59 protein-coding genes and 1 riboswitch (1 of these 60 running past the window's edge) are annotated in these 57671 nt (G+C 47.5%); of the genes, 27 read left to right on the forward strand and 32 right to left on the reverse strand.

What is annotated here, in order from left to right:
• The 3 genes from INF29_RS05255 to rpoN form a co-directional block, all read right to left on the reverse strand.
• On the reverse strand, positions 1–100 hold a 100-nt coding region (locus INF29_RS05255), incomplete at its 3' end, for a transposase (RefSeq protein ID WP_193485085.1).
• A gap of 252 nt (positions 101–352) precedes the next feature.
• Positions 353–1771, reverse strand: a complete 1419-nt coding sequence (gene pdxR / locus INF29_RS05260; RefSeq protein WP_193485088.1) for a MocR-like pyridoxine biosynthesis transcription factor PdxR — start codon at positions 1769–1771, stop codon at positions 353–355.
• Between the two features lie 80 nt (positions 1772–1851).
• The gene (rpoN, locus tag INF29_RS05265; RefSeq protein WP_193485090.1) at positions 1852–3210 is read right to left on the reverse strand and encodes an RNA polymerase factor sigma-54; all 1359 of its coding nucleotides are present in this window, start codon (positions 3208–3210) and stop codon (positions 1852–1854) included.
• Between the two features lie 484 nt (positions 3211–3694).
• Here rpoN and rsxC point away from each other — a divergent pair, with 484 nt between their 5' ends.
• The 17 genes from rsxC to INF29_RS05350 all read left to right on the forward strand — a co-directional run bounded on the left by rsxC (position 3695) and on the right by INF29_RS05350 (position 18877).
• Complete coding sequence (gene rsxC / locus INF29_RS05270) at positions 3695–5089, forward strand: electron transport complex subunit RsxC (RefSeq protein ID WP_087988398.1); 1395 nt, start codon at positions 3695–3697, stop codon at positions 5087–5089.
• Between the two features lie 18 nt (positions 5090–5107).
• A complete protein-coding gene (locus tag INF29_RS05275) occupies positions 5108–6076 on the forward strand; it encodes an RnfABCDGE type electron transport complex subunit D (RefSeq protein WP_193485093.1) in 969 nt (322 codons plus the stop codon).
• Positions 6073–6612, forward strand: coding sequence for an RnfABCDGE type electron transport complex subunit G (locus INF29_RS05280; protein WP_072848825.1), 540 nt, complete (start codon positions 6073–6075; stop codon positions 6610–6612). Before INF29_RS05275 ends, INF29_RS05280 begins: the two co-directional genes overlap by 4 nt.
• A complete protein-coding gene (gene rsxE, locus INF29_RS05285) occupies positions 6612–7211 on the forward strand; it encodes an electron transport complex subunit RsxE (protein ID WP_072848823.1) in 600 nt (199 codons plus the stop codon). The genes INF29_RS05280 and rsxE overlap by 1 nt, the downstream gene beginning before the upstream one ends.
• Positions 7212–7224: 13 nt before the next feature.
• Positions 7225–7803 carry an electron transport complex subunit RsxA gene (rsxA, locus tag INF29_RS05290; RefSeq protein WP_022255766.1) on the forward strand — a complete coding sequence of 193 codons (579 nt, stop codon included), beginning with the start codon at positions 7225–7227 and terminating at the stop codon, positions 7801–7803.
• 19 nt (positions 7804–7822) lie between these two features.
• Positions 7823–8734 (forward strand): RnfABCDGE type electron transport complex subunit B, encoded by a 912-nt coding sequence (gene rnfB, locus INF29_RS05295; protein WP_084730529.1) that lies wholly within the window; start codon positions 7823–7825, stop codon positions 8732–8734.
• A 343-nt stretch (positions 8735–9077) separates the two neighbouring features.
• Positions 9078–9335, forward strand: a complete 258-nt coding sequence (locus INF29_RS05300) for a DUF4321 domain-containing protein (RefSeq protein ID WP_022364474.1) — start codon at positions 9078–9080, stop codon at positions 9333–9335.
• 209 nt (positions 9336–9544) lie between these two features.
• Positions 9545–10573: a rod shape-determining protein gene (locus INF29_RS05305; protein ID WP_072848819.1), complete on the forward strand. Its 1029-nt coding sequence runs from the start codon at positions 9545–9547 to the stop codon at positions 10571–10573.
• 32 nt (positions 10574–10605) lie between these two features.
• On the forward strand, positions 10606–11607 hold the full coding sequence (gene mreC / locus INF29_RS05310) for a rod shape-determining protein MreC (protein ID WP_193485097.1): 1002 nt from the start codon (positions 10606–10608) through the stop codon (positions 11605–11607).
• Complete coding sequence (gene mreD / locus INF29_RS05315) at positions 11604–12116, forward strand: rod shape-determining protein MreD (protein WP_022255761.1); 513 nt, start codon at positions 11604–11606, stop codon at positions 12114–12116. Before mreC ends, mreD begins: the two co-directional genes overlap by 4 nt.
• Before the next feature lie 30 nt (positions 12117–12146).
• Positions 12147–14987, forward strand: a complete 2841-nt coding sequence (locus INF29_RS05320; RefSeq protein ID WP_193485100.1) for a penicillin-binding transpeptidase domain-containing protein — start codon at positions 12147–12149, stop codon at positions 14985–14987.
• 19 nt (positions 14988–15006) lie between these two features.
• Positions 15007–15639, forward strand: coding sequence for a septum site-determining protein MinC (gene minC / locus INF29_RS05325; protein ID WP_072848812.1), 633 nt, complete (start codon positions 15007–15009; stop codon positions 15637–15639).
• 182 nt (positions 15640–15821) lie between these two features.
• On the forward strand, positions 15822–16619 hold the full coding sequence (gene minD, locus INF29_RS05330) for a septum site-determining protein MinD (RefSeq protein WP_072848810.1): 798 nt from the start codon (positions 15822–15824) through the stop codon (positions 16617–16619).
• 27 nt (positions 16620–16646) lie between these two features.
• Positions 16647–16934: a cell division topological specificity factor MinE gene (gene minE, locus INF29_RS05335; protein ID WP_022255757.1), complete on the forward strand. Its 288-nt coding sequence runs from the start codon at positions 16647–16649 to the stop codon at positions 16932–16934.
• A gap of 98 nt (positions 16935–17032) precedes the next feature.
• Positions 17033–18181: a rod shape-determining protein RodA gene (rodA, locus tag INF29_RS05340; RefSeq protein ID WP_072848808.1), complete on the forward strand. Its 1149-nt coding sequence runs from the start codon at positions 17033–17035 to the stop codon at positions 18179–18181.
• Positions 18178–18570: a methylglyoxal synthase gene (locus INF29_RS05345; RefSeq protein ID WP_072848806.1), complete on the forward strand. Its 393-nt coding sequence runs from the start codon at positions 18178–18180 to the stop codon at positions 18568–18570. Before rodA ends, INF29_RS05345 begins: the two co-directional genes overlap by 4 nt.
• Before the next feature lies 1 nt (position 18571).
• A complete protein-coding gene (locus INF29_RS05350) occupies positions 18572–18877 on the forward strand; it encodes a DUF1294 domain-containing protein (protein WP_193485102.1) in 306 nt (101 codons plus the stop codon).
• 45 nt (positions 18878–18922) lie between these two features.
• Here the strand turns inward: INF29_RS05350 and sleB are convergent, their stop codons facing one another.
• From sleB to INF29_RS05450, 20 genes are all read right to left on the reverse strand, one after another.
• A complete protein-coding gene (gene sleB / locus INF29_RS05355) occupies positions 18923–19606 on the reverse strand; it encodes a spore cortex-lytic enzyme (protein WP_330391053.1) in 684 nt (227 codons plus the stop codon).
• A 51-nt stretch (positions 19607–19657) separates the two neighbouring features.
• Complete coding sequence (gene spoIIR / locus INF29_RS05360; RefSeq protein ID WP_193485104.1) at positions 19658–20326, reverse strand: stage II sporulation protein R; 669 nt, start codon at positions 20324–20326, stop codon at positions 19658–19660.
• A gap of 70 nt (positions 20327–20396) precedes the next feature.
• Positions 20397–21467, reverse strand: coding sequence for a Ger(x)C family spore germination protein (locus INF29_RS05365; RefSeq protein WP_193485107.1), 1071 nt, complete (start codon positions 21465–21467; stop codon positions 20397–20399).
• Positions 21454–22566 (reverse strand): GerAB/ArcD/ProY family transporter, encoded by a 1113-nt coding sequence (locus tag INF29_RS05370; protein WP_193485109.1) that lies wholly within the window; start codon positions 22564–22566, stop codon positions 21454–21456. Before INF29_RS05370 ends, INF29_RS05365 begins: the two co-directional genes overlap by 14 nt.
• Positions 22566–24023, reverse strand: a complete 1458-nt coding sequence (locus tag INF29_RS05375) for a spore germination protein (protein WP_242949181.1) — start codon at positions 24021–24023, stop codon at positions 22566–22568. Before INF29_RS05375 ends, INF29_RS05370 begins: the two co-directional genes overlap by 1 nt.
• A gap of 274 nt (positions 24024–24297) precedes the next feature.
• Complete coding sequence (locus tag INF29_RS05380) at positions 24298–26769, reverse strand: copper amine oxidase N-terminal domain-containing protein (protein ID WP_193485111.1); 2472 nt, start codon at positions 26767–26769, stop codon at positions 24298–24300.
• 405 nt (positions 26770–27174) lie between these two features.
• A complete protein-coding gene (locus INF29_RS05385; protein ID WP_193485113.1) occupies positions 27175–28377 on the reverse strand; it encodes a TolC family protein in 1203 nt (400 codons plus the stop codon).
• A 317-nt stretch (positions 28378–28694) separates the two neighbouring features.
• A complete protein-coding gene (locus INF29_RS05390) occupies positions 28695–31106 on the reverse strand; it encodes a copper amine oxidase N-terminal domain-containing protein (protein WP_193485115.1) in 2412 nt (803 codons plus the stop codon).
• 660 nt (positions 31107–31766) lie between these two features.
• On the reverse strand, positions 31767–34202 hold the full coding sequence (locus INF29_RS05395) for a copper amine oxidase N-terminal domain-containing protein (RefSeq protein ID WP_193485119.1): 2436 nt from the start codon (positions 34200–34202) through the stop codon (positions 31767–31769).
• A 687-nt stretch (positions 34203–34889) separates the two neighbouring features.
• On the reverse strand, positions 34890–36437 hold the full coding sequence (putP, locus tag INF29_RS05400) for a sodium/proline symporter PutP (protein ID WP_193485121.1): 1548 nt from the start codon (positions 36435–36437) through the stop codon (positions 34890–34892).
• Positions 36438–36820: 383 nt separating this feature from the next.
• Positions 36821–37408 (reverse strand): TetR/AcrR family transcriptional regulator, encoded by a 588-nt coding sequence (locus INF29_RS05405; protein ID WP_191343718.1) that lies wholly within the window; start codon positions 37406–37408, stop codon positions 36821–36823.
• Between the two features lie 15 nt (positions 37409–37423).
• On the reverse strand, positions 37424–38620 hold the full coding sequence (locus tag INF29_RS05410; RefSeq protein ID WP_193485123.1) for a Card1-like endonuclease domain-containing protein: 1197 nt from the start codon (positions 38618–38620) through the stop codon (positions 37424–37426).
• Positions 38621–38639: 19 nt separating this feature from the next.
• Positions 38640–39038 carry a GerW family sporulation protein gene (locus INF29_RS05415; RefSeq protein ID WP_087988380.1) on the reverse strand — a complete coding sequence of 133 codons (399 nt, stop codon included), beginning with the start codon at positions 39036–39038 and terminating at the stop codon, positions 38640–38642.
• On the reverse strand, positions 39031–40125 hold the full coding sequence (locus INF29_RS05420; RefSeq protein ID WP_193485126.1) for an energy transducer TonB: 1095 nt from the start codon (positions 40123–40125) through the stop codon (positions 39031–39033). Before INF29_RS05420 ends, INF29_RS05415 begins: the two co-directional genes overlap by 8 nt.
• Complete coding sequence (locus tag INF29_RS05425) at positions 40122–40841, reverse strand: TIGR01906 family membrane protein (protein ID WP_193485128.1); 720 nt, start codon at positions 40839–40841, stop codon at positions 40122–40124. Before INF29_RS05425 ends, INF29_RS05420 begins: the two co-directional genes overlap by 4 nt.
• 15 nt (positions 40842–40856) lie before the next feature.
• Positions 40857–41159 carry a hypothetical protein gene (locus INF29_RS05430; protein ID WP_191343721.1) on the reverse strand — a complete coding sequence of 101 codons (303 nt, stop codon included), beginning with the start codon at positions 41157–41159 and terminating at the stop codon, positions 40857–40859.
• Positions 41160–41723: 564 nt separating this feature from the next.
• The gene (locus INF29_RS05435; protein ID WP_022255016.1) at positions 41724–41894 is read right to left on the reverse strand and encodes a hypothetical protein; all 171 of its coding nucleotides are present in this window, start codon (positions 41892–41894) and stop codon (positions 41724–41726) included.
• A complete protein-coding gene (locus tag INF29_RS05440) occupies positions 41884–42333 on the reverse strand; it encodes a sulfite exporter TauE/SafE family protein (protein WP_330608287.1) in 450 nt (149 codons plus the stop codon). Before INF29_RS05440 ends, INF29_RS05435 begins: the two co-directional genes overlap by 11 nt.
• The gene (locus INF29_RS05445; RefSeq protein WP_193485131.1) at positions 42270–42626 is read right to left on the reverse strand and encodes a sulfite exporter TauE/SafE family protein; all 357 of its coding nucleotides are present in this window, start codon (positions 42624–42626) and stop codon (positions 42270–42272) included. The genes INF29_RS05440 and INF29_RS05445 overlap by 64 nt, the downstream gene beginning before the upstream one ends.
• 18 nt (positions 42627–42644) lie before the next feature.
• Complete coding sequence (locus INF29_RS05450; protein ID WP_193485133.1) at positions 42645–42995, reverse strand: hypothetical protein; 351 nt, start codon at positions 42993–42995, stop codon at positions 42645–42647.
• 210 nt (positions 42996–43205) lie between these two features.
• Here INF29_RS05450 and malQ point away from each other — a divergent pair, with 210 nt between their 5' ends.
• Both malQ and asnB read left to right on the forward strand, forming a co-directional pair.
• Positions 43206–44822, forward strand: a complete 1617-nt coding sequence (gene malQ, locus INF29_RS05455) for a 4-alpha-glucanotransferase (RefSeq protein ID WP_193485136.1) — start codon at positions 43206–43208, stop codon at positions 44820–44822.
• Positions 44823–45240: 418 nt separating this feature from the next.
• The gene (gene asnB / locus INF29_RS05460; RefSeq protein ID WP_193485138.1) at positions 45241–47070 is read left to right on the forward strand and encodes an asparagine synthase (glutamine-hydrolyzing); all 1830 of its coding nucleotides are present in this window, start codon (positions 45241–45243) and stop codon (positions 47068–47070) included.
• An 80-nt stretch (positions 47071–47150) separates the two neighbouring features.
• Here asnB and INF29_RS05465 read toward each other — a convergent pair whose 3' ends face one another.
• Positions 47151–47453, reverse strand: a complete 303-nt coding sequence (locus tag INF29_RS05465; RefSeq protein ID WP_087988372.1) for a helix-turn-helix domain-containing protein — start codon at positions 47451–47453, stop codon at positions 47151–47153.
• Positions 47454–47590: 137 nt separating this feature from the next.
• Between INF29_RS05465 and INF29_RS05470 the strand changes: the two genes are divergently transcribed.
• The 5 genes from INF29_RS05470 to INF29_RS05490 all read left to right on the forward strand — a co-directional run bounded on the left by INF29_RS05470 (position 47591) and on the right by INF29_RS05490 (position 49307).
• Positions 47591–47818, forward strand: a complete 228-nt coding sequence (locus INF29_RS05470; RefSeq protein ID WP_022255023.1) for a helix-turn-helix domain-containing protein — start codon at positions 47591–47593, stop codon at positions 47816–47818.
• A 14-nt stretch (positions 47819–47832) separates the two neighbouring features.
• Positions 47833–48063, forward strand: a complete 231-nt coding sequence (locus INF29_RS05475; protein WP_072852746.1) for a helix-turn-helix domain-containing protein — start codon at positions 47833–47835, stop codon at positions 48061–48063.
• Positions 48064–48219: 156 nt separating this feature from the next.
• On the forward strand, positions 48220–48882 hold the full coding sequence (locus INF29_RS05480; protein WP_193485140.1) for a hypothetical protein: 663 nt from the start codon (positions 48220–48222) through the stop codon (positions 48880–48882).
• A 19-nt stretch (positions 48883–48901) separates the two neighbouring features.
• Positions 48902–49186, forward strand: coding sequence for a hypothetical protein (locus INF29_RS05485; protein WP_193485141.1), 285 nt, complete (start codon positions 48902–48904; stop codon positions 49184–49186).
• A gap of 1 nt (position 49187) precedes the next feature.
• The gene (locus INF29_RS05490) at positions 49188–49307 is read left to right on the forward strand and encodes an XkdX family protein (protein WP_193485143.1); all 120 of its coding nucleotides are present in this window, start codon (positions 49188–49190) and stop codon (positions 49305–49307) included.
• A 45-nt stretch (positions 49308–49352) separates the two neighbouring features.
• Here INF29_RS05490 and INF29_RS05495 read toward each other — a convergent pair whose 3' ends face one another.
• The 6 genes from INF29_RS05495 to tenA all read right to left on the reverse strand — a co-directional run bounded on the left by INF29_RS05495 (position 49353) and on the right by tenA (position 54326).
• Positions 49353–50213: a YihY/virulence factor BrkB family protein gene (locus INF29_RS05495; protein WP_193485145.1), complete on the reverse strand. Its 861-nt coding sequence runs from the start codon at positions 50211–50213 to the stop codon at positions 49353–49355.
• The gene (locus tag INF29_RS05500; RefSeq protein ID WP_193485147.1) at positions 50203–50967 is read right to left on the reverse strand and encodes an SDR family NAD(P)-dependent oxidoreductase; all 765 of its coding nucleotides are present in this window, start codon (positions 50965–50967) and stop codon (positions 50203–50205) included. The genes INF29_RS05495 and INF29_RS05500 overlap by 11 nt, the downstream gene beginning before the upstream one ends.
• Before the next feature lie 144 nt (positions 50968–51111).
• A complete protein-coding gene (locus INF29_RS05505) occupies positions 51112–52146 on the reverse strand; it encodes an ABC transporter substrate-binding protein (RefSeq protein WP_191344756.1) in 1035 nt (344 codons plus the stop codon).
• Between the two features lie 3 nt (positions 52147–52149).
• A complete protein-coding gene (locus INF29_RS05510; protein WP_072851716.1) occupies positions 52150–52893 on the reverse strand; it encodes an ABC transporter permease in 744 nt (247 codons plus the stop codon).
• Entirely contained in the window at positions 52890–53645 is a 756-nt protein-coding gene (locus tag INF29_RS05515; protein ID WP_087988364.1) for an ABC transporter ATP-binding protein, read from the reverse strand. The genes INF29_RS05510 and INF29_RS05515 overlap by 4 nt, the downstream gene beginning before the upstream one ends.
• A gap of 21 nt (positions 53646–53666) precedes the next feature.
• Positions 53667–54326, reverse strand: a complete 660-nt coding sequence (tenA, locus tag INF29_RS05520; RefSeq protein WP_072851712.1) for a thiaminase II — start codon at positions 54324–54326, stop codon at positions 53667–53669.
• A gap of 71 nt (positions 54327–54397) precedes the next feature.
• A riboswitch (TPP riboswitch) is annotated at positions 54398–54504 on the reverse strand.
• Between the two features lie 200 nt (positions 54505–54704).
• On the opposite strand from tenA, the gene INF29_RS05525 reads away from it, so the two are divergent.
• Both INF29_RS05525 and INF29_RS05530 read left to right on the forward strand, forming a co-directional pair.
• Positions 54705–55463 carry a threonine/serine exporter family protein gene (locus INF29_RS05525; RefSeq protein WP_193485149.1) on the forward strand — a complete coding sequence of 253 codons (759 nt, stop codon included), beginning with the start codon at positions 54705–54707 and terminating at the stop codon, positions 55461–55463.
• Between the two features lie 18 nt (positions 55464–55481).
• A complete protein-coding gene (locus INF29_RS05530; RefSeq protein ID WP_072851708.1) occupies positions 55482–55958 on the forward strand; it encodes a threonine/serine exporter family protein in 477 nt (158 codons plus the stop codon).
• Between the two features lie 240 nt (positions 55959–56198).
• On the opposite strand, the gene INF29_RS05535 is transcribed toward INF29_RS05530, so the two are convergent.
• Positions 56199–56594 carry a pyridoxamine 5'-phosphate oxidase family protein gene (locus tag INF29_RS05535; RefSeq protein ID WP_072851706.1) on the reverse strand — a complete coding sequence of 132 codons (396 nt, stop codon included), beginning with the start codon at positions 56592–56594 and terminating at the stop codon, positions 56199–56201.
• Between the two features lie 122 nt (positions 56595–56716).
• Here INF29_RS05535 and INF29_RS05540 point away from each other — a divergent pair, with 122 nt between their 5' ends.
• Positions 56717–57073, forward strand: a complete 357-nt coding sequence (locus tag INF29_RS05540) for a winged helix-turn-helix transcriptional regulator (RefSeq protein ID WP_191344753.1) — start codon at positions 56717–56719, stop codon at positions 57071–57073.
• A 68-nt stretch (positions 57074–57141) separates the two neighbouring features.
• Here the strand turns inward: INF29_RS05540 and recR are convergent, their stop codons facing one another.
• Positions 57142–57671: the 3' portion of a recombination mediator RecR gene (gene recR / locus INF29_RS05545; RefSeq protein WP_022365379.1), read on the reverse strand. Its footprint extends 67 nt past the window's final position; the window shows 530 of its 597 coding nt (coding positions 68–597); its start codon lies off the right edge, out of view — the gene reads right to left on this strand; its stop codon occupies positions 57142–57144.

Genomic DNA, 57671 nt, shown 5'->3' on the forward strand with positions numbered 1-57671 from the left:
TTAACTTTTTATAAATCACCTGTCTGCGATATTTAGGTGCAAAAACAATATGATATTTGCATCTCCATTTGGAATGTGATAAACTTCTTATGTCATTCATTGACAAAACCTCCTGCTTCTATAATTTTGGTTGCCAGACCATTTTCATTATAACGCAGGAGGTTTCTTTCTTATACTAAAGTATTTTTACCTACCCCCAGTTGAACTGGGGGTTTTGTCATACCTGTTCGGCGTACAACAAAAAGCTGAAATCCTTAACAGAGGATTTCAGCTTTCTTATTTTTACGGAGATTTTATTGGGTATGTTTTCTTAAAGGAAATTCGCTTATGTATACTAACCTTTCTTTTTTTCTTACAGCTCTCCCAGCACTTCTCCCATGCGCTTCATACCCACTTCGATTTTATCATCGGTGAGTCCCGCGAAGCTGAGGCGCACATGACTGCCTGTTCCCTCTTCGATGAAGAACTGACTGCCGGGAGAAACCAGCACATTTTTCTCCAATGCCCGATTGCAGAACACTTCCGCATCCACCCCATCAGGCAGACGCACCCACAGGCTCACACCTCCATCGGGCAGAGCGAAAGACGCACCTTTTGGCAAAAGATACTTCTTTGCCATGGAAACAGCTTTCCGATACTTGCCGCTGCCATACTGGCGCACCTGTTTTCCATGGGCTTCCCAGCCATTGACCCGGAGATATTCCTCCAAGGACTTCTGGATGAACCCAGATGTGGAAATATCCGTGGTATACTTGGCTTCCATAACCGCATGACGGACTTTCTTTGGCAGTACCATCAACCCCATACGCAGACCGGGCATGAGAATTTTGGAAAAACTCTTGATGTAAATGACGCGATTCTTATAGTCCAATGCTTTCAGAGGAAGGGGGATTTCCCTGCTGTAATGGAAATCGTAAAAGTCATCTTCCTCAATGATATAGGTATCGTATTTTTCCGCCAATTCCAGCAGGCGGCGTTTTTTCTCCATGGAATAAGAAACGCCTGTGGGTGTCTGGAAATATGCCATCATATAGATAAAACGAGGATGGTACAGCTTCAGATAGTTTTTCAGGGCTTCCATCTCCATGCCGTCCGCTTCCATGGGAATACCCACCAGTTTTGCCCCTCTGGACAGGAAGGCACCTGCCGCACCATAGAAAGTAGGGCTTTCCACAAAAACCACATCTCCATACCGCAAAATGGCTTTGGACATGATATCAATACCCTGCTGGGCACCGGAAATAATCTGCAAATGTTCCGCCGCCGTATGGATACCAAAAGACGCCAGATAACGGCAGAGTTCCTCTCGCAGGGGCAGATAGCCCATACTGTCCGTATAACGAAAGGCACCGCCTTTTTCCCGCTCCAACACTGTATCAAAGGCTTTTTTGAAGGCATCCACAGGAAACAGTTCGTTTGGCAGGGATGACAATGTGAAGTTGATGGCATGTTCCAGCGCAGGTGTTTTTTCAAACAATTGCAGATTTCGTCTTGCCACAGGCTCCGGCACCTTTTCCACGGGCAAAGGGGAAATATAAGTGCCGCTGCCCACTCGAGAGTAAACCATCTGCTTCTGTTCCAAATATTTATAAGCCGTTACCACCGTCACCGTATTGACACCGAAATGGGCAGCCATTTTCCGAATGGGCGGTAATTTGCTATCCGCAGGCAAAAGCCCATCTGCCGCCAAAGCGCCAATGGCGTCGGCAAGCTGGCGATACATCGGCACTTCTGATTCCTTATCCAGTTGTATCTGAAAAATCTCATCCATACTTCCACCTTCTTTCTATCTCAAACCAAAAAGAAACCGGAAATTTCTGTTTCTTCCAAAATTTCCGGCTGTTTTCTATTTCAATACTGTTTTCTGCCTGACGCGCCGGGGATGCCCATGGCTTCCCGATACTTGGCTACGGTTCTGCGGGAAATCTGCACACCTTGTGCCACCAGTTTTTCCGTCAGTTCCCGGTCGCTGAGAGGATGGGTCTTATCCTCGCCGTCAATGATGTCCGCCAGCTGTTTCTGCACACTGCTGGCAGATACGCTCTGATTGCCATCGGTGACAACGGCTTTGGAAAAGAAATCACCCAAGGCAAATACCCCTTTGTCGCATTGGAGATATTTATCCTTTACGGCACGGCTGATGGTGGACTCATGCACCTGCATTTTTTCTGCCACATCCACCATGCGCAAAGGCTTCAGTGCTCCATTGGGAGAAAGGAAAAATTCCCGCTGCACTGCCACAATCTGTTTTGCTGTTTCCAGCAAAGTGGATTCCCGTCTGCCTACACACTGGACTGCCCATTCTGCCTGCCGCAGTTTCTGGGCAACATATTCCTTGGTATCTTTAGAAGGGTCATCCTTCAAAATCTGCCGATAGGAGGGGCTGATAAACAGTCTTGGCACCAGAGAACTGTTGACACTCACCAAAAGCTCTCCCCCTCTGCGTTCCACAAACACATCGGGCACCACATATTCCACCGGGCGGTCATTGGCAAAACCGCTGCCGGGCTTTGGTGCACAGCTGCGGATCTCCGCCAAGGCTTCCGCCATTTCTTCCATAGATATATGCAGCTTCTTGGCAATATAGGAGATGCGGTTTTTGGCAATATCCGCCAAATAATTCTCCACAATGTTCTGGGCTGCCACAGAAGCGCCTTTCTGCATGAGCTGTATCTTCAGACATTCCTTCAGATCTCTGGCACCTACGCCGGGCGGGTCAAGCTTCTGCATATGCCCCAGAATTTTTTCTGCGCACTGCTCACTCAGATGGTAACGCTCCATGGCTGCTTCTAAGGCGTCTGTTTCCAGATAGCCGCTTTCTTCTGTGCTTTCTGCCAGAAAACTCAGCACTTTTTTCTCCTTTTCACATACAGGCAAAAGATGGATTTGGAAAAGCAGGTATTCCCTAAGGCTCTGGGCTTCCTTTTTGCCATAGCGCAGGTCTTCCCGTTCTTTTTCGTTATCCATTTCTGTCTGGTAAAAGCCTCTGTTCTGCTCATCACTTTCCTGAAGCCACTCCAGTTTTTGCAGCAGTTTTTCGTCCTCCGGCAAAAGAGGGCGTTCCTCCGACCAGTCCAGCAGAGGATTTTCTTCCGCCACTTCCCGAATGTATTCTGATAACGCCAGAGTATTCATCTGCAATATCTCAACGGACTGCTGCATCCGCTGGGAAAGAATCTGCTTTTGCTGTATTTGCAGCGAAAGATCCATATCCTCCGCCTCCTTCCCTCTATACTTTGATTTCATTGTAACACAGGGGAATTTGAGTAGCAAGTTTTATGCCATTGTTTTACATTTCTGTGAGAACAATGGCAGTTTTTTTGTAAAACATTACAGTTTTCCAGCTGAAATGTTGGTAATAAATTATCATTTACAATTATAGATAATAATAGTACACTTTAGGGGAAGAAAATATTTTGGATACAAACTAACTGGGAATTGATTTTGCAAAATGCGATTCTTTCCTAATTAAATACATCTTAAAATTTGATGTAACAAAACACATATTTTGCTTAAAAAAGCATTTTTCCCGTTTTTTTGGCAAAAAAATGTTGTGAATTTCTTATTTTTGTATTAAAATATTGCTGTTATATATAGCTATATTTTTATAAAGTATAACCAAACCAAGCGTTTCCAGCCAAATGCTTGTCTTTTGTGCTGTAAACGCAAAAATCACTTGACAGAGGGGGATAATATGCAAGCTTTAACGTTCAAACGTGGAGTTCACCCGCCCGATGGAAAAGCTCTGTCCGCAGAGCAGCCCATTCAGGTGATACTCCCCAAAGAAAACTCTGAGTTGTTCTACCCTATGTCCCAGCATATCGGGGCTCCTTGTGAACCTCTGGTAGCAGTTGGCGACCATGTAAAAGTAGGACAGAAAATCGCTGAATCACCTGCATTCATGTCTTCTCCCATCTTTGCCAGCGTATCTGGTGAAGTTGTGGACATTAGACCCATGCTGGTACCCGGCGGTGCAACTGTAAAATCCATCGTTGTCAAAAACGACGGCAAGATGGAAGAAATCGAAGGTCTGAACCAGGGCAGAGATTACACAACCATGTCCAACGAAGAAATTCTGGCAGCTATCAAAGATGCCGGCGTTGTTGGTCTGGGTGGTGCGGGCTTCCCCACACATGTAAAACTGAACCCTCCCAAAGACACACCGATCGATCACATCCTCATCAACGCAGCTGAATGTGAACCTTACCTCACATGCGACTACCGTCTGATGCTGGAAGAACCCGAAAGAATCGTAAAAGGTCTGCAGATCATGCTGAAACTGCACCCCGGTGCAAAAGGCGTTATCGGTATCGAAATGAACAAGCCCAAAGCTATTGAATCCATGACAAAGGCTTGTGAAGGCATCGACAACATCACTGTTCAGCCTCTGGTGACCAAATTCCCTCAGGGTTCTGAAAAACACCTGATCTATGCGATCACAAAGAGAGAAGTAAAATCCGGTGCACTGCCTGCAAGCGCTGGCTGTATCGTAGACAACGTTGATACCGTTGTTGCGATCGAAAGAGCAATCTGTAAAGGCAGACCTCTGATGAGAAGAATCGTAACTGTTTCCGGTAAAGGTATCAAAAACCCTGGTAACTACAAGATCAGAATCGGTATGACACTGAGAGATCTGGTAGACGCTATCGGCGGTTTCAACGAAGGCGCAAACGCTCCTGTGAAACTGATTGCCGGCGGTCCTATGATGGGTCCTACCCTGTATACTCTGGATGTTGCTTCCGTTAAGACCACTTCTGGTCTCTTGTGCTTCACACAGGAAGAAGCTTACATTCCTGAAGAAAGAAACTGTATCCGTTGCGGTAAATGCGTAGAACATTGCCCTATGGGTCTGCAGCCTTTCCTGCTGAATGCGTGCGCACTGAAAGGCGACGGCGAAGGTTTCGTAAAACATCACGGTCTGGATTGTATCGAATGTGGTTCTTGTTCTTACGAATGTCCCGCAAAACGCCAGCTGGCACAGTCCATCCGCGCAACTAAGAAAATCGAAGCAGGCAAAAAAGCTGCCGCAGCCGCTGCTGCAAGAGCAAAAGCGGAAGCTGAAGCAAAAGCCAAAGCTGAAAAGAACTGAGAAGGGGGAGAGTAAAGAATGGCTAATTTTGTAGTATCCGGTACCCCTCATGTGCGTTCTAAAGAATCCATTCAGAGCATCATGCGTGACGTTATCATCGCGCTGATTCCTGCAACAGCGATGGGTATCTATTTCTTCGGTATTCCTGCATTGATCCTGATCGCAGTTTCCATCGTAGCCAGCGTTTTCTTCGAATGGCTGTATCAGAAACTGCTGAAAAAACCTGTAACTATCAGTGACCTGTCCGCAGTTGTAACAGGTCTGCTGCTGGCAATGAACCTGCCCGCAAGCGCTCCTATCTGGGTGCCTATCGTTGGTGCAGCATTCGCTATCATTTTTGCAAAACAGCTCTTTGGTGGTCTGGGTCAGAACTTCATCAACCCTGCACTGGCTGGTAGAGCATTCCTGTTGGCTTCTTATCCTACAGAAATGACATCCTGGACAGCACCCGTTGGTTTCAGCGGCGCTGATGCAGCAGCAGTTGCAACACCTCTGGCTACACTGAAAACAGGTGCTATGCCCGACGCAAGTCTGACAGACGTAATCCTGGGTACAAACATCGGCGGTTGTATCGGTGAAACATGCGCTGTTGCACTGATCATCGGCGGTATCTACCTGCTGGTAAAACACGTTATCAGCTGGAGAATCCCTGTACTGTACATCCTGACAGTATTCGTACTGACCGCTGCTATCGGCAGAAAAGGTCTGCGCGTACCTGTTTATGAAATCTTCACCGGCGGTCTGATGCTGGGTGCTTTCTTCATGGCAACTGACTATGCATCTTCCCCCGTTACACCGAAAGGTCAAATCATCTTTGCCATCGGTTGTGGTATCATCACCACTCTTATCAGAATCTTCGGTGGTTACCCTGAAGGCGTATCCTACTCTATTCTGATTATGAACCTGGCTGTACCTCTGATCGAAAGATTCACAGAACCTAAGATCTTCGGTGCACTGCCCAAAGTGAAGGAGGCGAAAAAAGCATGAACACAAAAGAAGTAGTAAAACCTGCAGTTGTGCTTCTGCTTATTTCCGCAGTTGCTGCGGCTTGCCTGGGTGCGGTATCTGAAATCACAGCAGAACCCATCGCACTGCAGAACGAAAAAACACTGAACGAATCCATGCAGGCAGTTATGCCTGAAGCATCCAGCTTTGAACAGCTGACAGATGCAGAACTGACAGGCACAATCACTGCTGTTTACCAGGCTGACAACGGCGGCTATGTTCTGACAACAGAACCCGGCGGCTTTGGCGGCGCTGTAAAAACAATGGTTGGCGTTGGCGCTGACGGTGTGATCACTGGTCTGCGTGTAACTGGCCACTCCGAAACACCCGGTCTGGGCGCAAAAGCAACAGAACCCGATTTCTATGAACAGTTCACCGGCAAATCCGGCAGCGTAGCTGTTACAAAAGACGGCGGCGAAATCGTGCCCATCACAAGCTCCACCATTACTTCCAGAGCTGTTTGTGCTGGTGCACAGGAAGCTTTGGACTGGGTCGCAGCGAACGGAGGTGCTAACTAATGGCTAACCCTATCAAAATCCTGAAAAATGGTATCATCAATGAAAACCCTACCTTTGTACAGGTTATCGGTATGTGTCCTACACTGGCTGTTACCAGCTCCGCCATCAACGGTATCGGTATGGGTCTTTCCACAACAGCAGTACTGATTTTTGCGAACTTGTTCGTATCCCTGCTGAGAAAAGTAATTCCCGATAAAGTAAGAATCCCTTGCTTCATCGTAGTTATCGCAACATTCGTTACAATCATCGAATTTATGCTGAAAGCATATCTTCCTGCTTTGAACGCATCTCTGGGTCTTTACATCCCTCTGATCGTTGTTAACTGTATCATTCTGGCCAGAGCAGAAGCATTCGCTTCCAAAAACGGTCCCATCGCTTCTGTATTCGACGGTATCGGTATGGGTCTTGGTTTCACAATCGCTCTGGGTGTTCTGGGTCTGGTTCGTGAATTCATCGGTTCTGGTACTCTGTTTGATATCACTGTACTGCCTGAAGCATTCCCCAGAACTCTGCTGTTCGTTATGGCTCCCGGTGCGTTCTTCACACTGGCTTGCCTGATGGCTGCACTGAATCACTTCAGAAACAAGAAAAAAGCATAAGGAGGGGTAGAGAATGTATCTGATTTTGTTATTATTAGCCGGGATCTTCGTAAACAACTACGTTTTGTCCCAGTTCTTAGGCATCTGCCCATTCCTCGGCGTTTCTAAAAAAGTAGACACCGCAGCCGGCATGGGTATGGCCGTAATCTTCGTTATCGTATTGGCCTGTGCAGCTTCTTGGTTGGTTTATAACCTGATCCTGGTTCCTCTGCACATCGAATACCTGTATAACATCGCGTTCATTCTGGTTATCGCATCCCTGGTACAGTTTGTAGAAATGTTCCTGAAAAAAGCAGCTCCTGCTTTGTATCAGGCACTGGGCGTATTCCTGCCCCTGATCACAACAAACTGTGCAGTACTGGGTGTTGCCGTACTGAACATGCAGAAGGGTTATTCCTTCATCGAATCCATCTTCAACGGTATCGGCGGCGCTGCTGGTTTCGCACTGGCAATCGTACTGTTCGCTGGTATCCGTGAAAGAATCGCAGACAACGATACACCTAAGGCTTTCGACGGTTTCCCTATGGCTCTGGTAACCGCTGGTCTGATGTCTATCGCTTTCCTGGGATTCTCCGGTCTGATCAAACTGTAATGCAAGGAGTGTGACAAAAATGGACATTATGAATATTGTATACCCGATCCTGAGTATCGGTGGCCTTGGTGTTGTTTTTGGTGCAGGCCTTGGCATTGCCGGCGAGGTCTTCAAAGTAGACGAAGATCCCAAGATCGGCCAGATTTTGGAAGTACTGCCCGGCGCTAACTGCGGTGGCTGTGGCTTCCCCGGTTGTAGTGGTTGTGCTGCTGCAATCGCTGCTGGTTCTGCTCCCGTTAACGCTTGCCCTGTTGGCGGCGCTGCTGTAGCAGAAAAAGTAGGTGCAATCATGGGTATCGAAGCATCCGCTTCCGAACCTGTAGCTGCATTCGTAAAATGCGGCGGCACTTGCGAAACAGCAAAAATGAAATACGACTACTTTGGTATTGACGACTGTAACATGGCTGTACAGCTGGCTGGCGGCGGCGCTAAGAGCTGCACATACGGCTGTCTGGGTCTGGGCAGCTGTAAAAAAGCTTGTGCTTTCGGCGCAATCGAAATCATCGACGGCGTTGCAGTAGTAGATAAAGATAAATGTGTAGCTTGTGGTAAATGCGTATCTGCTTGCCCGAAACACATCATCGAACTGCTGCCTGCTAAGAAGAAAGTAAAAGTACAGTGTTCTTCCAAAGATGTTGGTAAGAATGTAATGCAGGTTTGCTCCACAGGTTGTATCGCATGTAAGATCTGTGAAAAGAACTGTCCTTTCGATGCAATCCATGTAATCGACAACGTGGCTGTTATCGATTACAGCAAATGTAAATCCTGCGGCATCTGCGCAAACAAATGCCCGAAAGGCGTTATCACAGGTAAGAGACCTGCTGCTCCCGCTGCTGAAGCAAAACCCGCAGCACCCGCTGCAGCTGCTGCTCCTAAAGCAGAAGCTCCTGCTGCTGAAGCACCTAAAGCAGAAGAAAAACCTGCTGAATAATCCAAAACAGCAAAACGGTGAAGTCTTTGACTTCACCGTTTTTTTATGCCCTTATACCCCTTCCAAACCGAAAGCTGGAACCCTGAACATACACAGGTTCCGGCTATTTCATTTTTAAGAGTTGGTGTCTTCCCATACATCCGCTTTGCTTTTTTCCGCTGCCACTTGCCCCGCCTTTTCCATAGGGTTCTGCCTCCGTCCCTTTTCTTTGTCAAAAAGCGCCGCCTTTCGTCATTTTCTCAAGGAAATCAACGGTTTTCACCCTGTTTTTTTATGTTTTGTTCCCTTTACCCCCTTGTCAAAATATGATATACTTTTGGAAATAACACAGGAGGACAATCACATGAAAGGACGTTCACAAAACATTTGGGTTTTGATACTGCTGCTGCTGGCTGGCGTTGTGCTGGGCGGGTTTTTGGCACAGCTTCTGAGCGGTTACCCTGCCTTGAGTTGGCTCGGTTATGGCAAAAGCTTCGGGCTTACCTCTCCTTTGGTGTTGGATTTAGGCGTGCTGACATTGCAATTTGCTTTTACGGTACGTTTTACCATCGCCGGTATTCTGGGTATCGTCCTTGCTTTTTTTATTTATCGCAAAATTTAAACAGATCCAGCCGTCTGTTTCGGGGAAATGCCACGGGAAGGACGGTTTTTTTCTGTCGTTTTTTGCGCGGAAATTTTCTGGTTTTTCCTAATTCCAATGGCTTTTTTATTGAAAATTCCGCAAAAAAAAGGTATTATAAAATGTAAGGCTTTTTCAGGAAAGAAAAATCAATTCTGGTTTTTTATGATAGAAAGGGGTTAATTGAATTTATGTTTTCCAAAGATATGGGTATCGACTTGGGTACCGCTAATACACTGGTTTATATGCGTGAAAAAGGCATCATCGTCAACGAACCTTCCGTTGTAGCCATCAACGTGCAGACAAAAGAAGTGCTGGCTGTTGGCAATGAAGCAAAAGAAATGATCGGACGTACACCCGGCAACATCGTTGCCATCCGTCCCATGAAAGACGGCGTTATCGCAGACTTCGACGTAACACAGGCTATGCTGCGTTACTTCATCAATAAGGCTTATGTGCGCTCCATGTTTGGCCCTAAGCCCCGCATCGTTATCTGCGTACCTTCCGGCGTAACAGAAGTAGAAAAAAGAGCTGTACTGGAAGCAGCCATTGCTGCCGGCTCCAAAGATAAAGACACTTACCTCATCGAAGAACCCATGGCTGCATCCATCGGCGCAGGTCTGCCCGTTGCAGAACCTACCGGCAGCATGGTCGTAGACATCGGCGGCGGTACCAGCGAAGTGGCAGTCATTTCCCTGGGCGGCATCGTTACCAGCACATCCCTGCGCGTAGCCGGTGATGCTCTGGACAACGCCATCGTGGGCTACATCAAACGGGAATTCAACCTGGCCATCGGTGACAGAACCGCAGAAGAAATCAAAATCACCATCGGTTCCGCTTACCCTCTGGAACAGGAAGAAAAAATGGAAATCCGCGGTCGCGACCTGCTTTCCGGTCTGCCTAAGACCATCGAAGTCAACTCCGTACATGTACGTGAAGCACTGAGCGAACCCGTATCTTCCATCATCGAAACCATCAAACAGACACTGGAAGCAACGCCTCCCGAACTGGCTGCTGACGTTATGGAATATGGCATCACTTTGACAGGCGGCGGCGCACTGCTGCGCGGTCTGGATGAACTGATCACATCCGAAACAGGCATGCCCGTTCATGTGGCAAACGAACCACTGAACTGCGTTGCTATGGGTACTGGTCTGGTGCTGGAACACATCGATACACTGAAAAACGTATTGATCTCCCCCAGAAAAGCATTGTTCTAAGAATCTGAAATCATCGTGAAGGAGCGTTTCAATTGTTTTCCTTTTTTGAAAAATACAAAAAGTTCATATTCACTGGTGCCATCATCCTTTTGACCGTATTGGCGCTGGTGACAAGCGGAAAAAAGCTGAATGCCACCATTTTTGAAAGTGCCCTCGGCTTTGTTGTGACGCCCTTCCAGGATATTACTTCCGGCATTGGCAGATGGGTGGAAAACACCACCTCTGAACGCCGGGAGCAGGAAGAAATTCTGGCGGAAAACGAAAGCCTGCGGGAACAGGTGGCATCCCTGCAAGCAGACAACACCCGTCTTTCTCTTTATGAAAAAGAGAACGCAAAACTTTCCGCACTGCTGAAGATTGCCCAGAAATACCCCGAATACAACACTTTCGGCACTACCATCATTGCCAAGAACCCCGGCAGCTGGTATGACGTATTCACCGTAGACAAAGGCACTTCCGACGGCGTGGAAGCCAACATGGTACTGGCTGCGCCGGAAGGTCTGGTGGGCAAAATCATTGAAAGCGGCGCCACATACGCCAAAGGTCAGTCCATTCTGGACAGCCGCAGCTCTGTGCCTGCCATGAGCGCCCGTACAGGGGACTTAGGTGTTGTGAAAGGGGATTACACCCTCATGAACAACGGGCTGTGTAAAATGGAATATATCGACGCAGAGGCGGAAATCGCTGTAGGGGATGAAATCGTCACTTCCCATCTGAGCGATGTTTATCCGCCGGGACTGACCATCGGTCGTGTGAAAGAAATCAAAAACGACACCAACGGTCTGACCCGTTATGCCATCATCGAACCAGCAGTAGACCTGAAACATCTGGATACCCTGCTGGTCATTGACAAAACAAACACCCGTACCGTTTCTCCCGGTGATCTCTCTGTTTCCACAGATATTCCTGCTACAGAGCCGGAAACAGAAGAAGAACCTCTCACCGAAACGGATGAAACCGAAACCACTGACACCGGCAATCCACCGGATGAAGAAACACAGACAAACAGCAATTCGGAGGCTGACACAAATTGAGAATTTTATTGACAGGTATTCTTATTTTCGTCAACTTCATACTGCAGACCACATTGCTCCCGTATATTTCCATTGGGGGCATTCTGCCTAATACGGCGCTGATCATCGTGGTTTCCTATGCCCTGCTCCGGGGCAGCACAGAAGGCGCCATTGTGGGCTTTTTCAGCGGTCTGCCCATTGATATTTTCTTCGGTACATCCTTTGGGTACTATACCCTGCTCTTCCTCCTTGCCGGTCTTTTGATTGGTCGGAGCCAGAAGGATTTCTACCGGGAAAATTATCTGCTGCCCATCATCATCTGTTCACTGGCAGCCATCGTATATGAAAGCATTATTTTCATCACCGGTTTTTTCCTTCAGGGAAATACCACGGTGCTGTATTTTCTGGTGCGTCTGGCGCTGCCGGAAGCCGTTTACACAGCGGTTGTCACCATTCCCATTTACCGTCTGCTCTTTGGCATCAACGAATGGCTGGAGTTAAAGGAAAAATACAAGTATCGGCTGTTTTAACAAAACCTGCCTGCCATGAAGGAGGTTCCTATGCGTAAATATTGGGAACATTTTTTAGATCTATGCAAAAGCAGAATATTTGTCGTATTGTGCGGGATTTGTCTGCTTTTTTTCATATTGCTCGTCCGTCTGTTTCTTTTGCAGATCGTCAACGGGAAGGAATACAATGAGTCACTGCTCACCAGCGTATCCAAGGAGGTCAACGTGCCCGCACCCCGCGGCAACATCTACGACCGCTACGGCAGACCACTGGCAGTAAACAAAGTGGCTTATTCCGTACAGATTGACGACAGCATCACACCGGATCTGACTGCTTACCGCGCAGACCTGATTCGTGACCTGCTGGATACCCTCTTTGCTTCCGGCACAGAAGCCAATGACGCCCTGCCTATTTCCAAATCTACCCCTGCCACATTCACCTTTGAAGGGGATGAAAAAGAACAGGAAGAAGCGGAAGAAGCATGGAAAACAGAAATCGGTCTGGATCGGAAACAAATGGATTATACTGCTGACGAATGTCTGAATTATCTCTACGAAAAGTATGAGGTGCCCGAAGACTACACCACTGCGCAAAAACGCATGTATGTCTACTACGACCTGACCCTTTCCGACAAGAGCCTCATGTGTCTGACACTGGCGCAGAAGCTGACGGAATTCGGCGAAACTATCATTGATGACATTCCGCTGGATACGGAATATCCTTATTCCTTCCAGTTCGGCGGCAGCAAGACAAAAGAAGAAAACTGGAAGCTTTCCTTCCTTATGGAGGATGAACAGCTTTCCTATGATTCTCTGGAAACACTGGATTATCTGCGGGACTTCTTCGGCTTCCCCGAATACCTGCCTGACGATCTGGTGAGAAAAGCCGTGGGCATCCGTAATTCCCTTTACGAAGTGCGGTATCAGAAATATCAGTCTGTGACCATTGCCACAGAAATCAGTGACAAAACACTGGCTTATGTAGAAGAAAATCAGGATGTATTCCCCAATGTGGTCATCAGTACCGTTTCTCTGCGAGAATACCCCAACGGGGAACATTTCTCACAAATCATCGGCTATATCCGCCAGATGACCGAGTCTGACATCGCTTTGTATCAGGACATCGTCGACGCAGAAGGCAATCCTGTTTACAGCTCCACAGATATTGTCGGTCAGGCTGGTATCGAAAAGCTCTACGAGCAGGATCTGAACGGCACCGACGGCAAGATCACCATTGAAGTCGACAAAGAAGGCCGCCGTATGAGCACCATCAGCTCCACAGACCCCATCCCCGGCAAAGATGTTTACCTGACCATTGACAGTGAACTGCAGTCCATTGCTTACACTTCTTTGGAAAACGCTTTGCGGGATGTACTGCTCAACCGCCTCTCTTCCGGCGGGAAATACGGTATTTCCACCACGGAACTTTTCACCACTATGGTCAATGCCAACCATATTTCTTCTTCCCTGATGCTTTCCGCACAGGAAGGAACGGTACAAAAATCACTGGTAGACCGCTGCAAGGCTTCTGTCCCTGATTTCTCCGTGGACAACGAAAACGCAGTGGAAATCCTCCAGACCTTCCTGGCTGATGGGCTCACAAACGGCAATGTTTCCGCTCAGGAACTGCTGATCTGCATGATCGAGCAGGAAAGAGTGCCTGCCACACCGGAAGAAACAGAAGCTGTGAAAAACGGTTCTCTGTCCCCTTCCTCCTTCGTCATCCGTAAACTGGAAAGCGGCGAAATGAGCCCCGCTGACACTGCCCTTGACCCTTGTACCGGGTCTGTGGTGGTTTCTGAAGTAGACAGCGGTCAGGTGCTGGCACTGGTAACCTATCCTTCTTATGACAACAACCAGCTGGTCAATACCTTCAACAACAGCTACTATAACCAGCTGCTGGAAGACACCAATACACCTTTGGTTAACCGTCCGCTGAAACAGAAAAAAGCGCCCGGTTCCACATTCAAAATGGTTTCCGCTATGGCTGGTCTGGAAACCGGCACCATCACCCCTTCCACCGTCATCACGGACAAAGGGGTATTCAAAGACGCCGGTACTCCCTGGGCGCGCTGCTGGATCTACAGCAATAACGGCGGTACCCATGGCTCCATCAATGTTGCACACGCTTTGGAAGTGTCCTGTAACTACTTCTTCTATGAACTGGGTTACCGCATGGGCAACGCGGAAAACGGCACCACAGCCCAGTCCATTGCCACACTGAACGAATACATGGCAGGCTTCGGTCTGAACTCTGTCACCGGCATTGAACTGGAAGAATACGGTCCTACTATGGCATCTCCTTACTACAAGGAACGTACCATCAAAACATATAACCCCGACGCTACCAGCAGCCAGACTCGCTGGACAGACGGGGATACCATCCGTGCCTTCATCGGTCAGTCCATCAACAGCTACACACCTGCCCAGATGAACCGCTACATTGCCACACTGGCAAACGGCGGCACATTGTACCAGTATCATCTGGTGGACAAAGTGGTCAACCCCGACGGCACCATATACGAAGAAAAAGACGAAGTCATCGAAAACCAGATGGATCTGAAGGAAGAAAATCTGGCAGCCGTTTACGAAGGGATGTATCTGGTTGCCAACGGCGAAAAAGGTACCATGCGTACCGCCTTCAAAGATCTGCCCGTCACGGTGGCAGCAAAGACAGGTACCGCTCAGGAAGACCTGTCCCGCAGCTCCCATACATGGCTGGTATGCTTCGCGCCTTACGAAGACCCCCAGATCGCCATCACCGTCATGATCCCCTTTGCCGAGAACTACGGTTCTCCCGCGCCAAAGGTTGCATCTGCCATCATCACGGAATATCTGGGACTGGATTACACACCGACAAACACCAATATGAAAACCGTATTGGATCAGTAATATTTTCAGGAGGGGAACTATGAATCAGGAAAACTATGTCATCTTCAAAGGAACCAAGGACGGCGTAACGGTACTGTTTCAGCCGGACGTTCCTTTTGAGGAACTTTGCACACAATTGGAACAGAAAGTAGAAGAAGCAGGGAAATTCTTCGATAATGTGAAAACATCTCTGGCCTTCAAAGGCAGAAGCTTCACCGAGGAGGAGGAAGAAAAACTGCTGCAGATCATCGCAGAACGCACCACCATGCGCATCACATTCGTGAAAACAGAAAACAACGAACTGAAGCAGATTTCTGAACTGCTGGAAAAAGACATCCGCGCATTCAACCTGACCAAATTCCACAGAGGCTCTCTGCGCAACGGTCAGAAAATCGAATTCGACGGCAGCGTTGTGGTGGTCGGCGATGTAAATCCAGGTGCGGAAATCAAAGCCACAGGCAACATCATCGTTCTGGGTCAGCTCAAAGGCATGGCACATGCTGGCTGCAAAGGCATGACAGACGCTTTTGTCACTGCCGTTTACATGGCGCCGGTACAGCTGCGCATTGCGGACATCATCACACGTTTTCCTGAAGAAAACAAACACGGTCCCAAGCCGCCCGAATACGCTTTCGTCAAAGACGGTCAGATTTTCGTCATGGCTTTGTCGTAATTTGGGAAAACAAATTACTTTTTGCTAAAAAATTTTCGTGCAAATTCAGGATATATTTGTTAAAATACAGATATATATGATATTTTCGTATGGGCAAAGAGATTTGAGGCTCTTTTGCCTGTCCCTGTCGCTTTGACAGGAACCATATTCGATTTAAGTAAAAAACTAGGGGGATATGATCCATGAGTGAAGTAATTGTAATCACCAGCGGCAAAGGCGGCGTTGGGAAAACCACCACCAGTGCAAACCTTGGCTGCGGTCTTGCCATTCAGGGCAAAAAGGTCGCTTTGGTAGACGCAGATATCGGTCTGCGTAATCTGGACGTTGTCATGGGGCTGGAAAACCGCATTGTATACGATCTGGTAGATGTGGTAGAAGGCAACTGCCGTCTGAAACAGGCGCTCATCAAAGATAAACGTTATGAAGGTCTGTTCCTGCTGCCTGCGGCGCAGACACGGGACAAAGACGCAGTTTCTCCTGAACAGATGCAGAAACTGTGCGAAAACCTGAAAGAAGAAGGATTTGACTATATCCTCATCGACTGCCCTGCCGGCATCGAACAGGGGTTCAAAAATGCCATTGCCGGCGCTGACCGTGCCGTTGTAGTCACCACACCGGAAGTATCTGCTGTTCGTGACGCTGACCGTATCATTGGTCTCTTGGAAGCAAATGGTCTGAACAACCCTACCCTCATCGTAAACCGCCTGCGTATCGATCTGGTAAAACGCGGCGAAATGATGAACATTGAAGACGTAACAGAGATCCTTGCCGTGGATATTCTGGGCGTGGTTCCCGATGACGAAACCATCGTTATCGCAACCAACAAAGGGGAACCCGCTGTCAGCAACGAAGAATCCCGCGCAGGACAGGCTTACCGCAACATCGTACGCCGCATCATGGGCGAAGATGTACCTCTGATGACCTTCGAGGAAGAACCGGAAACATTTATGGATAAGCTGAAAAAGCTGTTCCGCCGTTAATCCCCAGGTTTGGAAAGGAGTGTCACGATGGATTTCTTTAGCTTTTTTAAGAAAAAATCCGCACCGCCTTCCGGCAGTGTGGCAAAAGACAGACTGAAACTGGTGCTGGTACACGACCGCGTCAACTGCTCCTCTCAGGTACTGGAAATGCTGAAAACAGACATCATCAAAGTCATCTCCAACTACATGGAAATCGACGATGAAGAACTGGATATCCAGATCACCCAGACCGAATCTGATGACAAGAACGGTACCGTTCCTGTACTGTATGCCAATATTCCCATTAAGAGCATGCGCAAAGTCAACCAGGACTAATTGAAACAAACACAAAAAAACAAAGCCGGGGAACCTGAGCCAGACTCATGCTTCAACCGGCTTTGCTGTATTATAAAACCAACCTCTGGAGGTAGCCTATGCAAAGCAAAAAATGGCTCCAAAACCTGGATTGGTATCTCATCGGCGCCGTATGCATCCTTGCCGTTTTCGGCATCATCTGCATCGCCAGCGCCCTGCACTTCAATCTGGGAGAAGGAACTTCCGAAGTCTATAAACAGATTGTCTTTTTCATCATCGGTCTTGGACTGATGGTGGTGGCAGCCAATGTAGACTACGAATATTTTTCACAATATTATATCCCCATTTATTTCATCAACATCGTACTGCTGTTAGCGGTATTTGTGCTGGGGAACGAGTCCAACGGCGCGACACGTTGGATTGCCATTGGTCCTTTGACCATTCAGCCGTCAGAGTTTGCCAAAGTCATGATGATTTTCTTCTTAGCCAAGTTCATTTCCCTGCATCAGTCAAAAATGAACCGGCTGGATTTCTTCCTGAAGCTTTGCGTCATCGCCGGCATCCCCATCCTGCTGGTACTGAAGCAGCCTGCCCTTTCCGCCAGTCTGGTACTGGTAGCCATCTTCTGTATTCTGGTATTCGTGGCAGGCATCGATATCATCTGGGTGCGGAATGTAGCCATTGTGGCTGTGCCGCTCATTGCTTTTATCCTCTTTGACGTCAGCCGGGAAAATCCCCTGATCATGGACAAGATCTTTGAACCCCACCAGTTCAACCGTATCCTGTCCTTCGTAGACCCCACAGCAAACCCTGACCTCTATTACCAGACAGAAAAATCCATCAATGCCATCGGCTCCGGTCAGCTCACAGGCAAAGGCTTGTTCCAAGGCACTTTGAACCAGCTCAGTTATCTGCCGGAACCCCATAATGATTTTATTTTTTCTGTAATTGGGGAGGAATTTGGATTTTTGGGTTGTATATTTACATTAGGGCTATTGCTCTTTGTGGTATTTCGTTGTATCATTATAGCATTATCTACGAGAGATACATTCAGCCAGCTCATTGTGGTGGGTGTGGCAGGCATGTTTGCCTTCCAGACCTTCGTTAACGCCGGCGTTGCAACGGGCATCGTGCCCAATACCGGCATGTCCCTGCCCTTTGTCAGCTACGGGGGCAGCTCCATGTGGACAAACATGGTGGCACTTGGACTGGTACTGAATATTCGAAAAAAAGAAACCAGATCATTATTCGAGGGGGGTTTATTATGAATATCGCATTGATTGCGGACGACAATAAGAAAAAACTAATGGAAAACCTTTGCATCGCTTACCGTCATATCCTGTGCAAACATGAGCTTTACGCAACAGCTACCACAGGTCGTTTGGTAAGTGAAGCTGCAAATTTGAATGTGCATAAATATCTGGCTGGGCAGCTGGGGGGTTCTGAACAGCTTGGCGCGCAGATCATCAACAACGATCTGGACGTGATGATCTTCCTGCGTGACCCCGCTTCTCACCAGTCTTACGAAGAATACAGCAACCTGTTCCGCCTGTGCGACACCCACAACATTCCCGTTGCGACCAATCTGGCAACAGCGGAAGTGCTGCTGCTGGCGCTGGACAGAGGCGATCTGGACTGGAGAAACGTGGTGAGATAACATGCAGTTTACCTTTCACCCCGTACCCTTCTGGATTATCACAGGGTATTACCTCATCATCAATATCGCGCTGTTTTGCGCCATGGCCCTGGATAAAAAACGTGCCATTCGCGGCAGACGGCGGGTGCCTGAAAAAACATTGTTCCTGATGGCCATTTTAGGGGGCAGCATCGGGGGCTTTGTTGGCATGTTTACACAGCACCACAAAACAAAACATATTTCTTTTTATGTAGCTTATGGCTTAACAGCTGCCATGCACATTTTCCTGTGCTGGCTGCTGATGAGTACATTCGCTTTTACAGCATGAAAAATCGAAAACACGGTACTTCTCTAAGAAGATACCGTGCTTTTTTTATTTTACGCCGAAAACATGTCTGCCGATGGTGGTGGTGATGGGGATACTCCAAATCCAGCGGCTGGTGGCTGTGACAGGATTCCAATAATACAGGGCACCATTGGTGGGGTCCCAGCCGTTGAGAGCATCTCTGGCAGCGTTCAGCGCCGTTTCGTTGGGGGTCAGGTAAAACTGCTTATCCTCCACCGCATCGAAAGCACCGGGCTGGTAAATGACCTCTGCAATGGTGTTAGGGAAGTCGGGACTTGCCACCCGATTCAGCACCACTGCACCCACTGCTACCTGACCTTCGTAAGGTTCCCCACGGGCTTCCCCATGGATGATAGATGCCAAGAGATACAAATCCTCATCATAATCATCGGTGCCTGTTTCTCCTACGCCGCTGGTGCCGGTGCCAATGGAAATACCCAGACGGGACAGGGTGTCGCTGCCGGCAATGCCGTCCACTTTCAAGCCGTTATCCGCTTGAAACTTGCGAATGGCTTCATATGTTTTGGTGCCGTAAATGCCGTCGGGCGTGTCTGGATAATACCCCAGCTGTCGGAGTTTCTCCTGGGTTTGGCGCACCAAATTCCCACGGGTACCCCAGGAAACCAATTGGGTTACAGTCACTGCCTCCGGCTGGCTTGCCTTCTCCACCATGCCCCACGCCAGCACTAGAAGTGCCAGCAAACATACCAAAACACATTTTCTCCTGCCTTTTTGCCCCATTGCCTGCGCTCCTTCCCTTTTTTAGTCCCCCTGCCATATTTCCACGATTTTCAGCTTGATTTTCGGTGCCTTGTTGGTCTGTTCCGCCGCGGAAACCACTGCGTATTCCTCTGGTGTCAGATTTTCCTGCAATCTTTCCCGCCCTTCGTCCGTGGGTTCTCCCCATGCGGCGTCCACATAACACATCTGGGGGTACAGGACACACCACCAGTTATGCCCTTTGGCTTTTCCTATCTCAATGCGCACCGCATCATAAACCCCAGCGGGAAACACCAGATTTCCATAAGTCTTTTCGGGGAAATCCTCCTGCACCAGAGATACGGAAACGGGATAATCATACCCCTGTCTGGCGATTTCCGCCGCCGCTGTCTGACAGATTTCTTCTTTGTATGCTGCCAAAAGTGCCATGCTCTCCCCTTTTGAGGTACAGACTTCCAGCTTTTCCCCAAAAGAAGCAAGGACTGCGTCCCGCACGTCCAGCTTCAGATTCTGGTCTGCTGTGGTATCACTGTTTGCCAGCACATGAAACCGCACCACGCCATCGGCAATGCCCCGCTGGATATTTGCCGCATAAACCCCAGACCAGAGGACACAGACCAAAACGCCCCCCACAAGGGCTGTCACCCCATATTTCCACTCTTTTTTCCAAAAGGCCTGCACACGCAAAGCCCATAAAACCAATGTTTTCATGCTCTCCCACCCTTTTTTCTCTTTTGATGGAGAGAGTATGACCCTGTTTTTGGGATTTTATACCTTCTCTTTATCTGGTGCGTCCTGTATCCTGCAATTTCACTTCACAGTCCACCAAGACCTGCAAATCCTGCCAGTTTTCGCCTAACTTTGCCACTTCCGGCGCCTGCCGCTGACACTCTGCCCAAAGACCAAACACATCCCCGGCGGTGGTTTCTTTCGCTCTTTTTATTGTATTTTCCAAATCTGTTTTTATGATGTCCCCGAAAAAATTTTCCAGTTCCCGTCTGGTATTTCCGTCCAGCAGGGATTGTCCGCCGCTGCCTGTGAGGGCACCGGAAACCTTCACATTGACCTGACAGGAAAGCCCTTCCGCTGTTTTGGCAAAATCAAAAGAAACTTTGTCCTTTCGGATTTCCAAAGGCAATACCGTTCCATTCCAGTTGCCTTGGATGACGGCACCGCTGCCTTCCCCCAGCAAAAGCAGATGTGCCTGTTCTTCCGCCGCAGGCAATGAAAAAGCATAGGCTCCATCTGCCAAAGCAATGCCGCCGTCCAAAGAAAGCCCTTCCTCCGTCTTTTCTATACGGGGCAGAACCGTACTGCCGCCCTGCTCACCCAATTCTGTCAGGAGCATATCCAAATCCATGCCACGGGTCACAGCCACCTCCTGGGCGGTATTCTTATAAAAATCCCAGAGGAACAACCCCGTAGAGCTGTCCGCCTCCGCAATGGCATTCACACAGGCATCCGCGGCGTTTTCCGTGCCCAGCACCATGACTTTTTCCGAGAGAGCATTGCCACGCTCCAATTCTTCCAGAACCGCTTCAAAGGCTGCTTTGTCTGCCAATAGGCTTTTGCCGAATACCACCGTCCGCAGCTGTCCCAAATAGACCTCCCGGGAACTGCGGCTGTCGGCGTCTGCCACGGCTGCCGTCAGGGTGTCCCCCTTTACCCGATATACGCTTTGGGCATTTCCTTCGGTGGTCTTGGCAGGGGCAAAGGTCACCAGCAAGCCATCTTCTCCTTTATCAATGCCCATGGTGATGACGTAAGCCCTATCCTCTGGGTCTCTGCCATCCCAACATCCTGTCAAAAGCAGCGGCAATAGGGCTATGAGGGCAAATTTAAGCTGTTTCACGACGTTTCCCCCTTTCTTTGACTATCCTTACGCCTAAAACCAAAAGAGGCAGGAGCGCCGTTGTAAGGGCGCTGAAGATAGGCTGTATTTTGTTGCGGAAATCATAAGCCGCTGCCAAGTCCTGGGGAATCATGGCACCGATAAACAGCAAAGGCACCCACAACAGCAGCCAGTACCGCCGTCCCTGTCCTGTCTGTCGGCACAGACGTACACAGCAAACACTGCCGAAAAACAGCACTCCAGACACATAGAGAAAGGCGGAAACCATCCAGAACCAAAGCAGGAGGATGTCCTGTCTGCCCAGAAAAATGCCAGAAAACCGCACACGCTCCATGACCTGTACCGTAGGGAAAATCTTATGGGACAGGGATTCCGCTCCATAGACCGTCAGGCAAAGAAAAGTTGCCGCCGTCATGAGAAATGTAGTCAGCAGGCAGACAGCAAAAAGGCTTTTCTGCCCTTTTTCCGGTTTTTCCAGAAAAGGCGGCAGAAACAGCAGGAATATCATTGCCTGAAACAAGGGCTGCACATAAGCCGCTCCCCGACGGAGTCCATCCAGCTTCGGCAGTTCTACCGGCAGGAAATAAGCCTCTCCAGCCGTCAGACCAACGGCAAACAACAGCAGTACAAAAGGAGGAAATACAAAGAAAAACAGGATTTCCGCTCCCCTTGCCTGCCCTTCGATGCCTCTTGCCACACCAAAGGCGGATAACGCCAGCAAAGTGCCTACCATCAGCCACAGGGGCGTATGGGGCAGCATGGTGCTGCGGAGGATTTCCGTAAAAATACGGACTTCCAGCATGGCATCCACAGCGATTTTTCCGGCGATAAACACCGCCAGCACACTGCCCAGTACACCACCGAAGGTATTGCGCAGCCATTCCACCACCGTCCATGTAGGCTCTTTTTTGCCCAAAAGAGTCAGCACCAGAGAGAAAAACGCCGCCAGCAGACCGCCGATCAGCATCACCAGCCAGCAGGCTCTGCCGCTTCCCTCTGCCAATTCCGCAGGCAAAAACAGAGATGCCGTTCCCAGAAAATAAAAACAGAACAGCGCCTGCATCTGCCGCAGGGAAATTTTATGGTTATCGGAAAACATCAGCGTTCCCCCCTTTTCTTCATGAAAATGGACTGCCGTTTCAGCCATGGCAATGGCAGGCGGAACAGGCTGTCCTCCAAATCACGATAGTGGTTCACGGAAGCGGAGCAGAAGGGATAAAGATAAGGAATCCCGTAAGAAGAAAGCCCAGCCAGATGCACCACCAGCAAAAGGATGCCTGCCCAGAAGCCATACAGCCCCAATGCGGAAGAAAGGAAGATCACCAGATATTTGCTCAGCCGCAGACCGGAAACCACAGAGATATTGGGAATGACAAAGGAACAGATTCCCGTCAAAGCGGAGATAATGACCACCGCCGGACTCACCAGACCTGCATCCACTGCCGCCGAACCGATGATGATGCCACCCACAATACCAATGGTGGCACTGACGGGTGAAGGCAGACGCACCCCTGCTTCCCGGAGCAATTCAAAAGCCAACTCCATGGAAATGACCTCCACCGCCACAGAAAAAGGGATACTCTGTCTGGTTGTAGCAATTTTCAATGCCAAAGACGTAGGCAAAAGCTCTGGATGATACACCGTCAGCGCCAAATACAGCCCCGGCAATGCCACTGCCACAAAAGCTGCCACATACCGCATAAAACGGATGAGGCTCATAATCTCCCAGCGGTCATAATAATCCTCTGCTGCCTGGAAGAACAGATTCAGTGTCACCGGCAGCAGAATCACAAAAGGCGTATTATCCACCACCAGCACCACACGTCCCTCCAGCAGTGCCGCCGCCGCTTTATCCGGGCGTTCTGTCATTTGTAATTGGGGAAAGGGCGAGAACTGCCGTTTTTCCAAAAGCTGTTCCAAAGAGCCGCAGTCCAGAATACTGTCTGTTCTGAGACGTTCCAGCTGACGTTTTGCCTGCCGCAGAATTTCCGGTCGCACCAGATCAGAAAAATACATAAGGGCAACGTCGGTCTTTGTGCGGCTGCCAGCTTTGGTACGCACCACTTTCAGCCGTGTATCCTGTATCCTTCTGCGGATAAGCACCAGATTGAATGCCAGAAGCTCCGTAAAAGCGTCCTTGGGACCCTGTACCACCACTTCTGTTTCCGTATGTCCCACGCCACGGTTGGGATAGCCCCTCGTAGACGCCTGCAAGGCAAAAGAGCTCCCCTCCATAAAAATCACTGTATCCCCTGCCAGTACCCCAGCAGCGGCTTTTTCAATGGTATCCACCTGCTGCACATCACGATTGGCAATGACGCTTTCCATAAGCCCCAAAAGCCGTTCTTCCGTTTCTGTGTCATGACAGCGGTTCATGATGTTGGTCATGATGGCATCTTCCACAGCGGTGGTGTTTACCATATTATCCACATAGACCAGAAACAGCTGTCCCTGGCCTTCTGCTGCCGCAAAATCACGGAACACAATATCTCCGCAGTCGGCAAACAATTCTTTCATGGCAGCTCGGTTTGCCGCCAGATTTTTCCCGATTTCCAAAATCCGCTCACCTGCCTTTTTCCTATAGTCTTGCTGAAAGGCAGGCGGATTATACCTTTTTTCCAAAAAGACGCAAAAAGCAATATCCCATTCAGAAAACATAACAAATAAAATCTGCATAAAGCAAGAAAGCCAAAATCCTTATGATCACAAAGGATTTTGGCTTTCTATGTTTTCTTATGAAGATGCTCACAAAAGGAGGGCGTCCTTTCGGACGTCCTCCAGAAAACATCGGTTTGGATAAATTTTGAAAAGAAATCAGGTGTGTTTCGTCTTATCTGTTTGCATTCATGTAAACAGTTGTTGTTTTGCCTGTTGTAGGATCTGTATCCCATGTCAGGTCTGTTACGCCCAGAGCTGTTGCCAGGTCACGCATAGGCAGGAATGTTCTGTCATTTACGATTTCCACGGAAGAGCTTGTGGGGATGGAGCTGCCGTTTACATACATTACGGAAGAACCAGCTGTCATGGAGATGATACGATCACCGTACAGGATTGTGACTGTTCTTGTTGCCTGATCCCACAGTACGTTGTTGTTGTCGATACCCAGGGATGTGGAGATTGCTCTTACAGGCAGCATGGTGTAGCCTTCTGCGTTGATGTATGCGGGTGCATCCAGTGTTACCTGTGTTTCACCAGCGATCAGGTAATTTTCACCGATGGGAACTGTCAGTTTTGTTGTGAAGCCTGTTGTGTCGCTGCCAGCTGTTACGATGTTAACGAAACCAGCTTTTACTGTGTAGTCGATATCATCAGATTCATCGCCTACGAATACATCTGTACCAGCTTCTGCCAGCAGTGTTTCAGGCAGGTAGCCTTTGTCGTCTGCATCGTAATCGGAACCGTCAAAGCTTTCTGCTTCTTCTGCGCTGTCTACGCCCAGCATTGTCAGAGCGTATGCATTCAGGTCATAAGCACCTGCAGGCAGGCTTCTGTCCATGTACAGTGTCAGGTCGGATACGGTTACTGTTGCGGGTTCGTCATCACTTTCTTCGTCGATTGTGAAACGGATTTCACCGTCTGTTGTTTTTACGTTCTTCACGGACAGGCCGCTTTCGTCATCAGGTGTAACGGATGCGTCATCGTCAAATTCGATTTTGTCCAGTGTCAGAGCAAATTCAGAACCTTTTTCCCACAGACCAGCTTCTGCTTCAGTGATTACAACATCTGTAGGGATTTCTGTGTTTCTGTAGTCGATTGTCAGGTCATTCTGCTGTGCAGATACTGTGTAAGGTTTTACGAATTTCGCAATAGTTACTTCCTGTTCTTCCATAGCGTCGCCGGACAGTGTCAGTACAACGTCGCCTTCAAAGTCAGGGTCTGCTACCAGTGTGAATGTGAAGTTCAGTTCGTAAGGATCGTTGTCGGAGTCGTTTTCTTCAAAGATACGTTTGTCAAATTCGAAGTATTCGTATTCGCCTTCGTCATAGGCATTGATGAAGTCTTCTTCATCCAGTTCCAGACCATTGTCTGTTGTTACTTCTACGTCTGTTGCGTATACGCCTTCAGGCAGTGTCAGTGTGAATTTCTTTGCGTTGTCCCAAGCGCCTGCGAATGTTTCTTCGATGGTTACTTCCAGAGATTCGTGGTCACTGTCGTCTGTGATACCTGTGTTGTCAACGTCAACGCCGCTGTAGATTACGGGAACGTCTTCGTCTTCGTCAACACTCATGGATACTGCGTAGTCAACAACAGTTGCTACTTCTACGGACACGCTGTCATTGCCAGAGGCAGACACCTTGATGGTTGCTGTAGAGCCTTCTTTTGCGGAAGTTGCTTCTACCTGGATGCCGATAATTGTCAGTTCATCCACTTCACCGGAAATGTTGCTGTCGACAGTGATGATGATTTCATCATCGTCATAGCTTACAACAGGGTTGATTTCTGTGCCGTCTGCTTCAATGGTGATTTCGTTGCTTGTGCTGTTGGCGAATTCAAAACCGCTGTTCAGTTTCAGTTTGATTGTGTCGCCTTCATCAACCACTGCTGCCATGTTCGCACCTACGGAAGGTTCGATTTTCAGATCTTCAATGGTTACAACTTCTTCCACTGCAACGTCTTTCAGTTTCTTTACGGAAGCATCGATGCCCTTGGATTCGATGGATGCGTATACCAGATCATCGCCGTTTGTAATAACGATATCACTGGAATCTACTGTTACAGTTGCCTGTGTGTTTTTGGATGTTTTTGTCAGCTGGGAAGTCAGGTTGTAGGACAGTACATATCTACGTTCCATCTGACCAACCAATGTGAATGTCAGGTTGTCTGTGTCGCTGATATCCAGATCTGTGATATAGACATCTGTTCCAGCAGCGTCAGTCAGTTTGTCGCCACTTTTTGTCTGAAAATAAGCGACACTGTCTGTGTCATCCCATACCAATGAATACTGAATGTTATCATCATCTTTCAAGTAAATCAGTTCATCCAGGTTTTCCAATGTGGTGCTGTCTTCATCAATAACGTTACCGCTTTCATCCAGGAATTCCGCATTATCCAGTGTCAATTCAATTTCTGCGTCAGGTACACTGGTGCTTGCGTAGTCTGCTGTGGTAAATGTCATCTGTAATTCCGCTGCATCGGATTGATCAATTTTACCGTCCGTGCTTTCCATTTCCTGTTCTGTGTAGTTTTCGCTGCCGACTACCTTAGCAGTAGCCTTCACGTCGCCAGTGGCTGCAAATGCTGTTGCCGGCAGCAGGGAAGCTGCCATCACAGACGCCATGGCTAATGAGATAAATCTCTTCATGTCATTTCCTCCTTTTGCTTCTGTAAAAATGTCGTTGCATAGTTATAAAACGAAGATGCATTTTTTCGCACAAAAGACATACATACCTTGAAAAATCCCCCAGACCATTTCCTCTGTCCCCCATGATTCCAAACAGAAGTCACAATCTTATTCCCATATTCTTCAAAGCAAAATCTGCATATTTCCTGCATATTTTGTGCGTTTGAACTTTGCAACGCTATTATATCCGTAAAAAAAAAGATTGACAATAGACTTTGCCAAACTCTAATTTCAATGTAAAATTACTGAAACATAAGTGGAGAAAACCTTGATTTTCCGCCATTTCTAAAAATTACAAAAAAAGGACGTTTCTCATAAAAACGTCCTTTTTTCTCATAATTCTCTTATCATTTGCTCATTTTTGGCTCATGCGGAAGTTTTTCCTGTTGTGCCGCTGGAGAGCAGTTCTGTATTTTCGAACTGATAAATCTGCATGTCGTGGGCATATTCCAGCTGTGTCACAGCGTTCTGTGCCTGTTCCACTGCCAGAGCTGCCTGGTCTAATGTAATGGCTGTTGTATTGCCCGCTTTATAATTTACTTCTGCCGCTCGCTGTGCTGCTTCTGCCTGTTCCAGTGTGGTCACTGCGGAGTCATACTGGCTTTCCAAAGACAGGATGGAATTATAAGCATTCTGGATAGCAAGTTCCTTGCTGTCTTTAGTGGTTTTCAGGCTCCGTTTCGCTTCCTCATAGGAATGCTTGTTATTGGCAGAGGTTGCGTTGGAGGAGGACATAGACATGTAATTCTTATTGAATTCCGCGTCTTTCACAGCCTGTTCCTGCAATTTGATGGTATAGTCTGTGTTCATTTTGTTATTGATATACTGTGTCATGGGCTGAGGCAGCTCATAAGGGGCATATTCCACGTCATAAACCAGTGTATAGTCCTTTTCCCTGTCCTCGCCAATGAAGTTATAGAAGGACAGATATTCCTGTTCCAGGGCCATTTCCAGCTTTGTCACGTTATACTGTGCCTGTTCATAATCGGAACGCAAGGTGTTCAGGTCATAATCGCTGAGCAGTCCCAGCTGGTTTTTGCGCTGTCCCTGTTCCCACAATGTCTTTTTCACTGCCATATCTTTTTTCGCCAGTTCCAAAGAACTCTGGTCACTGAAAATGGAAGTGTAGTAATTCTTTACCGTTGCTTCCAAAGAAATTTTTGTCAGTTCTTCAGAGTAGCGGTTTTTGGTCATGCTGCTGCTGATGTTCTGAATGGAGGAATAGATGGCATAAATGTCATCGTCCACCCACTGCTGATAAGATACGGTGGGCACGGAGAAAGAACCTGTGATATCCCAGATATCTTCCTTCAGATCCTGCAAATAATCGGCTGTTTCTGCCACAGAACGCAAATCAGAGCTGTTTTTGGTAGCCAGTTCCACTGCTTCTTCAAAAGTCAGTTCTTTTTCCTTCTGGGCTTCCAGTGCCTGCGCTTCTTCTATGGTCAAAATTTCCGTAGCGGGGATGGATTCCTGAGGCTTTTCTGCCGCAAATGCTGTGGTAGATACCAGCAAGGCAGCCATAGCCGTTGCCGCAACGGTTTTTCCTTTGGCAAAATATTTCTTCATCTCTCAAACCTCCTATGGGTAATATCCCAAGATATGTTTATAGTAAAACCAATTATACCATATTCTCAAGAAAAAAAATAGGTACTTTCATATTTCTTAAATATTTCTTCGGGAAAAACAAAAAATCGCCGGCAAAAGCAGGACAAAAATAAACAGCCGGAATCCTTTGTGCATCAGAATTCTGGCTGTTATTTTTTTTAATGGGGTAATCTTAATACTGTATTTCTACCTAACTTATAGGCGCTCTTTCCAAAAGGAAAAAAGGCTCCCGCAGGAGCCTCTTTTCTATACATAAGGGTTTGGAATACAACGGATGCTTATTTGCCGCCGTTCAGAGTCGCTGTTTTTGTAGCCTGATCCCATGTGATATCTGTTACGCCCAGTGCGTTGCCCAGATCTCTCAGACCCAGGAACATTCTGTCGTTTGTGATTTCAACTGCTGCTGTAGCAGGGATCATAGCGCCGTTTACGTAAACAACTTTCTGACCATAAGTCATGTTGATGATCTTAGAACCGTACATTACTGTAGCTGTTCTTGTGGACTGATCCCACAGAACGTTGTTTGTGTTGATACCCAGAGCTACTGCTACTGCTCTCAGAGGCAGCATTGTGTAGCCGTTTGCATTGATGTATGCGGGAACGTCGATTTCTACTTTGTTTTCACCGGATACCAGGTATTTTTCACCAACGGGTACTACTACTTTAGTTGTGAAGGAATCTGTATCTTCACGACCTGCTGTGATGATGTTTACAAAGCCAGCTTTTGCTTTTACGCTGTAGAAATCATCGTTGATGTCAGCAACCACACGTTTTGTTGTGGATTTGCCCAGGATATCCTGAGACAGGAAACCGTTGTCTGCGATAGGTGCTTTCTGATCTGTAACTGTTTCTCTGTTGCCGTCAGCTGCGCCCAGCATTACGGGAGAGAATACATCCAGGTCATATGCGCCTGCGGGCAGGTTTCTGTCCATGAACAGTGTCAGACCGGATACTGTTACTTCTGCGGGTTTGTCATCGCTCTTAGAGTCTACTTTGAAAGTAACAACGCCTTTTGTTGTTTTCACGTCTTTTACTTTCAGACCGCTCTTATCGTCTACTGTTACTTTTGCATCAGTATCGAAGTTGATTTTATCCAGAGACAGAGCGAATGTTACGTTCTTATCCCACAGACCAGCTTCTGCTTCTTTGATGACTACATCTGTAGGAACTTTTGTGTTTCTGTAGTCGATCTGCATGTCGTTCTGTTTTGCTACTACTGTGAAAGGTTTTACGAATTTAGCAACTGTTACTTTCTGTTCTTTCAGAGCGTCGCCTGTCAGAGTCAGAGTAACATCGCCTTCGAAGTTAGGGTCTGCAACCAGAACCAGAGTGAATTTCAGTTCAGCTTTATCTTTCTTGGAAGGATCTGTTTCAGCCCAAGTTCTCTTTTTGAATGTCAGTGTTTCGTAATCGCCTTTATCGTAAGCGGTTTCGAACCATTCTTTTTTGTCTTTTACATCCATGTTGTCAGCTGTGATGCTCTGAACATCAGCGATGTAAACGCCCTGAGGCAGTTTGAATGTGAAATCTTTTGCATTGTTCCATGCGCCGGGGAATGTTTCTTTTACAGTTACTTCCAGAGCTTCGTGGTCGCTGCTGCTTGTGATACCAACGTTTTTCACGTTTACGCCGCTGTAGATTACGGGTACGTCTGCGTCTTTATCAACGGACAGTACAACTGCGGAATCAACAACTTTTGCAACTTCTACAGAAACTGTGTCGTTGCCTTCAGCGTAAATTTTCAGAGTAGCTGTAGCGCCTGCTTTAGCGGAAGTAGCTTCCACTTTCAGACCGGAGATTTTCACATATTCTGCGCCTGTGATACCACCTTTGATGTTTGCGAATGTCAGTTCATCGTCATCCCATTTCTGGTCAGGACCAGCTTCGCCTTTGTTTGTAGTCAGTTTCACATCAGATTTTGCGAATTCAAAACCGCTGCTCAGTTTCAATCTGATGCTGGAGCCGTCTTTCAGAACTGCGCCCAGAGTATCGCCCACAGCGGGTTCGATTTTCAGTTCTTTCAGTTCAACCACTTCGTCGGGAGCCACATCAACAGTATCTTTTACGGATGCTTTGATGCCTTTGCTTTCAACGGAAGCGTATGTCAGATCAGAACCATTGGAGATTGTGATATCGTCGGATTCAACAGTTACTTTTGCCTGTTTGCCTTTGGAAGTTTTGTCCATTACAGAAGTCAGATCGAAAGCCAGAACAGTACCTCTCTGCAGTTTACCGCTGATGGTAACTTCCACTTCGTCTGTATCTGTGTATTTCAGGGATGTTACTTTAACTTCGTCTTTGCTATCGTATACATCGAATGTAGTATCTTTTACGCCTTCAGAAACATTCTTATACTGTGTTTTGTCACCTTTGATACCGATAGACAAATCACCTTTGTCCGCAATTGCGCTGCCGGATTTGTAGAAATCCGCGTTGTCCAGGGACAGTGTGTACTTTGCTGTAAATTCTTTGCTTGCAGAATAGTCAGCTGTTGTAAATGTCAGCTGTACTTCAGGACCGGATACTTTTTTGTTTGCACCTTTTGCATTCTCGATCTCGTCCTGTGTGTAGTTCTTGGAACCCACAACCTTAGCTGTAGCTTTTACGTCGCCGGAAGCCGCAAATGCAGCCCCTGGAACCAGGGATACGACCATAGCCGCAGCCATCACCATGGAAAGAAATTTCTTCATGGTTCATTCCTCCTTTTGTCTCGTCTTTTCATCTCTTTTTCGTTTCATAATTATACAACGAACCTGCCACTGGTCTGTACCGCCTCTCTACCGTCCGCCACAGGCAAAAACGGCACCTCGTGCACTGCGGTTCATTCCCCCATTCCGCAAAGAGCCTCGGATTCCTTGGTACAATCTTCGTCTGTGCCGAAGAGATACAGAGAAAGCACAGATTTCGTATGCAAGTTCATTATACTTATGCACAGCATTTTTGGCAAGAGGAAATTTTGGATGTAACAGAACTGTAACCTTTTCATTGTTTTTTAAGCAAGAAAAAAGTGCCATTTTTCATTGATATATCAACGTTTTTTTGCATTTGCAGAAAAAGTTGTCTTATAAAAATCTTACGAATTTCCTACATACCGACTTCACGGTATACGAAAAGATACACTAATAATATACAATAATTTACTTATATAATACATATGTATACGAATGTAGTAGGAAATATATGGAAAGGGAAAAACGGAAAAAAAGAGCGAAAATACATATCAAAAAGAAAAAAAGGAAACCAAACACATGAAGGACTATATGATACCACAGAAAAAACAACAAAAAAAGACCTCCTCAAAAGAGGAGGTCTCTTGTTCTCACAAAGGTTTTACACTTAGAGGGAACAAATTATTTGTTGCCGTTCAGTGTAGCTGTCTTTGTAGCGCCATCCCATGTGATGTCTGTTACGCCCAGAGCGTTACCCAGATCTCTCAGGCCCAGGAACATTCTGTCGTTTGTGATTTCAACTGCTGCTGTAGCAGGAATCATAGCGCCGTTTACATAAACAACTTTCTGACCATATGTCATGTTGATGATCTTAGAACCATACATGATTGTAGCTGTTCTTGTGGACTGATCCCACAGAACGTTGTTGGAGTTGATACCCAGAGCAACTGCTACTGCTCTCAGAGGCAGCATTGTGTAACCGTTTGCATTGATGTAAGCGGGTACATCGATTGTTACTTTGTTTTCGCCGGAGATCAGGTAAGATTCGCCAACGGGAACGACTACTTTAGTTGTGAAGGATTCTGTATCTTCACGACCAGCTGTTACGATGTTAACGAAACCAGCTTTTGCTGTTGTGCTGTAGAAATCATCGTTGATGTCAGCAATTACTCTAACATCATCCTTATCATCGATATCAGCACCAAATACAGGTACGCTCAGGTAACCTTTTACATCATTAGCTGCTGTTTCACCTTTAGCACCCAGCATTGTATTGGAATATACGCTCAGGTCATAAGCACCTGCAGGCAGGTTTCTTTCCATATACAGTGTCAGATCGGAGATTGTTACGGATGCAGGTTCATCATCGCTTGTAGCAGCAACTTCGAAGCTAATTACACCCTTGTTTGTTTTTTCGTTTTTGATTTCCAGACCGGATTTGCTATCTACTGTGAATTTAGCATCATCGTCAAATTCAATCTTATCCAGAGCCATCTGGAATGTTGTGCCTTTCTTCCACAGACCAGCTTCTGCTTCTTTGATCACTACGGATGTAGGGATATCTGTGTTTCTGTAGTCGATCTGCAGGTCGTTCTGCTGAGCTTCTACTGTGAAAGGTTTTACAAATTTAGCAACTGTTACTGTCTGTTCTTCAACAGCGTCGCCTGTCAGTTTCAGAGTTACATCGCCTTCGAAGTTAGGGTCAGCAACCAGAACCAGTGTAAATGTCAGTTCGATAGGATCCTGTTTTGCATCGGGATCTGTTTCTGTCCAGCTTCTCTTAGCAAATGTCAGTGTTTCAAAATCGCCTTTGTCGTATGCATTTTTGAACCATGTGTATTCGCCGCCATCAGCTGTGGAGTTATCCAGATTAGGGCTCTTTACATCAGCAACATAAACACCTTCAGGCAGAGCCAGTGTGAATTCTTTGCTGTGGTTCCAAGCGCCAGCGAATGTTTCTTTGATTGTTACTTCCAGAGATTCATGTTCGCTGTCATCTGTGATACCTGTGTTGTCAACGTCAACGCCGCTGTAGATTACAGGTACGTCTTCGTCTTCATCAACGGACATTGTTACTGCATAGTCAACTACTTTAGCAACTTCTACAGATACTGTATCGTTACCTGTAGCATAAACTTTCAGTGTAGCTGTGGAACCTGCTTTAGCAGAAGTAGCTTCTACCATCAGGTTTTTCACTGTCAGAGTTTTTGTAGCATCCAGACCAGTTTCAGCAAATGTCAGAACGATTTCGTCTTCATCGTAGCTGATGTCTGTAGCTGTTGCACCATCCAGTACTACTTTTTTGTCAGTTACGTCTTTGTTAGCAAATTCGAAACCGCCGTTCAGTTTCAGTTTGATTTCTTTGTATTTGTTGCCATTGTTATCTTTGGATGTAGATACAACTGTACCCAGATAATCGCCAACACCGGGTTCGATTTTAACATCTTTCAGTGTAACGATTTCTTCTGTAGCAACATCTTTTGTATCTTTTACAGATGCTTTGATGCTCTTAGCTTCTACAGAAGCATATACCAGATCGTCGCCGTTTGTGATTCTGATGTCATCGGAATCAACGGAGATTGTAGCTGTTTTGCCTTTGGAAATTTTGTCCATTACTGTGTCCAGACCAATTGCCAGAACAGCGCCTCTGTCCAATTTACCTTCCAGTGTCACTGTGATTTCATCAGCATCATTCTGACCTGCAACAGAAGGCACTTTAAGCACTACATCAGCACCATCCAAACCTGCACCAGTGAAAGTAATAGTTCTGATACCGTTTTGAGCAGCAGCCTCCTGACCTACATATACAGAACCATCTACTTTGACATACATATCGTTTGCTTTCAGGGAAGTACCTGCTACAAAGTATGCATTGTCCAGTGTCAGGTCGATGTCAGCTGTAAAGTCAGCTGCTGTGTAATCTGCAGTAGTAAATGTCAGCTGCAGTTCAGCATCGGAAGCCACACTGTTAGCAGTTTCGATTTCTGTTTCTGTGTAGTTCTGAGCATCAACTACTTTAGCTGTAGCTCTTACGTCGTCAGCTGCCGCAAATGCTGTTGCGGGCACCAGAGATACGACCATAGCCGCAGCCATTACCATGGAAAGAAATTTCTTCATGGGTTCATTCCTCCTTTAAAATTTTGTTTTTCGTTTTGTGTTCGTTTTATAATTATACAACGAAGCGCATTTCGCTCTGTGCCTCTGTCGTTACTGCCGCCCGATTGAAGCAGCTCCTTTGGGTCCGTCAGTCCCCTCTCCCCATTCCATGAGGATTCCTTCTTCGCCGCCGGCTCTCCTTCGCCCGTTTGTCAGGAACGGACAGAACGTACAGATTTACTTTGCATGACTTATATTATCAGGCAGTAAACTTTTTGGCAAGACTTTTTTTCTAATTGTAATATAACTGTAATTTTGGTGTAAATTAAGGGTTTTTTCATGTAATATAAGTGTTTTCTCATAAAAAGTTATCCACTTTTCCACAGGGTTATCCACAATTCTGGGGATAAGTCCTGTGGGCAAGACGGGCAGCGTCCCAGTCACATTTCGCAGAAAAAAATTTGTTTTTTCAGAAATATGTTGCAATTTGTGAATTTATTTTTGTTTTCTTTTCGATTCGCGAATTTTCTTTCTATTTCTTCACACAGCAAAAAGACCTTTTGGAAATCCAAACGGCTTTTATTTTTTGAGATACTCTCTCAGAAAACAAAAAAAGCCGGAATCTGTAAAAAAGATTCCGACTATTTTCATTTTTATCTATATTTCGTTTTTCAGCTGTCACATTTCCCTTTCTTAAAGGATTTGACATTATGCTTTCTGTTTGTACAGTTTCTGCACCAGTTCGAATTCTTCCACGATTTCTTTTTCAGGCGCAGGTGTTGCCAGGCTGACGATGATGTTCACCAGTGCACCAAAGACAAATGCGGGCAGCAGTTCATAGATGCCGAAGGCACCGCCCAGAGGCGCAACGAGGTATTTCCAAACGAATACCATAACACCGCCGGCAATCATGCCTGCCAGTGCGCCGTATTTATTGGAGCGTTTCCAGAACAGGGCGAATACCACCACAGGACCGAAGGATGCGCCGAAGCCTGCCCACGCAAAGGATACGATGCCGAATACGGAGCTGTCCGGGTCACGAGCCAGGAAAATGGCAATGACGGAAATCACACATACAGTGATACGCGCAATGGTTATGGCTGTTTTTTCAGAAATATTTACTTTAAAGAAGCCACGGAGCAGGTTATGGGACACACTGGAGGATGCAGCCAGAAGCTGAGAGTCCGCTGTGGACATGGTGGCTGCCAGAATACCAGCCAGAATGATGCCGGCAATGAAAGCGGCAAGCATGCCTTCCTGACTGAGCAGGTCCGCAATGCGCACGATGATGGTTTCGGATGTGGAGCCTTCCAGGAAAGGAATAGCGCCTGCTTTTGTCATGGCATAGCCAACGATACCGATGCTGACAGCGATGGCCATGGAAACGACTACCCATGTGGTCGCCACACGGCGGGAGAGTTTCAGTTTTTCTCTATCCTCGATTGCCATGAAGCGCAGGAGGATATGGGGCATACCGCAGTAACCCAGACCCCAAGCCATAACGGAAATGATGGTCAGGAGGCTGTAAGGAGCGGCGGTGCCGGTCACAACGTCATAGGTTTCGGTCATATTCAGATAACCGGGCAATGCCTGGGCATTGGTGATGATGGTATCCCAGCCGCCGGCTACTTTCACACCGAACAGCAGGATGATGATGATAGCGACAGTCATAAAAATACTCTGCACCAAGTCGGTGGCACTGGCTGCCAGGAAGCCGCCGGTTACGGTATAGCCCACGATGACAACGGCGCTGATGACCATTGCCAGAACATAGTCCATGCCGAAGATGCTGCTGAACAGTTTGCCGCAGGCAGCGAAGCCGGATGCTGTGTAGGGAATGAAGAACACGATGATAACAATGGCCGCGATACACATGAGGATATTTTTGTCATCACGGTATCTGCGGGAGAAAAAGTCAGGCACGGTGATGGAGTTATCCGCCACGTGGGAGTAGATACGGATTTTCTTGGCAATGATGAGCCAGTTGAAATACGTACCGATGGCAAGACCAATGGCTGTCCATGCAGCGTCCGCAACACCGGTGAGGTAAGCGACGCCGGGCAGACCCATGAGGAGCCAGCTGCTCATGTCAGAGGCTTCGGCACTCATAGCCGTTACAAAGGGACCAAGCTTTCTGCCGCCCAGGTAAAAGTCATCTACATTCTTATTTTTCTTTGAGCAATAGATGCCGATGGCAAGCATTGCGATGAGGTAAATGGCGATGGCAAGCATAATACATACTTTTGCTGATAGCATTTTCTCAAATCCTTTCATAATTAATAGAGAGAAAAGCATTTTTTCGGGTCAGTCCTCCCGTTGCCAATCCGAAAAAAGGCTTTTCGTCTTACATTCACATGCAGTATACCACAAAACAAATTAGACTGAAATACAGAATGAAGTATAGAATATAGTCTATACGTTTTTTGACTATAAATCAAATTTTTATGATAAATACAATAAAAATAACCAGACGAAAATATAGATAAAACAGTCGGAAAAAAATAAAATTATATTTTTCTGAAGAAAAAACAACAAAACGGAAGAAAAAAAGAGAATTTCCGGCAGAGAAATCTTCCGCAGAAAATAAAAAAGGCTGAAATCCTTCGTATGAAAAAGATTTCAGCTTGTTTTTGAGAAATTCAGTCTTTGCGAAATCCACCCATGAAACGGGGCATCATTTCCGCGGCGTATCTGCTGAGGGAATATTCCCCGCTGCACAGACACCAGTCGTAAATGAGGGCACGTTCACAAAGGGCATAGGTCTTAACGAACTCATTGACGGAAATATCGTCCCGCAGCTCTCCTTTCTGCTGCCCCTCGGCGGTGATCTGCCGCAGGAGTTTATAATACACGCGGTTGTGATCCATGAGGTGACGCTCACCGGTGGTGATGAGCTGGGAAGAATAAAGCCTTGCCAGCAAATCCAGAGAAATGCTGTTGTCAATCATACGGAACATTTCCCGATTCAGGTACATGAGTTTATCGAAGGAATGCATATCTTCCTTTAATGTAGGAATGAGTTCTGTATACTTATCGTCGAACAGTTCCGACAGAGAGCCAAGAAGGGCATCCTTGCCATTGAAATAATGGTAAAAAGAGCCTTTGGATGTGCCGGACTCCTCCACGATTTCCTCCACGGTGGTGTCATCATAGCCCTGCTCGTAAAAGAGTTTCCAAGCGGCGGCAATGATGCGGCTTTTGGTGTTGCGGTTGTTCTTTTTTGCCATAGAGGTACTTCTCCTTTATACTTTCTTCCATTTCAGGCTCACCAGGTCATGCTCCTTGATGGCACGCACCAGACGGGCTGGGAAATCCTCCGCCAGAATATCTCCGGCGTCCAGCAGTTCAATGCCCAATTCCTGAGCGCGTTTATATGTACCGCTGTTCTCGGCTTTTTCCCGGCTGAATGTGACCATGACCCCTTTGGAAAACCAGCCGCCCACACGTTTTTTGGCAATGAGCAGTTCGTTAAGGGCTGCCGTATCGGCACTGCGTAACTTGCAGGAAATGAACACCGGCAGGGATTGCTCCATCAAAATCACATCGATTTCATTGCCAGCTACCACTACGCCATCATAGGCGTTCCAGTCAATCATGGTGCCCAGTTTCACATCATCAAACACGCCGGATTTCTTCGCGGCGATATACACATAAAGTTCCAGCCAGACCCCATAGCCTGTACAATACTGACGGTCATCCACGGAACAGAAGGAAAACCGCACCCGTTCCCCATCCATAACCAGATTTTTCAGGAAGCCTAAGCGCTGGAATTCTTTCAGAATGGCTTTGTCGGGATAGGTTTTCTTGCCGTTTTTCATATAAATCAGTTCTTTGGAGTCCATATAGACTTCATGGGGCAGATATCTTGCCGCTACAGTCTGGAGATAACTGCATGTATGCTTCCATTCCTCCAGATGGCGGAAGAGATACCGCGCCATTTCCCAGATAGCGTCAAAACGTTCCGGTTCCGGCGGACGATGGGACTCGCCGATGAAACATGCCCCTCTGGCGTCCACAAAGTCCTCCAGAGATAATGTGGCCGTAGGCGCAACGGTTTCGTCTGTCAAAAGGTCTGTGATGCGGTTATGCACCAAGTCCGTATGGATGAGCCTTGCACCTTTTTCCATACCGGCACGGAAACCGGCAATGACCATCAATTCACTACCGCCTGTCAGTTCCAGAAAACAATTCTCGTTGTTTTCGATGACCTGGGCAGTTTTGCGGTAAATTTTATCCATGGACAGAATGTCCACAGGGTATCTTTCCAATGTAATATGGGGAATATGCCGCTTAAAGCAGGTATGCAGGGCGCGAAACGCCGTCATATCCTGCATGCCGCTGTCATAAAGAAAAATCACCTTATCGGGATGCAGTGTCAGCGGCCCCATGATATTTTTCAAAACGTCTTTGTCATAATATTCAATGAGTGTTCTTGTCACTGGTATCCCCCCAGTTTCTTTATTCCTCAACAACCAATTCTTCTTCAAACTTTACATCCGGTTCGGGCTTTTCTTCTTTCTTATTATGACCGAAAACAGCGCCGAAGTTCAATTTGTTCACAACGCCGGGTGCCATGTCGATAAGCTTGCTGACAGCGTCCTGATTCTTGATGTTGATCAGCTGTACACTGCCATTCTGGATTGCCAGCACGGCGGAAGGTGTGATTCTGGCACCCATACCGCCAGCGGAACCGCCGGAATCTTTGCCTCCCAGACCAACACCAACGCCAACTTCGATCAAAGGCAGCAGTGTCACATCGCCAATGACAATGGCTTCTCCCACAACGGTTTTGGTGGAAACCAGTTCGTCTACTTTTCCGAATAATACATCCAATGAAGTGTCAAATTCTTTACTCATGCTGTTTTCTTCCTTTCCACAGTGTCATAATCAAACGGCGTACGGGCTTCGCCAAGGCAAAAGCCAGTGTGCTGTAAAGGAGATAGCCGGGAACGATTTTCCCTTTCACCCGCACAACGATGTTTTCCGCTGTAGCTTTGGCAAAATCCCCTTTGATTTCCAGATCTTCGCCGAATTTTCCTTTCAATATGCCTGCCATTGCAAGGAGATACCCTGTCCAGACAGGGTCCCCCGTACCAAAGGTACCTTTGATGATCAGGTGCCCCGGCAGGATGCCCTTTGCCATGCGCTTGATGAATTTCCATAGGGCTTTGGCAATGCCTTTTTTGTCCTCCACCGCCAGAAGCTGTTTCCACAGGGGATTTTCTTCCTTTTCTTCTGTGTCCTCCCCTTCTCCGGTGAAAAAGGCTTCGTCCAGATCGTCGGGGATGCCCTCCGCTTTGGGTTCGGTGGGTTTTTCTTCTTCAATATCTTCCAAACGTACCCGCCGCATGCCCTGTTTTTTCTGCATGGGACGGACGGTATTGGATTCTTTTTTACTTTCTTCCGGTGCTTCCTTAGGAATTTCCTCTTTTGGAGGTTCTGCTTTCGGAGGTTCTTCCTTCTGGATTTCCTCTTTACGAATTTCTTCTTTCGGAGGTTCCTTTTTCGGAATTTCTTCTTTTATAACTTCCTCTTTTACAACTTCTTTGGGAACTTCCTGCTCCATAACCGGTCTGGGCGGCGTATCCTTTGGCGGCGCTGCCTTTTCCCGGGTGTAAATCAAATCCCCCTCTTTCTGGGGACGGGGTTTCTTCCGTTTTTTCCTTGCGGCTTTGGCTTTCGCCTTCTTTTTCTCCAGCAAGGATTTCCCGAAGATAAGCAAATCCACAAAAGGCTCTTTATCCCCCATCTGCCACCTTGCCACCACCTGCACAAACAGCCATTTCACTTGACCGTCTGCCCGGATGACGTCGGTTTTCTCGCCCCCAGCCTCATAGCGAATGGGCGCAAGAAGTACCACCAGCATGATAAGCAACAGAAGGCATATCAGCGCCAGCAGGAAAATCCCTATGCACTTTAATAGAAACAACAATACGCCAATCAATGGATTTCAACGCTCCCATTCTTCTCTTCCGTCAAGTAATTTCTGCCCCAAAGGCGCAGGATGATTTCCGCCCCCACAAACAACAGGAGGCACACCCCCAGAAACACACCGCCAATCCAAAAGGCAGTGTCACTGAAAAAGCCTTCAGGCACAATGTTGATGAGCCGGTCAACCCGCTCATCCAGTATCCAGTCATCATTATCAAAAAATATCAGATGAAACTGGGTAAAATATTTATTGAAGTCTGTCAGCATCAATGCCACCAGCAAGCCGCAGGCACCAAAAAACACACCAATGCCCGCCTGCAGAGTTCGGAGGAATGTCCTTCCTTTTTTCTTTGCGAACATGATAATGGCCATTGCAAGGGTAAACACCAAACAGCCGTTTCTGATGTCCAGCCCTGCGGAAAAAAGATTTTTCACATCCACCATGTGACGGATTTCCTTTTCACTGAAAAAAGGCAGTTCCTCTCCGCCAATGGGAACGGTCACCTGTAATTCTTCCCGCTTATCGTAAAGATATGCCATCATTTCCTCTGTCAGATACAAAAGGTCATCCATTTCCATATCCACCCGTTCCAGAACGTCATATTTGGCGTATTCCTCCCGGAAATAATCCATGGAGCTGACACGCCACTGGACACAGGTCAAAAGAATGGCAGGCATCAACGCAAGGGATGCCACAAACCCCAAAAATCGCCAGCCGAATTTCTTCACTTCATCATCCTCTTTTTATTGCAGCCACGCCGAAGGGTCTGTCAAATCCCGCCCGGCTTTCGCCGCCTCTTCCAGCATGTAGCACAGCAGGTCAACGGCTTCATGCCGCCCCATGGCAACACCGGCAATGATGCCTTTGCGGCTGCGATATTTCTTTGTGAACAGCTCTTTGGAAGAGAGGATTTCTATGCGGTTTCTGTCCGCAAAATACACCAGACAGTACAGACGAAAAACAGGAATGTCCCGTTTCAGACTATAAACCACTGTACCCAGATTTCCCACACTTTCTCCCACAAACAGGTTTTCAATGAGCTGCATGCCGTGCCACCGCCTTTCTTCCTTTGTTTTGCTTTATTATAGCAGATATGCCGTCAAATGGAAATATGTATCCCAGCCAAATCCATGGGGTATGGTGTCACAAAAAAAGCATATCCATAAAAAACAGAATACATACCAAAAGAAAAAGCACAAAACCATGGGGTTTTGTGCTTGCAGGGTGTCGAAAAAATCGCCACCCTGTCGTCAAAGTCTCATTTCATTCAAGACTTTGACGAGTAGACAGAAGTATAAAGCAGGAGTCCCATCGGCTTAAAGCCTTGAAACTCCCGCTTTTCCTCGTCAGAAATGAATTCTGACTGCGGATTGAATTTGGGACACCCCACACCGCAAGAGATGCGGACAGCCATTTATGGCTGGCATTTGCGGAGCAAATGTGTTGACCCCACACCGCAAGAGATGCGGACAGCCATTTATGGCTGGCATTTGCGGAGCAAATGTGTTGACCCCTTTGTTTCCCAAGCCCTTCCGCGTTCTTGCAAAAGTGTAAAATATAGTTTTTTAACAGTATGAGCACAAAACCATGAGGTTTTGTGCTCATATCTTTTACCACAGCGCCTGATCCAGCAGATTCCAGTCTTTCTTCGGGTACATTTCCAGCAGCTCCCGATACTGGTCTTTGGTCAGCCCCGGTGTGTTCACATAGAGCGATACTTTCTCGTCGGTGTTGGCACGGGAAAACCGTTCTTTCAGCTTTTCAAAGTCCTTATAGTCCATGATCCTTCTCCTTTCCATCCGTTGTCTGCCTTTTTCTGCCTTTATAGAGCTCTGCCAGACCAACGGCAAAGAGAAAACCGCCGAACAATTTCCGCAGCAGTTCTCCCTCCAGCCACAATGCCAGCAAAGCTCCGGCGGCAGCGCCCAGAAGTCCTGTCCAAATGAGGGATTTTGCCACAGGCGTTTCCACACTCCCATTTTTCACATGGGTCACAAGGGCAACAGCTGCCGTTGGCAGAAAATACAGCAGATTCACGCCCTGTGCCTGCTGCTGGGTCACGTCCGTCACCCAGAGAATCACGGGAATGAGGATGGCGCCGCCGCCAATGCCCATACCGCTGACGATGCCTGCCAGAAGCCCCGCCAGCAATACGCCTAACACAGCACCATGCGGACGGCTGCCGCAAGGAGAAACAAGCCGAAGATACGGTGGAGCCACATGCCGCTGAGTCTTCCCAGCAGTTTGGCGCCGATTCTTCCGCCAATGATACCGCCGCCGGAAGCCCAAAGGGCAACCTGCCATGCCATTTCCCCTTTCCAGAAATAAATCAGGAGAGAAAGGACGGAAAGCGGCAGTATCACCGCTATGGCAGTGGCGTGGGCTTTATGTGTTTCCACACGGAGGAACCGCTCCATGGCAGGCACCACCAAGGTACCGCCGCCGCTGCCGAAAAGCCCATTGACAAAGCCTGTCACCAGCCCCGTCAGGCGTATTTTCCCCTTTTCGCCCATGGCTTACGCCCCCTTTGGTCAGTTCATCATGTTTCTGCTGTTGGTATTTGTGGCGTCATTCACAGCGTTTTTCATGTCATTACCTACATTTTCCACGCCGTTTTTCACGTCATTTGCCATATTTTCCACACCGTTTTTCACATCTTTGGCAAAAGAGCCTGTATCGGTGCTTTTGGGTGTACCGTAAGAAGTCCGGTCTAAGTCCACCCCTGTATTGACGCCATAGCTTTCATCCCAATAGACATTGCTGCCATAGACATCATCCCGATAATCGTCTGTGGCACCCAGATTGTTTGCGGTATTGCCGCCGCAGCCGGTGACGCCCAGCATCACTGCCGCTGTAGCAGCACAAATTGCCATTCGTTTCATATCATATGCCTCCTTTTTGCCTTCGCAGACTGACTGCATGGTTATTGTCTGCCGAAAAAGCGGAAAAATCCTTGCTTTTTGCTGGAACAAAGGGCAAAATTTGGCAGTTCTGCTCATAGCAACGGCGAAAAAAAGCTGTTACAATAAGGTTTATGTTTTGGGAAAAACAGTTGGGAGTTTTTCCCTGTATAAAGAAGGAGGTCATTTCTGATGTTATTTGAAGAAAGAAAAAGCGGCGTTCTGCTGCACCCCACTTCTTTGCCGTCTGTTTACGGCATCGGGGATTTCGGGGCGGAGGCGCGCCGTTTTGTAGATACTTTAGAGGAAGCGGGACAAAGCTTGTGGCAGATTTTGCCTTTGGTGCCCATCGGCTACGGCAATTCCCCTTACCAGAGCACATCGGCTTTCGCCGGGAACATCCTGCTCATCAGTCCCGACGAACTGGTGGAAATGGGGCTTTTGACAGCGGAAGATCTGGGAGAAATCCCTTCTTTTGACAAGGAACGGGTAGACTACGACGCCGTAAAAGCATACAAACTGCCCCTGCTCCACAAGGCTTATGAAACATTCTGCGCAAAAGCGGACGAAGATATGCAGGCGGACTTTGCCGCTTTCTGTGAAAAACAGGACATGTGGCTGGCGGATTTCGCCCTGTTCACCGCTTTGCAGGCACATTTCCGTGCGGAACGTGCCAAAGGCATTGACGAAGAAGAATATCTCACCTTTGCCGTGGATACCATTGATTTTCTCACAGAAGAACAGCAGAAAGATTATTTCGAATCTGCCTGCTGGAACACATGGCCCCGCACCCTGCGCAAGCGCAACGCTGCCAGCCTGAAAAAATGGACACGTCTGCTGGCAGATGCCATTGAAGAAGAAAAATTCTATCAGTATCTGTTCTTCACCCAGTGGCAGGCATTGAAGGCTTATGCCAACGAAAAAGGCATCTCCATCATGGGTGACACACCCATTTTCATGGCGTATGACAGCGCAGACGTATGGGCAAACCAGAAACTGTTCCAGCTGGACTCCATGGGATTCCCCACTGTTGTGGCAGGGGTACCGCCCGATTATTTCTGCGCCGAAGGTCAGCTCTGGGGCAACCCTCTCTATGACTGGAAAGCCCACAAGAAAACAGGCTACCTCTGGTGGACAGAACGCATCCACAAAGCACTGGAAGATGTGGACTATCTGCGCATCGACCACTTCCGGGCTTTTGAAAGCCATTGGGAAGTGAAATTCGGTGCGGAAAACGCCATTGTGGGGGAATGGAAAAAAGGTCCCGGCATGGATTTCTTCAAGACTATCGAAAAAACACTGGGCAAACTGCCTCTCATCGCCGAAGACTTGGGCATCATCACCGATGAAGTCCGCGCGCTCAGAGAAGAAGCAGGATTCCCCGGCATGCGTGTATTGCAGTTTGCTTTTGGCAATGATAAAAACAACGCTTACCTGCCTCACAGCTGTGACAAAAACAGCGTCATGTACTCCGGCACCCACGACAACGACACCACACGGGGCTGGTACGAAACTGCCACAGAAGCAGAAAAAGATCATTACCGCCGTTATCTGAACGTAGACGGCAGAGATGTGGCTTGGGACTTCATCCGCATGGCTTTTGCTTCTCCCGCCGTATTTGCCATTGTGCCTGTGCAGGACGTGCTGAATCTGGACGGCAGCCATCGCATGAACCGTCCCGGTATTGCCGGCGGCAACTGGGGCTTCCGCTTTGATTGGAACCAGTGGGAGGAAGGCTATACCCACGGTTTGCGGTATCTGGCAGAACTGTTCGGCAGATGTGCGGAAAGAGAAAACAGCGACTTTTAATGACATAGTCGTCAAAGGCTCATTTCATTCAAGCCTTTGACGAGTAAACAGAAGTATAAAGCCATTGGGTCAAGCACTTTGCTCTGCAAAGTCAGCTTCGCTGCCCCCGTTTTCTTCGGGGTGCAGAGTTCCATCAGCAAAAGCCTTGAAACTTTGACTTTTCCCCATGGGATTCCAGTTGGGGAACCCACACCGTAAGAGATGCGGACAGCCATTTATGGCTGGCATTTGGGGAGCAAATGTGTTGAACCCTTTGTTCCCCAACCCCTTCCGCGTTCTTGAAAAAGTATAAAACTTCGTTTTTCTACAGTCTGCGGCATTTCTTTGGGGAAATGCCTTTGCTTTTTCCCCATTTTGTGCTAAAGTAAAATGCGGATAGATATGTTTTTTGACATATATAAAAGGAGGAACAACATCTATGTGCGGCATTTGCGGCTTTACAGGACGTCTTTTGACTTCCGAAGAAATACTGGAAAACATGATGAACAAAATCATCCACCGCGGTCCTGACAGCGGCGGCAAACATATTGACGACGGCGTTTCCATGGGCTTCCGCCGTTTGAGCATCATCGACCTGGAGGGCGGCACCCAGCCCATCTACAACGAAAACAGGGATATGGTCATCACATTCAACGGGGAAATCTACAACCATCAGGAACTCCGTGAAGACCTTATCGCAAAGGGTCATGTCATGGGCAGCCATGCGGACACAGAAGTCCTGCTCCACGGCTACGAAGAATACGGCGAAGACCTGCTGCCTAAACTGCGCGGCATGTTCGCTTTCGTTATCTGGGACAGCAAGACAAAGACACTTTTTGGCGCAAGAGACTTTTTCGGCATCAAGCCTTTTTACTATTCCATCCAGAACGGAAACCTGGTTTACGGCTCCGAAATCAAGAGCATTCTGGAATACCCCGGTTTCAAACGGGAAGTAAACAAAGAAGCACTGGAAAACTATCTCACATTCCAGTACAGTGTCCTGCCGGAAACATTCTTCAAAGGCGTATTCAAACTGCCTCCTGCTCACTGTTTCACTTTTAAGGACGGCAAAATGGACATCAAACGCTATTGGAAACCCGTTTTCGAACCCGACCACAGCAAATCTCTGGAACAGTTCGTGGACGACATCGACAACGCCATGCAGGATTCCATCAAAAAGCATAAAATCAGCGACGTGGAAGTAGGTTCTTTCCTTTCCAGCGGCGTAGACAGTTCTTATGTGGCTGCGTCTTTCCACGGTGACAAAACATTCACCGTTGGTTTCGACTACGAAAAATACAACGAAATCGACTATGCAAAAGCATTGTCTGAAAAAATCCATATCGACAACTACAACAAACTGATTTCCAAAGACGAATACTGGGACGTAATCGGCAAGGTGCAGTACCACATGGACGAGCCTCTGGCAGACCCTTCCGCTATTGCTCTGTACTTTGTCAGCCAGACAGCGGCAAAACACGTGAAAGTTTCCCTTTCCGGCGAAGGTGCTGACGAATTTTTCGGCGGTTACAACATTTACCGGGAACCTCACGACCTGCTGCCTCTGACCAGACTGCCTCGTCCCGTACGGAAAGCCATGGGCGCTGTAGCGAAAAAACTGCCCAAGGTAAAAGGCAGAAACTACTTGATTCGCGGCAGCAAGGACTTGCAGGAACGCTTCATCGGCAACGCTTTCATGTTCCAGGAAGAAGAACGTGAAAAAATCCTGAAAGCTCCTACAGGGAAATATCACCACACCGAACTGACACGTCCTTACTACGACAAAGTGAAAGATCAGGACGATGTGACAAAGATGCAGTATATCGACATCCATTTCTGGCTCATCGGCGATATCCTGCTGAAAGCGGACAAAATGAGTATGGCACACTCTCTGGAAGTGCGTGTACCTTTCCTGGACAGAAAAGTATTCGACATTGCCAGAACCGTGCCCACAGAATACAAAGTCAACAAAGAAAACACAAAATTTGCTATGCGTCAGGCGGCGCACCGTTATCTGCCCGACATGGTTGCGGAGAAGAAAAAACTGGGCTTCCCCGTACCCATCCGTATCTGGCTGAAAGAAGACGCTTATTACAACCGTGTGAAAGCTGCTTTTGAAAGCCCTGCGGCAAAAGAATTCTTCAACACTGCGGAAATCATCAAATATCTGGATGAACACCGTGCAGGCAAGGCAGACAACAGCCGTAAGATCTGGACAATCTATATGTTCTTAGTATGGCACCAGCAGTTCTTTGAACAGGCTGCATAACAGAAAGCAAAAACAGCTGAAATCCTTACATACAAAGGGTTCCAGCTGTTTTTTTTTATTGTAATTTCCGCCGTTCCCCATTACAGCAGAAAAATCAATTCTGTGACGATTTTCTGGATTTTCGGCTCCAATTGCAGGAATCGCTCCAAAAAAGGATTGGTCATGGCTTTGTATTTCACACCTTCCCTGCCCAAAAGTGCGTCTGTGGACACCCCCAAAATATCCGCCAGACGGCACAAATCCGACAAAGAAGGCTCATTCCTGCCGGATTCATAATTGGCAATGGCTGTATGGCTGTAATGCAGTTCCTTAGCCAGTGCTTGCTGGGTCATGCCGCAAATCTTGCGGTATTTCCGTAAATTCTGTGCAAATATGGTTTTCATGTGCTTGCCCCTTTCACCCTTTTTATTATATTTTTTACCATATTTATTATTATATCATAATATAAGTTATTTTTAATACAATAAAAAGCCATGCCTACGTCCATTATACTAACAAAAAAGAAAGGTTAGGATGGACAATGCAAAAAGATTATGCAGAAAACTACAAAAAACTGGGACTGAAAATTGCTTATTTCCGAAAACTCAAAGGGCTGACACAAGAACAGCTGGCAGAAATACTGGACGTGGACACCAGTTTCATCGGGCAGATCGAAGCCCCTAACATTTATAAGCCAATCACACTGACAACATTATTCCGCATTGCGGATGCGCTGGAAATGGCACCGGGAGAACTTTTGGATTTTTAAAGGAGCAGATTTTGATGGAAAACGATTTTACAGAAGAATATAGAATCATTGGTCTAAAAATCGCTTATTATCGCAAACTGAAAGGGCTGACCCAAGAGGAACTAGCAGAGAAAATCCATGTTGCAACCAACTTTATTGGTATGATTGAAGCGCCCAATATCTACAAACCCATTTCCCTCTACACGTTATTCCGCATTGCCAACGCTTTAGATGTTCCACCACACAAATTTCTGGAATTTGACTGATTTTTTCACATAAAAAAGACATGCTCTCATGATTTTGAGAACATGTCATTTTTCTTTTCTTTTTTCCGCATTTTTCGCAAGTTGGGACTTTTTGGGACTTAGAACCCTTTACCCTTAGGGCGTAACCAAAAATCAAAGAGAAAGGAGAGAACACAAATGGCAACATTCACAGAGCATTATGACCTCATCAAGCCCGGCACCGACGACTATTACGACGTGGCGGACTTCAACGAGAACATGGATGCCATCGACACCCAGCTGTATCAAGCGGAGCAGGACATGGCAGGGGTCAGCGAAAAAATCGGCAATCCCGGCGACGAAGGAGAGGACACCCTTTTCGGACTCCTGAACCCGGGCAACCAACCGGAGGAAAAGGCGGATTTCTACCGTTATTCCAAAACGGAAATCAAAAAACAGATCCAGAACTGGAAGCCCAACCTTTCCGGCTCTACCACATTTTATGGAAAACTTACCACTTTTCGCGCAGAAAAGAACGGTACAGTCTATGTAAAATGGACCTCTTCAGACACAGCAAACGGCGAATTTTTCATCTATCACAAAGCGCCTCTTTCCATCCTGGAAGCGCCGGATCAAAGTGAGCTTGGAAGTTCCATACCAAAAGGGCTCCAGCAGGAAGATTTTTGCTATTACCATATCAACTACGTCTATACCCCCAATAAAGGAAACCCTACTACTTTTGAATGGGTATTCCCTGTTATAGCCGGGATAGATTATACCTTCATGTGGTATGCATCTTCTGCTTCTTCACTGTATCTCAATGAATTTTCACTGGGCTACACCGACACCAAAGAAGCATAAACGAAAGGAGAGAATAAACATGTTAGTCAATTTTGACAAAACCGGACGCGTCATCTGGTACAACCTCTATGTAAGCAAAGAAGCGGCAGAAAGCTGTCTTTCAGACAACACCATCTGGCTGGATACTGCCCTGCCCCCTTTTCCCGAGCCAAAGGAAGGCTTTGTGGTCTATCTAAAGCTGAACGAAGAACAGCAGCTCATTTATGACTATGAACCACAGCCGGAACCCGTTTACACAGACCTGCAAATCATCATGCAGGGGCTGGCGGACTTGGAACTGGCAATCCTGGAAGGAGGCATGTGAGATGTACGAAATCCTGAAGAAAAAATACAAACTGGGTTATGTCCGCAAAGACCAGCTCCAGCGTTATCTGGCACTGGGCAAGCTGACAGAGGAAGAATATCAGGACATCATCCAGTTCTGACAAAAACAAAACCGGAATTTCCACACAACTGGAATTTCCGGTTTTTTATATTTCCATTTCTTTTGGTTTGTCGTAGGTGGTTTTCAGCGCCACATTAAACACTGCACCCATGAGCATAGCAATCAAACTCCAGTCCATCCACACCAACAAGGCGATGATGACCCCGATGGAGCCATAAATGATGGAATACCGTCCCATATGGTCTACATAGTAGGAAAATATCAGGGAAAAGAGCATCCACACACCCATGGAGAGGATGGCCCCCGGCAGGATATACCGCACTTTCTGTATTTTAGAGGGCGAAAAGAAATACACCGCCGATAACATGAACAGCAGCGCTGCCGCCATAGGTACAAAACGCATACGGCTCCATCCAGTGATGAATTCCGCAGAAATGGGGATATATTCCCCTACAAATCCCAGCACCCTTTCCCCCAGCAGCAAAAGCAGCAGCATGGCAGGAATGAGCACAATGGTCAAGGCTGTCAAAATGGCAGTGCGGATGGAATGGCTGCCGGATTTTTCTTCGCCGTAAATATCGTTGATGGCTTCCATGAGATTAGAAACTGCCCGGAGAGGGAACCACACAGAGAACACCAACCCGAATGTCAGCAAAGCATTGTTGCTGCTCTTTGTGATATGCCCAATGGCAAGATTCAGAAACGCCACCACATCCTCTGGCAGAAAACGGGTAATCTGTCCATCCAATGTCAATGTAGGCAGGTGCAGAAGCCCCAGCAGGGATGTGACAAAAATAAAAAACGGAAACATGGCAAACAAGAGGTAGTATGTCATGGCAGCGGCGTTGCGCCCCACCTTATTGTCAAAATACCCCTGTATGGTCAGCAGAATCACTTTCTGCCAGCCTTTTCGTTTTTTGATCTGTCCATGTAAATCAAGTTCCATGTTCGTCCTCTTTTCGCTTTTGGATGGCGTAGGTCAAAGGCAGCAGGCATTTTTCCGGCAATATCCGCTGCATGAGTCTTGTGGCGTAGGTACCGCCGTCAGGCAGTATCACCGTTTTTCCGGCAAATACGCCTTTCAGTCCTGCCGCTGCCGCTTTCTTGGGCGAAATACCCTTCACAGCAGACTTGGCGTTGGCGTTGCGGTTAAAGTCCGTATCCACAGGTCCGGGACAAAGAGCAGACACCCTTACCCGGCTGCCTTCCTGCCGCAGTTCTTCTGCCACTGCCTGTGTCAGCCGCAGCACATAATTCTTCCCGGCGTAGTATGACGCCATAAGGGGTCCTGCTATAAACCCAGCCGACGACGCCACATTCAAAATATATCCATAATCCCGGCGGACAAAATCCTGCAAAAACAGCTTTGTAAGGATATGTACCGCCCGGACGTTGAGATTCAGCATATCCAGTTCTTTTTCCAGCGGGATTTCGGCAAACTGCCCCACGGCTCCCATGCCTGCGTTATTGATGACAAGATCAATAGGCATATCTTTCACGGTTTCGTATAAATGATAACAGTCCGCTTCTTTTGTCAAGTCCACCGTGACGATGTCCACATGGGTAGGCAGTAATTTCTGTAATTTCCGCATTTTTGCCGTATTCCGGCTGGCTAAAATCAGGTCAAAGCCCCTCTGGCTCAAAAGCAGGGCAAAAGCCTTGCCAATGCCGCTGGTGGCTCCGGTGATGAGGGCACGCATAGCCCCGCCTCCTTTAGGATTTTCTTTTCATTATACCCGGAAAACAGGGGTTTTTCAATGCGGGAGAAATCGCAAAAAGGTACAAAAAAAGAGCCGGAGCCCCATCGTAAGGATTCCGGCAATTCTTTTTTAAATCAATATTTGTTACTGTGCGTCTTCCAACAGGTTTACCACCAGTCCGCTGACATCGGCTTCTTTTGTGAGCACGCCAACTTCATACATCCAGTCAGCGTTTTCCTGCCATACGGATACTTCCTGATGCAGGAAAGGCGCGGATTCTGTTTCCATATCGGGCAGCAGGATTTCCATGCTCTGTCTTTCTACGTTTTCAGACAGAGGGAAGTTTGCTTCGTTCTGGTTGTCCAGCAGAATCTGCAGCACTTCGTCAGGGTTGTTCTTCATGTCTTCAAAGCCTTTCTGGCAAGCGCGCAGGAAGCCCTGATATTTTTCGGGATTTTCCGCTACAGCGTCTTTGTTTGCCAAAAATACCAGTTCATAGCCCTGAGGTACGCCAAAGTCTGTGGGATAGAAGTAATTTACTTCAAAGCCCTGTTCTTCCATCTGCGGCACTTCGTGGTTGACCATGTTACCGATGGTAGCGTCTACCTGACCGGTTGTCAGTGCAGACATCAGGTCGAAACCAACGTCGATGCATTCGCAGTCGTCAGCAGTCAGACCTGCATTCTGCAGCATTGCCTGAATCTGTGCTTCAGACAGGACAGTACCTGCATAGCCGATCTTCTTACCAGCCAGATCTTTTGCTTCTGTGATGCCGCTGTCTTTCAGGGAAATGACAACGTTCATGGATTTCTGTGTCACCGCACCGATGGAAACGATGGGCACATTTTCCTCACAGGAAGTCATGATGGCATCCTGCATGTAGTACACGCCGGCATCCGCTTTGCCAGCAGCAGGCAGGGAAATGCCGTCATTGGTGTTGGCAGGGAACTGGATCACCAGATTCAGACCTTCTTCTGCAAAGTAGCCTTTTTCAATGGCATCATACAGGAAGGCGTGTACCGCATTGGGGTACCAGTCCAGCACAATGGAAAAATCCTCCAGCTGGGCTTCGTCGCCAGTGGTTTCGGCTGTGGTGTCTGCGGATTCTCCACTTCCGCAGGCTGTCATGCCAAATACCATGGCTGCTGCCATGAGCACTGCAAACAATTTCTTTTTCATCACTTAGATCTCCTTTCTCCATTTGATAAAACGATATTCCAAGACGGTAATGATCCCAACGGCAAGCATAGCCGTTATGGACAACAGCACCACAGGCGCGAAAACGCCTGCGCCGTCCAACTGTGTCATCATACGTTTGCTGAAGTAGCCCAGACCTTCCTGTGCCCCCAGCCATTCGGCAATGGCAGCCCCGATGACGCTGAGGGGGATGGCCATTTTGATGGCAGAGAAAAAGTTGGGCAGAGCCGTAGGCAGTTTCAGCTTCCAGAAAATATCGGCTTTTGTGGCGCCGTAAGTCTGCAATAATTCTTCCATTTCCCGTTTGGTGGCTTTGAAGCCGTCAAAGACCGTAATGGCAATGGGGAAAAAGGTGATCAAAATGGTTACCAGCACCTTGCTCCAGATGGAATAGCCAAACCAGAGGATGAACAAAGGCGCGATGGCTGTGGTAGGGATGGTCTGGGATGCCACGATAACGGGATACAGTGCCCGTTCCACTTTTTCATTGGCATCCATGGCAACTGCCAGCAAAATCCCCAGCACAATGGAAATCAAAAGCCCAATGGCTGTGACCTTCATGGTTGCAGGCAGATGCACCAAAAACAGGGGTTCCCGAAGCTCCCACAGCCGCACACAAATCTGTGTGGGTGACGGCAGGATATAAGCCGCGTCAATAATCATAGCGATGCCCTGCCACAGCAGCAGCAGAACCACAGCCAGAATCACAGAAGGCAGATGTTTTTTCATGGATTCATCACGCTCCTTCTGAGTTTTTCAATGAGGGTTTCTTTCAGTTCCACAATATCAGGACGTTTCAAATCCTCACGATTGCGTGGATAAGACAGGGGCACTTCCACCCGTTCCATCTGGGAGAAAGGTCTGTCCTGAATGATAAAAATGGTTTTGGAAAGGAAAATAGCTTCCTCTACGTCGTGGGTGATGAACAATATGGTCTTATGGTAATGCTCCCACTGATGCAGCAGCCATTCCTGCATATCCACACGGGTCAGATAGTCCAATGCGCTGAAAGGCTCGTCCAACAGCAGCATATCCGCGCCGGACAGCAATGTACGGGCAAAGGCTACCCTCTGCTTCATACCGCCGGACAGGTCTTTGGGATACTTTTTGGCGTATTCAGACAGTCCCACCTGTTCCAGCACTTCTTTGCAGCATTTTTCCTGTTCCGCCTTGGGAACTTTCGCCAGTTCCATAGGCAGGCAGATATTCTTTTCAATGGTGCGCCAAGGGAAAAGCAGGTCTTTCTGAGGCATAAAAGCACTGTAGTTTTTCAGTTCCTGCACCGGGCGGCCATCCACCAGTATCCGACCCTGCTGTAACTTTTCCAGACCGTTGATAAGGCGGAAAATGGTGCTTTTGCCGCAGCCGCTGGCGCCGATGATGGACACAAATTCCCTGTCCTCCACCTGAAAATTCAAATTCCGCATCATGTCGAAGTCGTCTTCGGCATAACGGAAGGATACATTTTCAAATTGCAGCATAACTTCTTTCGCTCTCCTTCTTTACATCTCCATGGCATAAGCCATATCCCAGAACAGTTTTTCATAGCGGCTGCATTTTACGAAAATATCAGTCAGATATGCTTCCTGTTCGGGAGTGATGTTTTCGCCCAGAGCGTCTACGCAGTCAATGATTTCTTTGGTGCTGTCCGCATATTCCTTGCTGCTGTAGCCCTGTACCCATTCGCCGTAAAGAGGATGTTCCACAGCGCCGGGCACCTTCACATGGTGTTCCCCAATGACCTGATAGCTCCATGCGCAAGCCAGCACTGCCATGAGGATTTCCAGCGGGCCGCCTTTGTTTGCCACATCCAGCATATAGGAGGTATAGGACTGGTTTGTCAGAGCGGAAGGGGTCTTTGCCACTTCTTCTTCGGTGATACCCAGTCTTGCCATGTAAGTCTTATGTACGTTCATTTCCCCGTCCAGTACGTCATGCACCATACCGGCAAAGCGGCGCATCAGTTCCGGGTCTTCTGTCTTGATAACGCCGAAAGCGAACACTTTGGCATATTGCAGCAGATAACGGTAATCCTGAATCATGTAAAAACGGAATTTTTCCACATCCAGTGTGCCTTCTGCCAGTTCTTTTACGAAAGGCTGGTCTAAATAACCCATCCAGATATCTTCCACACTTTTATAAAGACGTTCTGTCAATTTCATGTCCATGTTCCTCCTTTTTTCCACAAAAAAAATTCTTTCCCTCTTAGAAGGAAAGAATCTTATAATTTCCATATCATCTTGTATTGCTTCCCTCCGATGGTACTAACCACATCAAGTTCAAAGGGTTGGAATCTGCATTCCTCTCAGCCGCTCAGCGTCGGCACCCCCAGCTTTGTATTCATTTTCTTTATTATAGTACAAAAGAAAAGCAATGTAAATGACTTTTTTGTATACACCATCCCTTTTTTCACACTTTCGCACAAAAAAAATAGTTCGCAGGCGAAATAATTTTACAGAAAATTCCCTTTACATTTTGCAAAAAAAGAATACACTTAGTATGACAACAACGAAATTTACAATGTTTGGAGGTAAAAGGTAATGGACGACGATACCAAGCTGCTGAATCTGGCACTGGACGCCGGTGAGATCATGCTGACATCTGGCGCGGAAACATACCGCGTACAGGATACCATGCTGCGTATTCTTTCCGTCAGCGGACGAAAACACGTAGAAGCCCTGGCGCTGTCTACCATGCTCATTGTGAGCCTGCCCCGTGAAGAAAAGGGGCCCCTTTCCATGGCAAGAGGGGTGAGTGACCGCTCCGTTAATTTTGAGAAAATCTGTGCCGTCAACAACATGAGCCGCTCTTTTGTCGCTGGGAAAATCACCTTGGAAGAAGCCACACAAAAAGTGCTGGAAATCCACTACGCCCCGTCTTTTGCGCCATGGCAGCGGATTTTGGGCTATGCCCTCACGTCCGGCGGTCTGACCATGGTATACAACGGCACCTTCTGGGACGGCGTCGCCGCCTTTATCATCGGCACCCTTCTGGGCATTATGACATATATCATGAGCAAACGAAAAACATCTTACTTTTTCAGTTCCTTCACCGGCGGTCTGCTGACAGGGTTACTGGCCTGCCTGTTCCATTTGATTCTGCCTTTCACCCAGATCGATATGATGATCGTCGGCAGCATCATGCCCATACTGCCGGGCATTACCCTGACAAAAGGTATCCGTGACCTTTTGGAGGGCAACTTCATCAGCGGCAATGCCAAACTGATGGAAGCCTTCCTCATTGCCTGTGCCATCGCCGCCGGCGTCGCTATGGCTTTGAGTATCTTCCCCAATTTTTAAGATGTGCAGGAGGTTATTATGACAGACATCACATTGAAAATGATTGTATTTCAGGCAGCCTTTTCCTTTGTAGGCAGTTGGGGCTATTCCATCATCTGCAACGCCCCCAGAAGGGAACTGCTTTACAGCGGCATCAATGGCTTTTTGTCCTGGTTTGTATATATGCTTGTCTTTTCCTATACGGAAAGCGCCACAACGGCTACCCTCATTGCTACCATGGCAATCACTGCCACAGCGCGGTTCCTTTCCTACCATAGACAGGAACCTTCCATCCTGTACCAGATTCCCGGCGTACTGTCACTGGTGCCTGGTGCCGCCGTTTACAACACCATGCAGGCTGCCATCAAAGGCAATATCCTTTCCACTTATTCCAATGCTCTGACAGGGTTCAAACTCTCCGGCGCCATTGCCATCGGTTCCCTGATCATTCTGGTATTGCCTTACAAAGCCTTTGAAATCTTCCCTCGTTTCGGGAAAAAGAAACAAAATAATTGATCGTATCAAAAAACCGGAAGCCCCTAAAGCAACTTCCCCTTAAGAAAACATTGATTTTCCTTTTCCTTGATTTCTTAAGGGGAATTGCGACGGCTGTCTTCATAAGAAAACATAACAAATAAAATCTTAATAAAATAAGAAAGCCAAAATCCTTTGTTATGATAAGGATTTTGGCTTTCTTTGTTTTCTTATGAAGATGCCCCTAAGAGCTTCCGGTTTTTATCGTTGATGAGAAATCTATTACAGTGCCATGGATTCCTGAGGAGCTGTGAAGGAATCGATTGTTACACTGCCGCCTTCCAGATAAAAGACTTCCATTTTGCCGTCGTCTTCACTGTACATGCTGCGCAGGTCGGGATTCTGTTCCAGCATAGCCACTTTTGCTTCCCGGCTGTTATCCCAAATCACATTGCCGTTGATGCGAATCCATGTGCCGTCGGGATGCATAGCGCATACTTCTGCCAGAGGGTTTTCTTTCAGCTGGCGATATACTTTTTTGGTATTTGCAGTCATAAAATATACGTGATTCTGGTACAGAGCCACAGCGCCGAAGGGACGTACACGGGGCTGGTTGCGCTCACATGTTGCCAGATAAAAAACTTTACATTCTCTCAAATATTCTACAGGATTTTTCATACTTCTACCGCCTTTCTTCTTTTTCTACGTTTACTATTTTATTATCTTCTGTTATGATAGAAAATACAAGTACGATTTTTTTCTATACCTAGTATAGGAAAAGATACTAAGGAGGCATCCTCATGGAACCAGAAAAACAAATCCCCTGTCCCTTTGTCACTGCCCAGAAACTGCTGGCAGGCAAATGGAGCATCCTCATCCTGCACCTGCTCCACGGACGAACCCTGCGGTTCGGGCAATTACAGAAGCAAATGCCCAAAATGACCCACGCCACATTATCCAAACAGCTGAAATTGCTGGAAGCCAGCGGTCTTATTGTCCGCACAGAATACCCCGGTGTGCCGCCAAAAGTGGAATACAGCGTCAGCCAAATTGGCGAGGCTTTTTATCCCGTACTGGATAGTCTGGAAGCCTTCGGCAACGCCTATACCCAGTGGCAAAAACAGCAGGCAGACGAGGAAAAACCGGAAACTCTATAATGCAAATTCCAGTCAAAATAAAAAGCTGAAATCCCTATGATACAAAGGATTTCAGCTTTTTTGCTTTCTTATAATTCCCTTCTGCCTTCCAGCGCCCGGGAAAGGGTCACTTCGTCCACATATTCCAAATCGCCGCCCACAGGCACGCCGTTGGCAATACGTGTCACCTTGACCCCCATGGGTTTCAGCAGACGGCTGATATACATGGCCGTTGCTTCCCCTTCCACATTGGGGTTGGTTGCCAAAATAACTTCTTTCACATTCTCGTCCATGCGCTTCACCAGTTCCGCAATGCGGATGTCATTGGGTCCTACGCCTGTCATGGGAGAAATGGCGCCGTGGAGTACATGATATACCCCGTGGAATTCTCTGGTGCGCTCATAAGCTGCCATATCTCTGGGGTCTTCCACCACCATGATGGTGCCGTGATCCCGGTTGGGATTGGCACAGACGGGACAAGGGTCCTCGTCTGTGAGATTACAGCAGACAGAACAGTAATGTACCTGCTGTTTCGCCTCCAGAATGGCACCCGCAAGGGCTGCCACTTTTTCCTCAGGCATATGGATGATATGAAAAGCCAGACGCTGGGCTGACTTGC

This window comes from Anaerotignum lactatifermentans (assembly GCF_014982935.1).
GTDB classification, from domain to species: Bacteria; Bacillota; Clostridia; order Lachnospirales; family Anaerotignaceae; genus Anaerotignum; species Anaerotignum lactatifermentans.

What these genes read in the sequence shown, in the direction of transcription:
- pdxR (WP_193485088.1), bottom strand. Translation starts at nt 1,771, where the DNA reads ATGGATGAGATTTTTCAGATACAACTGGATAAGGAATCAGAAGTGCCG.
- rpoN (WP_193485090.1), bottom strand. Translation starts at nt 3,210, where the DNA reads ATGGATCTTTCGCTGCAAATACAGCAAAAGCAGATTCTTTCCCAGCGG.
- rsxC (WP_087988398.1), top strand. Translation starts at nt 3,695, where the DNA reads ATGCAAGCTTTAACGTTCAAACGTGGAGTTCACCCGCCCGATGGAAAA.
- INF29_RS05275 (WP_193485093.1), top strand. Translation starts at nt 5,108, where the DNA reads ATGGCTAATTTTGTAGTATCCGGTACCCCTCATGTGCGTTCTAAAGAA.
- INF29_RS05280 (WP_072848825.1), top strand. Translation starts at nt 6,073, where the DNA reads ATGAACACAAAAGAAGTAGTAAAACCTGCAGTTGTGCTTCTGCTTATT.
- rsxE (WP_072848823.1), top strand. Translation starts at nt 6,612, where the DNA reads ATGGCTAACCCTATCAAAATCCTGAAAAATGGTATCATCAATGAAAAC.
- rsxA (WP_022255766.1), top strand. Translation starts at nt 7,225, where the DNA reads ATGTATCTGATTTTGTTATTATTAGCCGGGATCTTCGTAAACAACTAC.
- rnfB (WP_084730529.1), top strand. Translation starts at nt 7,823, where the DNA reads ATGGACATTATGAATATTGTATACCCGATCCTGAGTATCGGTGGCCTT.
- INF29_RS05300 (WP_022364474.1), top strand. Translation starts at nt 9,078, where the DNA reads ATGAAAGGACGTTCACAAAACATTTGGGTTTTGATACTGCTGCTGCTG.
- INF29_RS05305 (WP_072848819.1), top strand. Translation starts at nt 9,545, where the DNA reads ATGTTTTCCAAAGATATGGGTATCGACTTGGGTACCGCTAATACACTG.
- INF29_RS05320 (WP_193485100.1), top strand. Translation starts at nt 12,147, where the DNA reads ATGCGTAAATATTGGGAACATTTTTTAGATCTATGCAAAAGCAGAATA.
- minC (WP_072848812.1), top strand. Translation starts at nt 15,007, where the DNA reads ATGAATCAGGAAAACTATGTCATCTTCAAAGGAACCAAGGACGGCGTA.
- minD (WP_072848810.1), top strand. Translation starts at nt 15,822, where the DNA reads ATGAGTGAAGTAATTGTAATCACCAGCGGCAAAGGCGGCGTTGGGAAA.
- minE (WP_022255757.1), top strand. Translation starts at nt 16,647, where the DNA reads ATGGATTTCTTTAGCTTTTTTAAGAAAAAATCCGCACCGCCTTCCGGC.
- rodA (WP_072848808.1), top strand. Translation starts at nt 17,033, where the DNA reads ATGCAAAGCAAAAAATGGCTCCAAAACCTGGATTGGTATCTCATCGGC.
- INF29_RS05345 (WP_072848806.1), top strand. Translation starts at nt 18,178, where the DNA reads ATGAATATCGCATTGATTGCGGACGACAATAAGAAAAAACTAATGGAA.
- INF29_RS05350 (WP_193485102.1), top strand. Translation starts at nt 18,572, where the DNA reads ATGCAGTTTACCTTTCACCCCGTACCCTTCTGGATTATCACAGGGTAT.
- spoIIR (WP_193485104.1), bottom strand. Translation starts at nt 20,326, where the DNA reads ATGAAAACATTGGTTTTATGGGCTTTGCGTGTGCAGGCCTTTTGGAAA.
- INF29_RS05370 (WP_193485109.1), bottom strand. Translation starts at nt 22,566, where the DNA reads ATGTTTTCCGATAACCATAAAATTTCCCTGCGGCAGATGCAGGCGCTG.
- INF29_RS05380 (WP_193485111.1), bottom strand. Translation starts at nt 26,769, where the DNA reads ATGAAGAGATTTATCTCATTAGCCATGGCGTCTGTGATGGCAGCTTCC.
- INF29_RS05385 (WP_193485113.1), bottom strand. Translation starts at nt 28,377, where the DNA reads ATGAAGAAATATTTTGCCAAAGGAAAAACCGTTGCGGCAACGGCTATG.
- INF29_RS05390 (WP_193485115.1), bottom strand. Translation starts at nt 31,106, where the DNA reads ATGAAGAAATTTCTTTCCATGGTGATGGCTGCGGCTATGGTCGTATCC.
- INF29_RS05395 (WP_193485119.1), bottom strand. Translation starts at nt 34,202, where the DNA reads ATGAAGAAATTTCTTTCCATGGTAATGGCTGCGGCTATGGTCGTATCT.
- putP (WP_193485121.1), bottom strand. Translation starts at nt 36,437, where the DNA reads ATGCTATCAGCAAAAGTATGTATTATGCTTGCCATCGCCATTTACCTC.
- INF29_RS05405 (WP_191343718.1), bottom strand. Translation starts at nt 37,408, where the DNA reads ATGGCAAAAAAGAACAACCGCAACACCAAAAGCCGCATCATTGCCGCC.
- INF29_RS05415 (WP_087988380.1), bottom strand. Translation starts at nt 39,038, where the DNA reads ATGAGTAAAGAATTTGACACTTCATTGGATGTATTATTCGGAAAAGTA.
- INF29_RS05430 (WP_191343721.1), bottom strand. Translation starts at nt 41,159, where the DNA reads ATGCAGCTCATTGAAAACCTGTTTGTGGGAGAAAGTGTGGGAAATCTG.
- INF29_RS05435 (WP_022255016.1), bottom strand. Translation starts at nt 41,894, where the DNA reads ATGGACTATAAGGACTTTGAAAAGCTGAAAGAACGGTTTTCCCGTGCC.
- INF29_RS05445 (WP_193485131.1), bottom strand. Translation starts at nt 42,626, where the DNA reads ATGGGCGAAAAGGGGAAAATACGCCTGACGGGGCTGGTGACAGGCTTT.
- INF29_RS05450 (WP_193485133.1), bottom strand. Translation starts at nt 42,995, where the DNA reads ATGAAACGAATGGCAATTTGTGCTGCTACAGCGGCAGTGATGCTGGGC.
- malQ (WP_193485136.1), top strand. Translation starts at nt 43,206, where the DNA reads ATGTTATTTGAAGAAAGAAAAAGCGGCGTTCTGCTGCACCCCACTTCT.
- asnB (WP_193485138.1), top strand. Translation starts at nt 45,241, where the DNA reads ATGTGCGGCATTTGCGGCTTTACAGGACGTCTTTTGACTTCCGAAGAA.
- INF29_RS05465 (WP_087988372.1), bottom strand. Translation starts at nt 47,453, where the DNA reads ATGAAAACCATATTTGCACAGAATTTACGGAAATACCGCAAGATTTGC.
- INF29_RS05470 (WP_022255023.1), top strand. Translation starts at nt 47,591, where the DNA reads ATGCAAAAAGATTATGCAGAAAACTACAAAAAACTGGGACTGAAAATT.
- INF29_RS05475 (WP_072852746.1), top strand. Translation starts at nt 47,833, where the DNA reads ATGGAAAACGATTTTACAGAAGAATATAGAATCATTGGTCTAAAAATC.
- INF29_RS05480 (WP_193485140.1), top strand. Translation starts at nt 48,220, where the DNA reads ATGGCAACATTCACAGAGCATTATGACCTCATCAAGCCCGGCACCGAC.
- INF29_RS05485 (WP_193485141.1), top strand. Translation starts at nt 48,902, where the DNA reads ATGTTAGTCAATTTTGACAAAACCGGACGCGTCATCTGGTACAACCTC.
- INF29_RS05490 (WP_193485143.1), top strand. Translation starts at nt 49,188, where the DNA reads ATGTACGAAATCCTGAAGAAAAAATACAAACTGGGTTATGTCCGCAAA.
- INF29_RS05495 (WP_193485145.1), bottom strand. Translation starts at nt 50,213, where the DNA reads ATGGAACTTGATTTACATGGACAGATCAAAAAACGAAAAGGCTGGCAG.
- INF29_RS05500 (WP_193485147.1), bottom strand. Translation starts at nt 50,967, where the DNA reads ATGCGTGCCCTCATCACCGGAGCCACCAGCGGCATTGGCAAGGCTTTT.
- INF29_RS05505 (WP_191344756.1), bottom strand. Translation starts at nt 52,146, where the DNA reads ATGAAAAAGAAATTGTTTGCAGTGCTCATGGCAGCAGCCATGGTATTT.
- INF29_RS05510 (WP_072851716.1), bottom strand. Translation starts at nt 52,893, where the DNA reads ATGAAAAAACATCTGCCTTCTGTGATTCTGGCTGTGGTTCTGCTGCTG.
- INF29_RS05515 (WP_087988364.1), bottom strand. Translation starts at nt 53,645, where the DNA reads ATGCTGCAATTTGAAAATGTATCCTTCCGTTATGCCGAAGACGACTTC.
- tenA (WP_072851712.1), bottom strand. Translation starts at nt 54,326, where the DNA reads ATGAAATTGACAGAACGTCTTTATAAAAGTGTGGAAGATATCTGGATG.
- INF29_RS05525 (WP_193485149.1), top strand. Translation starts at nt 54,705, where the DNA reads ATGGACGACGATACCAAGCTGCTGAATCTGGCACTGGACGCCGGTGAG.
- INF29_RS05530 (WP_072851708.1), top strand. Translation starts at nt 55,482, where the DNA reads ATGACAGACATCACATTGAAAATGATTGTATTTCAGGCAGCCTTTTCC.
- INF29_RS05535 (WP_072851706.1), bottom strand. Translation starts at nt 56,594, where the DNA reads ATGAAAAATCCTGTAGAATATTTGAGAGAATGTAAAGTTTTTTATCTG.
- INF29_RS05540 (WP_191344753.1), top strand. Translation starts at nt 56,717, where the DNA reads ATGGAACCAGAAAAACAAATCCCCTGTCCCTTTGTCACTGCCCAGAAA.